At 62.4% G+C, this 56,091-nt stretch carries 61 protein-coding genes and 1 riboswitch (1 of these 62 only partly in view); of the genes, 5 read left to right on the top strand and 56 right to left on the bottom strand.

The window, feature by feature from the left end; all coding sequences use genetic code 11:
- The 34 genes from VEZ38_RS02960 to VEZ38_RS02795 all read right to left on the bottom strand — a co-directional run.
- A protein-coding gene (locus VEZ38_RS02960) for a CAP-associated domain-containing protein (RefSeq protein ID WP_324891791.1) crosses the window boundary here: on the bottom strand, window positions 1–1,325 show its 5' portion. It extends 73 nt beyond the left edge of the window; the window shows 1,325 of its 1,398 coding nt (coding positions 1–1,325); the start codon lies at window positions 1,323–1,325; its stop codon lies beyond the left edge, outside the window.
- 167 nt (window positions 1,326–1,492) lie between these two features.
- Complete coding sequence (gene ytfJ, locus VEZ38_RS02955) at window positions 1,493–2,014, bottom strand: GerW family sporulation protein (RefSeq protein WP_324891789.1); 522 nt, start codon at window positions 2,012–2,014, stop codon at window positions 1,493–1,495.
- A gap of 79 nt (window positions 2,015–2,093) precedes the next feature.
- Window positions 2,094–2,780, bottom strand: coding sequence for a DUF2953 domain-containing protein (locus tag VEZ38_RS02950; protein ID WP_324891787.1), 687 nt, complete (start codon window positions 2,778–2,780; stop codon window positions 2,094–2,096).
- A gap of 57 nt (window positions 2,781–2,837) precedes the next feature.
- Window positions 2,838–3,485, bottom strand: coding sequence for an SMC-Scp complex subunit ScpB (scpB, locus tag VEZ38_RS02945; protein WP_324891785.1), 648 nt, complete (start codon window positions 3,483–3,485; stop codon window positions 2,838–2,840).
- Complete coding sequence (locus VEZ38_RS02940; protein ID WP_324891783.1) at window positions 3,445–4,233, bottom strand: segregation/condensation protein A; 789 nt, start codon at window positions 4,231–4,233, stop codon at window positions 3,445–3,447. Before VEZ38_RS02940 ends, scpB begins: the two co-directional genes overlap by 41 nt.
- A 64-nt stretch (window positions 4,234–4,297) precedes the next feature.
- Window positions 4,298–4,768 carry a 6,7-dimethyl-8-ribityllumazine synthase gene (gene ribE / locus VEZ38_RS02935; protein ID WP_324891780.1) on the bottom strand — a complete coding sequence of 157 codons (471 nt, stop codon included), beginning with the start codon at window positions 4,766–4,768 and terminating at the stop codon, window positions 4,298–4,300.
- 14 nt (window positions 4,769–4,782) lie between these two features.
- Window positions 4,783–6,030 carry a bifunctional 3,4-dihydroxy-2-butanone-4-phosphate synthase/GTP cyclohydrolase II gene (locus VEZ38_RS02930; RefSeq protein WP_324891778.1) on the bottom strand — a complete coding sequence of 416 codons (1,248 nt, stop codon included), beginning with the start codon at window positions 6,028–6,030 and terminating at the stop codon, window positions 4,783–4,785.
- Window positions 6,031–6,059: 29 nt separating this feature from the next.
- On the bottom strand, window positions 6,060–6,740 hold the full coding sequence (gene ribE, locus VEZ38_RS02925; RefSeq protein WP_324891776.1) for a riboflavin synthase: 681 nt from the start codon (window positions 6,738–6,740) through the stop codon (window positions 6,060–6,062).
- Window positions 6,741–6,747: 7 nt separating this feature from the next.
- Window positions 6,748–7,872: a bifunctional diaminohydroxyphosphoribosylaminopyrimidine deaminase/5-amino-6-(5-phosphoribosylamino)uracil reductase RibD gene (gene ribD, locus VEZ38_RS02920; RefSeq protein WP_414694647.1), complete on the bottom strand. Its 1,125-nt coding sequence runs from the start codon at window positions 7,870–7,872 to the stop codon at window positions 6,748–6,750.
- A 126-nt stretch (window positions 7,873–7,998) separates the two neighbouring features.
- A riboswitch (FMN riboswitch) is annotated at window positions 7,999–8,166 on the bottom strand.
- A 142-nt stretch (window positions 8,167–8,308) separates the two neighbouring features.
- Entirely contained in the window at window positions 8,309–8,740 is a 432-nt protein-coding gene (locus tag VEZ38_RS02915) for a peptidylprolyl isomerase (protein ID WP_324891774.1), read from the bottom strand.
- 82 nt (window positions 8,741–8,822) lie between these two features.
- Window positions 8,823–10,160 carry a diaminopimelate decarboxylase gene (lysA, locus tag VEZ38_RS02910; protein WP_324891772.1) on the bottom strand — a complete coding sequence of 446 codons (1,338 nt, stop codon included), beginning with the start codon at window positions 10,158–10,160 and terminating at the stop codon, window positions 8,823–8,825.
- A gap of 84 nt (window positions 10,161–10,244) precedes the next feature.
- Entirely contained in the window at window positions 10,245–11,984 is a 1,740-nt protein-coding gene (locus VEZ38_RS02905) for a spore germination protein (protein WP_324891770.1), read from the bottom strand.
- A gap of 46 nt (window positions 11,985–12,030) precedes the next feature.
- Window positions 12,031–12,459, bottom strand: coding sequence for a stage V sporulation protein AB (locus VEZ38_RS02900; protein ID WP_324891768.1), 429 nt, complete (start codon window positions 12,457–12,459; stop codon window positions 12,031–12,033).
- Entirely contained in the window at window positions 12,456–13,139 is a 684-nt protein-coding gene (locus VEZ38_RS02895; protein WP_324891766.1) for a stage V sporulation protein AA, read from the bottom strand. The genes VEZ38_RS02900 and VEZ38_RS02895 overlap by 4 nt, the downstream gene beginning before the upstream one ends.
- 130 nt (window positions 13,140–13,269) lie before the next feature.
- Window positions 13,270–14,025, bottom strand: coding sequence for an RNA polymerase sporulation sigma factor SigF (gene sigF, locus VEZ38_RS02890; RefSeq protein WP_324891764.1), 756 nt, complete (start codon window positions 14,023–14,025; stop codon window positions 13,270–13,272).
- Between the two features lie 10 nt (window positions 14,026–14,035).
- Window positions 14,036–14,482, bottom strand: a complete 447-nt coding sequence (spoIIAB, locus tag VEZ38_RS02885; RefSeq protein ID WP_324891762.1) for an anti-sigma F factor — start codon at window positions 14,480–14,482, stop codon at window positions 14,036–14,038.
- A complete protein-coding gene (gene spoIIAA / locus VEZ38_RS02880; protein ID WP_324891761.1) occupies window positions 14,479–14,832 on the bottom strand; it encodes an anti-sigma F factor antagonist in 354 nt (117 codons plus the stop codon). Before spoIIAA ends, spoIIAB begins: the two co-directional genes overlap by 4 nt.
- Before the next feature lie 218 nt (window positions 14,833–15,050).
- Window positions 15,051–16,232 carry a D-alanyl-D-alanine carboxypeptidase family protein gene (locus VEZ38_RS02875; RefSeq protein ID WP_324891857.1) on the bottom strand — a complete coding sequence of 394 codons (1,182 nt, stop codon included), beginning with the start codon at window positions 16,230–16,232 and terminating at the stop codon, window positions 15,051–15,053.
- Between the two features lie 129 nt (window positions 16,233–16,361).
- A complete protein-coding gene (locus VEZ38_RS02870; protein WP_324891759.1) occupies window positions 16,362–17,015 on the bottom strand; it encodes a hypothetical protein in 654 nt (217 codons plus the stop codon).
- A gap of 134 nt (window positions 17,016–17,149) precedes the next feature.
- Entirely contained in the window at window positions 17,150–17,743 is a 594-nt protein-coding gene (locus VEZ38_RS02865) for a TetR/AcrR family transcriptional regulator (RefSeq protein ID WP_324891757.1), read from the bottom strand.
- A gap of 19 nt (window positions 17,744–17,762) precedes the next feature.
- Entirely contained in the window at window positions 17,763–18,560 is a 798-nt protein-coding gene (locus VEZ38_RS02860; RefSeq protein WP_324891755.1) for an ABC transporter permease subunit, read from the bottom strand.
- 10 nt (window positions 18,561–18,570) lie between these two features.
- Complete coding sequence (locus VEZ38_RS02855; RefSeq protein WP_324891855.1) at window positions 18,571–19,446, bottom strand: ABC transporter ATP-binding protein; 876 nt, start codon at window positions 19,444–19,446, stop codon at window positions 18,571–18,573.
- A gap of 233 nt (window positions 19,447–19,679) precedes the next feature.
- Window positions 19,680–21,023 (bottom strand): pyrimidine-nucleoside phosphorylase, encoded by a 1,344-nt coding sequence (locus VEZ38_RS02850; RefSeq protein ID WP_324891753.1) that lies wholly within the window; start codon window positions 21,021–21,023, stop codon window positions 19,680–19,682.
- A 3-nt stretch (window positions 21,024–21,026) separates the two neighbouring features.
- Complete coding sequence (locus tag VEZ38_RS02845; protein ID WP_324891751.1) at window positions 21,027–21,875, bottom strand: purine-nucleoside phosphorylase; 849 nt, start codon at window positions 21,873–21,875, stop codon at window positions 21,027–21,029.
- Window positions 21,876–21,899: 24 nt separating this feature from the next.
- Window positions 21,900–22,712, bottom strand: coding sequence for a purine-nucleoside phosphorylase (locus VEZ38_RS02840; protein ID WP_324891853.1), 813 nt, complete (start codon window positions 22,710–22,712; stop codon window positions 21,900–21,902).
- 25 nt (window positions 22,713–22,737) lie between these two features.
- Window positions 22,738–23,913: a phosphopentomutase gene (locus tag VEZ38_RS02835; protein WP_324891749.1), complete on the bottom strand. Its 1,176-nt coding sequence runs from the start codon at window positions 23,911–23,913 to the stop codon at window positions 22,738–22,740.
- Between the two features lie 98 nt (window positions 23,914–24,011).
- Window positions 24,012–24,908, bottom strand: a complete 897-nt coding sequence (gene xerD / locus VEZ38_RS02830; RefSeq protein ID WP_324891747.1) for a site-specific tyrosine recombinase XerD — start codon at window positions 24,906–24,908, stop codon at window positions 24,012–24,014.
- A 147-nt stretch (window positions 24,909–25,055) separates the two neighbouring features.
- The gene (locus VEZ38_RS02825) at window positions 25,056–25,289 is read right to left on the bottom strand and encodes a DUF4227 family protein (RefSeq protein WP_324891746.1); all 234 of its coding nucleotides are present in this window, start codon (window positions 25,287–25,289) and stop codon (window positions 25,056–25,058) included.
- Between the two features lie 110 nt (window positions 25,290–25,399).
- Window positions 25,400–26,515: an alanine dehydrogenase gene (gene ald, locus VEZ38_RS02820; protein ID WP_324891744.1), complete on the bottom strand. Its 1,116-nt coding sequence runs from the start codon at window positions 26,513–26,515 to the stop codon at window positions 25,400–25,402.
- A gap of 28 nt (window positions 26,516–26,543) precedes the next feature.
- Complete coding sequence (locus VEZ38_RS02815; protein WP_324891742.1) at window positions 26,544–27,380, bottom strand: SDR family NAD(P)-dependent oxidoreductase; 837 nt, start codon at window positions 27,378–27,380, stop codon at window positions 26,544–26,546.
- A gap of 159 nt (window positions 27,381–27,539) precedes the next feature.
- The gene (locus VEZ38_RS02810) at window positions 27,540–28,004 is read right to left on the bottom strand and encodes a Fur family transcriptional regulator (RefSeq protein ID WP_324891740.1); all 465 of its coding nucleotides are present in this window, start codon (window positions 28,002–28,004) and stop codon (window positions 27,540–27,542) included.
- Between the two features lie 68 nt (window positions 28,005–28,072).
- A complete protein-coding gene (gene spoIIM / locus VEZ38_RS02805; RefSeq protein WP_324891738.1) occupies window positions 28,073–28,735 on the bottom strand; it encodes a stage II sporulation protein M in 663 nt (220 codons plus the stop codon).
- A 79-nt stretch (window positions 28,736–28,814) separates the two neighbouring features.
- Window positions 28,815–29,975, bottom strand: a complete 1,161-nt coding sequence (locus VEZ38_RS02800) for an endonuclease Q family protein (protein WP_324891851.1) — start codon at window positions 29,973–29,975, stop codon at window positions 28,815–28,817.
- Window positions 29,976–30,018: 43 nt separating this feature from the next.
- Entirely contained in the window at window positions 30,019–30,582 is a 564-nt protein-coding gene (locus tag VEZ38_RS02795; RefSeq protein WP_324891737.1) for an NUDIX hydrolase, read from the bottom strand.
- A gap of 83 nt (window positions 30,583–30,665) precedes the next feature.
- On the opposite strand from VEZ38_RS02795, the gene mciZ reads away from it, so the two are divergent.
- Window positions 30,666–30,959 (top strand): Z-ring formation inhibitor MciZ, encoded by a 294-nt coding sequence (gene mciZ, locus VEZ38_RS02790; protein ID WP_324891735.1) that lies wholly within the window; start codon window positions 30,666–30,668, stop codon window positions 30,957–30,959.
- Window positions 30,960–30,970: 11 nt separating this feature from the next.
- Here mciZ and VEZ38_RS02785 read toward each other — a convergent pair whose 3' ends face one another.
- Window positions 30,971–32,968 (bottom strand): beta-galactosidase, encoded by a 1,998-nt coding sequence (locus VEZ38_RS02785; protein ID WP_324891733.1) that lies wholly within the window; start codon window positions 32,966–32,968, stop codon window positions 30,971–30,973.
- Between the two features lie 289 nt (window positions 32,969–33,257).
- Window positions 33,258–34,397 carry a M20/M25/M40 family metallo-hydrolase gene (locus VEZ38_RS02780; RefSeq protein ID WP_324891731.1) on the bottom strand — a complete coding sequence of 380 codons (1,140 nt, stop codon included), beginning with the start codon at window positions 34,395–34,397 and terminating at the stop codon, window positions 33,258–33,260.
- An 88-nt stretch (window positions 34,398–34,485) separates the two neighbouring features.
- On the opposite strand from VEZ38_RS02780, the gene prli42 reads away from it, so the two are divergent.
- Window positions 34,486–34,584, top strand: coding sequence for a stressosome-associated protein Prli42 (gene prli42, locus VEZ38_RS02775; RefSeq protein ID WP_324891728.1), 99 nt, complete (start codon window positions 34,486–34,488; stop codon window positions 34,582–34,584).
- On the opposite strand, the gene VEZ38_RS02770 is transcribed toward prli42, so the two are convergent.
- From VEZ38_RS02770 to lpdA, 4 genes are all read right to left on the bottom strand, one after another.
- Entirely contained in the window at window positions 34,581–35,933 is a 1,353-nt protein-coding gene (locus tag VEZ38_RS02770) for a dihydrolipoamide acetyltransferase family protein (RefSeq protein WP_324891726.1), read from the bottom strand. The genes prli42 and VEZ38_RS02770 overlap by 4 nt on opposite strands.
- A 28-nt stretch (window positions 35,934–35,961) precedes the next feature.
- The gene (locus VEZ38_RS02765) at window positions 35,962–36,942 is read right to left on the bottom strand and encodes an alpha-ketoacid dehydrogenase subunit beta (RefSeq protein WP_324891724.1); all 981 of its coding nucleotides are present in this window, start codon (window positions 36,940–36,942) and stop codon (window positions 35,962–35,964) included.
- Complete coding sequence (locus VEZ38_RS02760) at window positions 36,930–37,979, bottom strand: thiamine pyrophosphate-dependent dehydrogenase E1 component subunit alpha (protein ID WP_324891849.1); 1,050 nt, start codon at window positions 37,977–37,979, stop codon at window positions 36,930–36,932. Before VEZ38_RS02760 ends, VEZ38_RS02765 begins: the two co-directional genes overlap by 13 nt.
- Before the next feature lie 61 nt (window positions 37,980–38,040).
- Entirely contained in the window at window positions 38,041–39,477 is a 1,437-nt protein-coding gene (gene lpdA / locus VEZ38_RS02755; RefSeq protein ID WP_324891721.1) for a dihydrolipoyl dehydrogenase, read from the bottom strand.
- Window positions 39,478–39,632: 155 nt separating this feature from the next.
- Between lpdA and VEZ38_RS02750 the strand changes: the two genes are divergently transcribed.
- Complete coding sequence (locus VEZ38_RS02750; protein ID WP_324891719.1) at window positions 39,633–39,893, top strand: DUF2627 domain-containing protein; 261 nt, start codon at window positions 39,633–39,635, stop codon at window positions 39,891–39,893.
- A gap of 24 nt (window positions 39,894–39,917) precedes the next feature.
- Here the strand turns inward: VEZ38_RS02750 and VEZ38_RS02745 are convergent, their stop codons facing one another.
- Window positions 39,918–40,295: a hypothetical protein gene (locus VEZ38_RS02745; protein WP_324891717.1), complete on the bottom strand. Its 378-nt coding sequence runs from the start codon at window positions 40,293–40,295 to the stop codon at window positions 39,918–39,920.
- 215 nt (window positions 40,296–40,510) lie between these two features.
- Here VEZ38_RS02745 and VEZ38_RS02740 point away from each other — a divergent pair, with 215 nt between their 5' ends.
- Both VEZ38_RS02740 and VEZ38_RS02735 read left to right on the top strand, forming a co-directional pair.
- A complete protein-coding gene (locus tag VEZ38_RS02740; protein WP_324891715.1) occupies window positions 40,511–41,125 on the top strand; it encodes a hypothetical protein in 615 nt (204 codons plus the stop codon).
- Between the two features lie 512 nt (window positions 41,126–41,637).
- Window positions 41,638–42,015: a DUF3221 domain-containing protein gene (locus tag VEZ38_RS02735; protein WP_324891713.1), complete on the top strand. Its 378-nt coding sequence runs from the start codon at window positions 41,638–41,640 to the stop codon at window positions 42,013–42,015.
- 61 nt (window positions 42,016–42,076) lie between these two features.
- Here the strand turns inward: VEZ38_RS02735 and spo0A are convergent, their stop codons facing one another.
- From spo0A to amaP, 15 genes are all read right to left on the bottom strand, one after another.
- Entirely contained in the window at window positions 42,077–42,919 is an 843-nt protein-coding gene (gene spo0A, locus VEZ38_RS02730) for a sporulation transcription factor Spo0A (RefSeq protein ID WP_324891711.1), read from the bottom strand.
- A gap of 142 nt (window positions 42,920–43,061) precedes the next feature.
- Entirely contained in the window at window positions 43,062–44,387 is a 1,326-nt protein-coding gene (gene spoIVB, locus VEZ38_RS02725) for a SpoIVB peptidase (protein WP_324891847.1), read from the bottom strand.
- A gap of 119 nt (window positions 44,388–44,506) precedes the next feature.
- Window positions 44,507–46,201 (bottom strand): DNA repair protein RecN, encoded by a 1,695-nt coding sequence (recN, locus tag VEZ38_RS02720; RefSeq protein ID WP_324891709.1) that lies wholly within the window; start codon window positions 46,199–46,201, stop codon window positions 44,507–44,509.
- A gap of 12 nt (window positions 46,202–46,213) precedes the next feature.
- On the bottom strand, window positions 46,214–46,663 hold the full coding sequence (ahrC, locus tag VEZ38_RS02715; protein WP_324891707.1) for a transcriptional regulator AhrC/ArgR: 450 nt from the start codon (window positions 46,661–46,663) through the stop codon (window positions 46,214–46,216).
- 7 nt (window positions 46,664–46,670) lie between these two features.
- Entirely contained in the window at window positions 46,671–47,117 is a 447-nt protein-coding gene (locus VEZ38_RS02710) for a hypothetical protein (protein ID WP_324891705.1), read from the bottom strand.
- Between the two features lie 82 nt (window positions 47,118–47,199).
- On the bottom strand, window positions 47,200–48,072 hold the full coding sequence (locus VEZ38_RS02705; RefSeq protein WP_324891703.1) for a TlyA family RNA methyltransferase: 873 nt from the start codon (window positions 48,070–48,072) through the stop codon (window positions 47,200–47,202).
- 21 nt (window positions 48,073–48,093) lie between these two features.
- The gene (gene dxs, locus VEZ38_RS02700; RefSeq protein WP_324891701.1) at window positions 48,094–50,013 is read right to left on the bottom strand and encodes a 1-deoxy-D-xylulose-5-phosphate synthase; all 1,920 of its coding nucleotides are present in this window, start codon (window positions 50,011–50,013) and stop codon (window positions 48,094–48,096) included.
- On the bottom strand, window positions 49,985–50,593 hold the full coding sequence (locus VEZ38_RS02695) for a CNNM domain-containing protein (protein ID WP_324891699.1): 609 nt from the start codon (window positions 50,591–50,593) through the stop codon (window positions 49,985–49,987). Before VEZ38_RS02695 ends, dxs begins: the two co-directional genes overlap by 29 nt.
- A gap of 905 nt (window positions 50,594–51,498) precedes the next feature.
- Complete coding sequence (locus VEZ38_RS02690; protein ID WP_324891698.1) at window positions 51,499–52,416, bottom strand: farnesyl diphosphate synthase; 918 nt, start codon at window positions 52,414–52,416, stop codon at window positions 51,499–51,501.
- On the bottom strand, window positions 52,403–52,669 hold the full coding sequence (gene xseB, locus VEZ38_RS02685; RefSeq protein WP_324891696.1) for an exodeoxyribonuclease VII small subunit: 267 nt from the start codon (window positions 52,667–52,669) through the stop codon (window positions 52,403–52,405). The genes VEZ38_RS02690 and xseB overlap by 14 nt, the downstream gene beginning before the upstream one ends.
- Window positions 52,662–54,023 carry an exodeoxyribonuclease VII large subunit gene (xseA, locus tag VEZ38_RS02680; protein ID WP_324891694.1) on the bottom strand — a complete coding sequence of 454 codons (1,362 nt, stop codon included), beginning with the start codon at window positions 54,021–54,023 and terminating at the stop codon, window positions 52,662–52,664. The genes xseB and xseA overlap by 8 nt, the downstream gene beginning before the upstream one ends.
- Window positions 54,020–54,883 (bottom strand): bifunctional methylenetetrahydrofolate dehydrogenase/methenyltetrahydrofolate cyclohydrolase FolD, encoded by an 864-nt coding sequence (folD, locus tag VEZ38_RS02675; RefSeq protein ID WP_324891692.1) that lies wholly within the window; start codon window positions 54,881–54,883, stop codon window positions 54,020–54,022. The genes xseA and folD overlap by 4 nt, the downstream gene beginning before the upstream one ends.
- A 43-nt stretch (window positions 54,884–54,926) precedes the next feature.
- On the bottom strand, window positions 54,927–55,382 hold the full coding sequence (gene nusB / locus VEZ38_RS02670) for a transcription antitermination factor NusB (protein ID WP_324891690.1): 456 nt from the start codon (window positions 55,380–55,382) through the stop codon (window positions 54,927–54,929).
- Window positions 55,383–55,513: 131 nt separating this feature from the next.
- Window positions 55,514–55,759: a DUF2273 domain-containing protein gene (locus VEZ38_RS02665; RefSeq protein WP_324891688.1), complete on the bottom strand. Its 246-nt coding sequence runs from the start codon at window positions 55,757–55,759 to the stop codon at window positions 55,514–55,516.
- Window positions 55,760–55,768: 9 nt separating this feature from the next.
- Window positions 55,769–56,091, bottom strand: a 323-nt coding sequence (gene amaP / locus VEZ38_RS02660) for an alkaline shock response membrane anchor protein AmaP (RefSeq protein ID WP_324891686.1), incomplete at its 5' end; no start/stop codon positions are given.

Raw genomic sequence — 56,091 nt, 5'->3', positions numbered from 1 at the left:
TTGAAGTCGCCGAGCAAATTGGTCCGATGGCCCGTCGAATTCATCCAGCCTTCATGCGCGAAGATCGCGCTCGTTTGACCGTAGGCGATGTTTTCGCCGGCGCCGCGGTAGGCGACGCCGCCGCGCTCGAGCCGATCGCCCAGCCCTTCCCCGAGCAGATTCGTGTGGTCGAAGAAGCCGCTCGCCGCCATGTCGGCGCTATGGCCCAGGGCGACCTTCGCCGCGCCGTCGTCCCACGCCAGCGCAGACAATCCCCGGCGAGCCCGCGCGCTGTTCGCGAGATCGAGCGAGATGCGTTCGAAGCCGTCCGCGAGGGCGGACGACCCTTCGCCGTAAAAACCGAGGAGCGATTGCTCGGTCTGTTTCTCGATCGCCTGGACGGCGCTGACGCGCCTTCCTTCGTGAATGTCGTAAAACACGGTGACGTACGCGTCTCCGGCATCGTATACGTCGTACTCGCCGTCGGCGTCGATGCGGTAGCGCACGTTTCCTTTTTGAATGTACGTCAACGGTTCGCCCAGCTCCGCGCCTGCGCGGACGTTCGAGCCGTTCCCGTACAGCGCCCGAACTTTCCCGCCCGACACGCCGACCATCGCGAACCGCTCGTAATCGGCATTGTACACGTACCATACGAAGCCGTATTCGCTGCGCTCCTTCCGGTTCGGCTCTCCCAGGACGGAACGCAGCGTCGATTCCGCGTCCCCCACCGCGATCCCGGATACGGACGCGGCCGGTTCGACCGAAGCGGCGGGCGGCCGGTCCGCCGGTCCGATGCGCCGGCCGGAGGCGGCGACGTTGCGGACGAATTGCACCGCCTCCGCCCGCGTCAGCGTCTCCCGCTCGCCGAAGTCGACGCGCCCGTCCGCCGTCCGGCGCCCTTGCGCCAGCCCGCGGTCGAGCAGCTCCCGCACCGCGTCCTCGACGTCCAGCTGTTTGCCGAGCGACGCCGCGACGATTTGCGCGACCTTGCCGCGCCGCGCCGCCGTATTCGCCTCCGCAGCCGCAAGCGGCCACATCCACGTCTGCGCTTGCTCATAATAGGCCGTATGCCAATAAGGCCCCGTTTCTTCCGGGGTCTCGCCCGGGAACGCTCGAAACAGCATAGCGGCGAACTGCGCCTCCGTTACGGCGTCGTCCGGCCGAAATTCGCCGTTCGGATAGCCGCGCGCGACGCCGGCTTCGACGCCCCAGTCGATCGTCTCGGCCGCCCAATGCCCCGACGCGTCGGCGAACGCCGTCGCCGCCCCCGTCGGCGGCGACGGCGGAGCGCCGAACGCGAGCGCGAGGACCAACCCCGCGACTGCCAGCGTGTTTCTGCTTTTCAAATTCGTTTCCCCCTTCGCTGCGCCCTTTGCCCTCAGTATAAAGGGAATAAAGCGTCGCGTGAACCGTCCGAAGGGACATGCCAAAAGTTACATTTCGGGCAAGACGAAGGCCGCCCCTTCGTCATGGCGCATGACGTCGAGGCGGCCTCCGCCGTTCTTTTTCGAATTTACTTGTTGATCGAACTGCTCGGAATCGGCTCCATCGGCGACGCCGTCGTCACATCGTTGAACTCGCTGAAGGTGACGTTCGTCGTCTTGTCTCCGCCGAACATGCCCGTAATTTTGTCCGCGAGCGTCGGCACTTGATCCAGGATCCGCTCCACCAAGCGGGTCGAATGATCGAGCGGCACCACCTTCACGCCGTGCGTGCCGACGACGAGGAACGCAATCGGCGTAATCGATACGCCGCCGCCGCTGCCGCCGCCGAACGGAAAGCCGACGGCCGCCGTATGTTTCGACTCGAACGGCGTCACCGCGCGATCCGTAACCGCCTCATGTTTATCGTCTTCATGCTCGACGGTGAATTCGCTGCCGCCGGCCGCGAAGCCGAAGCCGACTTTGCTGATCGGCAAAATCAACGTACCGTCGGGCGTCGTCACCGGATCCCCGACGATCGTGTTGACGTCGACCATTTGCTTTAAGTTTTCCATGGCCGTACGCATTAACCCTTGAATCGGATGTTCGCTCATTGCTACGGTAGCCTCCCTATCGTCTGTACTGTCCATTCTTCCGGTAATGTCCCCGCCGCGCGGGAAAACTATGCGGACATTATGCAGGACGATTATCCGGGGCGCGGCCGAAGAGGATGCGGAACCAGACGATCCAGCCGCCGCGGCGCCGGAAGATGCGGACGAGGAGCATCGTGCCGATCAGCAGGATGCGGAAGACGCGGATGCGCGTGCGCACGAGCACGTCCGTGCGGAACGTCGGCTTGTTGAACACCGGCGTCACCTGCATCGCGGGGCGCCGCTCGAGCGCCACCCAACGCGAGGCGAAGCCGAGCGCGGCGCTCTTCAGCCCCCAGACGACGCCGCCCGTCACGCCCGTCTCCGCGGCGTCGCCCAGCCCGAACCGCGTCTCCCATCGCAGCTCCTCGACGTGGACGTGCTGCAGCGTGCCGGCGAAAAATTGCTTGTAATTTTTCATATGCACGACGAGCTTGCGCACGCGGCGGATAAAGCGCTCGATTTCCTCCCGGGCGAAGTCGAGCTCCGGCAACGCGTCGCTGCTCTCCTGCTGCGCTACCTTCAAGCGAATGCCGCTGAGCCACGGCTTAAGTTCGACCGTCGGCACCTTGTAGCGAAGCTTGACGAGCCCGAACAACGCCTTCAAGGAGGCGTCGATTTCGTCGTTTTCCCCTTCGCGATAATATTTCACCAGCACCCGCACGTTCGAGAGCAATACGGCCGCGAGCAGGACGATCGCGGCCGCCGCGATTGCGACCCACCACCACATAAAAAAACCTCCGTTCCCAATACATTACGCCTTAGTATCCGGTCGGAGGGCGCGATTTCATGCGTCCGTATGTTCGTTGGATGATTCCGGCAAATCGTCGATCGTAAGCTGCTTGCTCTTATCTTTCTCCTCGAGCTTCTGGAACAGCATCCGGGTTTCGGCCTCCAGATCGATTTCCCCCGCCATCTGCTCGGCATCGGGCAAGTCCTTCAGATGGGATAAGCCGAAATATTGCAGAAATTGCTTCGTCGTCTCGTACAGGATCGGCCGGCCGACCGCTTCCGCGCGCCCCGCTTCTTGGATCAGTTCTTTGGCGACCAGCGTATGGAGGGCGCGGTCCGACTTGACGCCCCGGATTTCGTCGATCTCGATGCGGGTGATCGGCTGCCGATAGGCGACGATCGCCAGCGTCTCCAGCGCGGCTTGCGACAACGAGCCGCGGGTCGGCGCTTGCGCGAGCTTCGCGAAATAAGGCGCATGCTCCGGATTCGTCGTCAGCTGATAGGAGCCGGCGATCTTCGCGATGCGAAACCCTCGATTCTCCTTCACGTAAGTCGTGCGCATCTCTTCGATGAGCTCCTCCGCCACGCGCCAATCGAGGTCGAGCACGTCCGCGATTTCCCGCACGTCGAGGCCTTCGTCGCCGGAAGCGAACAGCAGCCCTTCAATGATCGATTTCCATTCGTTCCAATTCTTCTTCGTCATCGATGTTCGCCCCTTCCTTCGCCTGGATGACGATGTCCTCGAATCGCCCGTGCTGGTAACACGTAATTTTTTTCATCTTCATCAGCTCGAGCAATGCGAGGAACGACACGACGAGCTCGTCCCGCGTCGACGACTCGTCGAACAGGCGGGAGAACAGAAGGCGCCCGCCTTCCATGCGCAAATATCGCAGCACGTCGCGGATTCGGTCCTTGATCGACACTTCGTCCCGGCGAATCTTCGCCACGACGTTCCGATTCGCGACACGGCGCAGCGCCTTCTGGAACGCGAGCAGTAGATCGAAGGTTTCGAGCCCTTCGACCGGATTGCGGGGCTCCTCCACCGCATACGGGGACAAGTCGACAGGCTCGCGGGAATACACGAGGCTTTGCTCCAGCTCCTTGTCGCGAAGATGCTCCGCGATGGATTTATATTTTCGATATTCAATCAGCTTGTGAACGAGCTCTTCGAGCGTATCCTCCGCGTTCTCCTCGTAATCGAGGTCGAGGTCGATGACCGGAGGCTTCGGAAGCAGCATCTTGCTCTTGATCGACAACAGCGTCGCGGCCATCACGAGAAACTCGCTGGCGACCTCGAGCTCCAGCTCCTCCATCAGCGATACGTACTCCATGTATTGATCGGTAATTTCGCTGATCGGGATATTCGTAATGTCCACTTCGGCTTTGTCGATCAAGTGGAGCAGCAAATCCAGCGGTCCTTCGAACGAAGGCAGCTTGTAGGTTACGCTCATCGGGCATCCGTTCCGTTGCTAAAATTTTTGATGCAGACGCAGCGCTCCGGCTCGGCGGAACGAGTTATTTTTGAAACTGAGCGACGAGGTTGGCCATCTCGATCGCGGTCGCCGCGGCTTCCCAGCCTTTGTTGCCGGCTTTCGTGCCTGCGCGCTCCACCGCTTGCTCGATCGAATCCGTCGTCAAGACGCCGAAAATCGTCGGTACGCCCGTCTTGAGCGAGATCGCCGCCACGCCCTTCGACACCTCGCTGCAGACGTAGTCGAAGTGCGGCGTCGAGCCCCGAATGACCGCGCCGAGCGTAATGACCGCGTCGAAGCGGCCGCTCTCGGCCATCTTCTGAGCGATGAGCGGAATTTCGAACGCGCCGGGCACCCAGGCGACGCTGACCTCGTCGTCGGCGGCGCCGTGGCGCTTGAGCGCGTCGAGCGCGCCGCCGAGCAGCTTCGAGGAGATGAATTCGTTAAAGCGGCCGACGACGATGCCGTACGTCTTGCCTTGCGTAATTAAGTTGCCTTCGAATACTTGAACCATGAGTGGATTCCTCCTTAAGTGTTGGTCGTGCCCGCGGCCGGTTCGGCCTGTTCTTCGAAACGCAGCATATGTCCGAGCTTCTCTTGCTTCGTGTGCAAGTATCGGCTGTTATCTTCGTTCTCCGCCATCTGAAGCGGCACGCGCTCCGCGATGGACAACCCGTAGCCTTCGAGGCCCGCGATCTTGCGCGGATTGTTCGTCAGCAGGCGAATCGAGCGTACGCCGAGGTCCTTCAAAATTTGCGCCCCGATGCCGTATTCCCGCAAATCCGGGGCGAACCCCAGTTTTATATTCGCGTCGACGGTGTCGAATCCCTGCTCTTGCAGCTTATAGGCCTTCAATTTATTTATGAGCCCGATGCCGCGGCCTTCCTGCCGCATATACAGCAGCACGCCCGAGCCGTTCGCGTCGATCGCCTGCAGCGCGGCGGCGAGCTGCGGCCCGCAATCGCACCGATGCGAATGGAAGACGTCGCCCGTCAGGCACTCCGAATGCACCCGTACGAGCGCGGGCTTCTCCGGGTCGATCTCGCCCTTCACGAAAGCGACGTGTTCTTTGCCGTCGACCTCGTTCGTATACGCCACCGCCTTGAACGTGCCGAAGTCGGTCGGCATGTTGACCTCCACCTCGCGGCGCACGAGCTTTTCCTTCTCGTTCCGATATTGAATCAAATCTTTGATCGTAATGAATTTCAGCCCGAACTGATCGGCGATGAGGCGAAGATCCGGCACGCGCGCCATCTCCCCGTCTTCCTTGATCACCTCGCAGATGACCGCCGCGGGATAGCTGCCGCACATGCGGGCGAGATCGACCGCCGCTTCCGTGTGTCCGGCCCGGCGAAGCACGCCGCCCTTCTTCGCGACGAGCGGAAACATATGCCCGGGGCGGCGGAAGTCGCCCGGCTTCGTGCGCGGATCGATCAACGCCTTGACGGTTTGCGCGCGTTCCGCCGCCGAGATGCCGGTCGTCGTCGCGACGTGGTCCACCGAGACGGTGAACGCGGTGCCGTGGTAATCGGTATTGCGCTGGACCATCTGCGGCAGATCGAGCTCGAGCGCGCGCTCCTCGGTAATCGGAACGCAGACGAGGCCGCGCCCCTCCTTGATCATGAAATTGATCACGTCCGGCGTCGCCTTCTCGGCGAGCGCGATGAAGTCGCCCTCGTTTTCCCGATTTTCGTCGTCCACGACGATGATCGGCTTGCCGAGAATTAAGTCGTATATCGCATCTTCGATGCCGTCGAAACCATCTCTTCTCTCCATGCGTCGCTCCTCCTCCGAATCGTATCTTTCTATAAAAACCCGTGTTCTTTGAAAAAGTTTTCCGTCAGCCCGCCGGTCCCGCCGCCGCGTCCGCTCGCCGGCGCCAGTGCGCCCTTCGCGCTCCACCCCAGCAGGTGTTCGACGTATTTGCCGACGATGTCGGTCTCGAGATTGACGGCGTCGCCCGGCCGCTTCGCCTGGAGCACCGTTCGTTCCAGCGTGTGCGGGATGATCGACACGCGGAACGCGCGATCCGATGCGTCCACGACGGTCAGCGAGATGCCGTCGACGGCGATCGAGCCCTTCGGAATAATGTATCGGAAGAGGGACGGATCCACCGGCTCGATCGTAAAATACACCGCATTGTCGACCGCTTCCCGGCCGCGCACGACGCCCGTGCCGTCGACGTGTCCTTGTACGATATGTCCGCCGAAGCGCGCGGTCGCGAGCATCGCGCGCTCCAAATTCACTTTGTCGCCGGGCGCGAGCTTGCTTAAGGTCGTGCGCCGGAACGTCTCGGGCATGACGTCCATGTCGACCGTATCGCCTTCGAAGCGAACCGCCGTCAAACAAACGCCGTTCACCGCGATGCTGTCCCCGAGGGCGGCGCCTTCGAGCACCCGCTTCGCTCGCACCGTCAGGACGAGCGCTTCGCCCTGACGCGTCACGCGGGCCAGCGTGCCGACCTCCTCGATCAGTCCCGTAAACATCGGGCGCTCACCTCGTTTCCTTAGGAGTAGGATAGACGGGATCCCCTATAAATAACACGTCCCCGTCGAACGTGCGCGTCTCGACGTCTCGAAGCGCGATCGCGTCCGCCATGCGCGCCGAGGCTCGAAACTCGAAGCCGGACGGCCCGCCGGCGCCGACGATCTTCGGCGCGACGAACGCGTACACCTTGTCGACGAGCCCCGCTTCGAGCAGCGCGCCGCTCACCGTCCCGCCGCCCTCGACGAGCACCGAGCCGATGCCGCGGTCGCGCAGCGTCCGAAGGGCGAACGCAAGATCGACGCGGGGGCCTTCCCCGCAGGTCAAAACGACGGCGCCCCGCGCCTCGAGCGCGGCCTTCGCCGCCTCGGGCGCCGCGGCCGTCGCGAGCACGATCGCGCACGGCTCGCCGTCGTCGCGGGGCCGTAGCGCCGCGGCCGCCGGCGGCGTGCGAAGGCGGGAGTCGACGATAATGCGCGTCGGCTGCCGTTTCGGCGCCGCGTCGCCGCGCGCGGTCAGCGCCGGGTCGTCCGCCAGCACCGTGCCGACCCCGACCAGAATCGCCTGATGCCGTTCGCGAAGCTCGTGCACGAACGCGCGCGACGCGCCGTTCGTAATCCACTTGCTGTCGCCGGTCGGCGTCGCGATGCGGCCGTCGAGCGTCATCGCCGTCTTGACCGCGACATAAGGCCGTCCGGTCGCGATCGAGCGGAAGAACGGCGCGTGCAACCGCCGCGCCTCCGCTTCGAGCACGCCGTCCGTGACGTCGACGCCGCGCTCGCGCAGCTTCGCGACGCCGCCGCCCGCGACGAGCGGGTTCGGATCGAGCGTCGCCACGACGACCCGCTTCACCTTCTCCCGGAGGAGCCGGTCGGCGCACGGCGGCGTTCGCCCGTGATGGCTGCACGGCTCCAGCGTCACGTACGCCGTGGCGCCCTCCGCCGCGGCGCCCGCCATGTCGAGCGCATGCACCTCGGCATGCGCCTCGCCCTGCTTCAAATGCGCGCCCATTCCGACGATGCGTCCGCCGTTCACGACGACGCAGCCGACCGCCGGATTCGTGCCGGTCTGCCCGAGCGCCGCTTCGCCGAGCGTCAGGGCGAGCCTCATGTAATCTTCGTCTTGGATTTGGATCCGCTCCCCTCTGGACCCGGGGCGACGAAAGAAGGGCGCCCCAACGTAGGGGCGCCCGGTTTTGGTCAACGCAAAGCAACGGGCGGTACATGTGAAATTTCGCACATGGATACCCCGTTCGTATTGCGTCTCCTTCTCCCATCCAGACTGTTACTGTCGGTCTCGGAATTGCACCGAGTCCACCGCCGCGGGCAAAACGACGTCGCCGTCCTTGCTCGCGTCGGGTCACGGACTGAGCGTCTGCGAAGACGCATCACCGCCGGTCGGGAATTGCACCCGGCCCCGAAGGATTGTTTGTATTTGTGCCGATGATATCACCTACCTTGCGATTTTGCAAGGTTTTACATAGCGAGATGCGAGAGAAGCCGCCGGCGGTCGTCGCGACGACCGCCGAGCGGCTTCTCCGTTGCTCCCGCGATCGGCGCGGTTTACTCGCTTACGCTTCCACCACGCGGATCGATTCCATTTTGTCTTGGCCTTTGAACGCGTCGACATGCTCCATGCCTTCCGTCACCTTGCCGAACACCGTGTGCACGCCGTCGAGATGCGGCTGAGGCTTGTACACGATGAAAAACTGGCTTCCGCCCGTGTTCGGCCCGGCATGCGCCATCGACAGCGAGCCGCGCTCATGCTTGTTCGGGTTGATTTCGCACTTGATCGTATACCCGGGACCGCCTGTGCCGTTGCCGCGCGGGCAGCCGCCCTGAGCGACGAAGCCCGGAATGACGCGGTGGAACGATAAGCCGTCGTAGAAGCCTTCGTTGGCCAGCTTCTCGAAATTCGCGACCGTATTCGGCGCGTCCTTCTCGAACAATTCGATCTTTACTTCATGGCCGTCGGCCATCTTAATCAGCGCTTGCTTGGACATATGTTGGAACACTCCCTGCTTCAGATTCTTTCCGTATTGTACCCGAACGAGCCCGCCGGGACAAATTTACGCGCGATCGGCCTTACCGGCCGTTCACCGCGGGCTGCTTGCGGAGCCGTTCCGGCACGACGTCGTTGGATACGAGATCCTCGTACGTCTCGCGCCGAACGACGAGCTCGGCGACGCCGTCTTTCACGAAGACGACCGCCGGCCGGCGAAGCCGGTTATAGTTGCTCGCCATCGAATAATTGTAGGCGCCGGTGCAGAACACCGCGAGCGTATCGCCCGCGTTCACCTTCGGCAGATTGATATCCCAGATGAGCATATCCCCGCTCTCGCAGCACTTGCCCGCGACCGACACGGTCTCCTCCGCCTCGTCGTTCGCCCGGTTCGCGAGCACTGCCTCATAGACGGCGCCGTACAACGCCGGCCGCGGATTGTCCGTCATGCCGCCGTTGACGGCGACGTATTTGCGCACGCCGGGGATGTCCTTCACCGAGCCGACCGTGTACAGCGTCGTGCCGGCGTCGCCGATAATGCTGCGGCCGGGCTCGACCCAGATGCTCGGCAGCGGCAGGTCGTGGGCGCCGAAACGCTCCTTGACCGCGTTCGTGATCGCCGCGACGTAATCGGCGATCGGCAGCGGCCGGTCGCCCTCGACGTAGCGAATGCCGAAGCCGCCGCCCAAGTTGACGACCGGGAACGAGACGCCGAGCTCGCGCTTCACGCGCGCGGCGAAATCCGCCACCTTCTCCGCGGCGATCCGGAATCCGTCCACCTCGAAAATTTGCGAGCCGATATGCGAATGCACGCCGAGCAGCTCGAGGTGAGGCGCCGCGAGCGCCGCCTTCACCGCCTCGAACGCCGCGTCCCCCGCGAGGTTGAAGCCGAACTTGGAATCCTCTTGCCCCGTGGAAATAAACTCGTGCGTGTGCGCCTCGACGCCCGGCGTAATGCGAAGCAGCGCCTTCGCGCGAATGCCGCGCTCGCCCGCCATCGCGTTCAAAAGCCCGATCTCCGTAAAGTTATCCGCCACGAAGCAGCCGATGCCCGCGTCGAGTCCCATCGCGATCTCTTCAGGCGTCTTGTTGTTTCCGTGGAAATGAATCTTCTTCGCGGGAAAGCCCGCTTCGAGCGCCGTGTACAGCTCACCGTCGGAAACGACGTCCAGCGACAATCCTTCCTCCTCGACGACGCGTACCATCGCCTTCACGCAGAACGCCTTGCTCGCGTAAGACACCTCGAACGGCACGCCGGAGGCGCGGAACGCCTCCATAAACGCGCGGCACCGTTCCCGGACGAGCGCCTCGTCCACGACATATAAGGGCGTCCCGAAACGTTCGGCGAGCTCGGCGGTGTCGACGCCGCCGATTTCCAAACGACCGTGACGATTGATCTTCGTCGTACCGTGCAGATGCATGCTTCTATCCCCTATCCCTTCTCGGTTGTCGATCCTCTCTGACTGACATTATCACAAATCCGAGGGGAAAAACAGAAGCGTGCGTCATTTTTTGCCCGTACGCTTGCGCGTCCGATCCTGCGGCTTCGTGAACGTCATCCGGTATTTCTGCGTCGGGAACGGTCGGCGGAGCAGAATGTCCAGCATCGCCCCAGCGTTGAACGGAATGAACGGCCACATGTACGGCGTGTTATGCGAGCGCTGCGTAATCAGCATCAGCATAATCAGCGCCGTTCCTGCGGCGAAGCCCGGAATGCCGAACACCGCGACCGCGATCAGCAGCACAATCCGCACGAGCCGGTTCGCTAACGCCAGCTCGTAGCTCGGCGTCGCGAACATGCCGATCGCCGCGACGGCCATATACAAGATGACCTCGTTGACGAACAAGCCCGCCTTGATCGCGATGTCGCCGACGAGGATGGCCGCGATGAGGCCCATCGCGGAGGCGAGCGGCGTCGGCGTATGAATCGCCGCGAGCCGCATCATGTCTACGCCGACCTCGACGAGCAGAAATTGCGCCAGAATCGGGATGCGCCCGGTCTCCTGCGGCCCGACGAAGGCGAATTCCATCGGCCGGAGCTCGGGCTTTAAGACGAACAAAAACCAAAGCGGCAACAGGAATATCGATGCGAAGACGCCGAAATAACGCACCCACCGCAAATACGTGCCGACGAGGGGCGTCTGCCGATATTCCTCCGCATGCTGCACATGATGGAAAAACGTCGCCGGCAAAATGATAACGCTCGGGCTCGTATCGACGAACACGCAAATATGTCCTTCTAGCAGATGGTAGGCGGCCACGTCCGGGCGCTCCGTATACCGGACGATCGGGAACGGATTCCACCCTTTGTCGAGAATCGCTTCCTCCAGCTCCTTGTCCGCCATCGCCAGCCCGTCGATGTCGAGCGCCCCGATCTTCGCTTTGACCGACTTGACCAGATCGACGTCCGCGATGTCTTGGATATACGCGACGCACACCGCCGTCTTCGTGCGGCGTCCGACTTCCTGCAGCTCCAGCTTGAGGCGAGGATCCTTCAGGCGCCGCCGCAGCAGCGTCACGTTCGTAAGGAGCGTCTCGATAAAGCCGTCCCTCGCGCCGCGCACGACCTTCTCGACCGACGGTTCGTCGGTGCCCCGCTGCGGCAGCGACTTGACGTCCATGACGATCGCCGTCGACTCGCCCTCGATGAATAGGGCATTGCCGCCGTTCAGCACCTTGCCGATCACTTCGGTCATCGTCTTCGCCTCGTCCACCTGGACGTGGGCGACGAATTCCTGGAACAGCCGCTTGGCCGCGTTCGCGCTGAGCTCGTGCTCCGGCAGCATCGACAGCCGGGACATGATCATCGTCAGCACTTCGTCTTTGGCGAAGCCGTTCAAATAGTACAGCGCCGTCTTCTTCCCGCCGTAGGTCATCTCGCGGGAAATCGCGTCGAAGCTGGCGAAGAACCCCGCACGTTCCTCCATGACCCGCTTCACGTCGGAGAGCTTTGTCGGAATATCGTCCGTGTACAGGTACTCCTTTTCCTCCTCCGTGTACATGTACAGGTCCGACTCCAGCGGCTTCTTCTTCGGCGGAATCCCTTCCCGAATGCGCTCTTCGAGATCGGGCTCCGCCTCCGTCTCGTCGGTCGCCCGCCGCGCCTCCGTCGGCGTTCCGCGTTCGCCGCCGCGTTGGCCGAACTCGTCCGTCGGCTCGAACGCAGCGTCGTATTCCCCCTCAGGGACGAAAACAATGCTCCGTTCCGCTCCTCCGCCCCGTTCGAACTGTTCTCGATCGCTCATTGGCGTCGTCCCTCCTCGGTTCTCCTGAGATGTCGAGCATTTCCCGTTACTGTACCCGAAAGCGAAGCCATTCAAACAACGAGCCTAGCACCTTGCCGAGCACCATGGCGGCGAGCAGCCAGCGCAGCCGCGTCTCCATGCGCAACCGCCGCGCCAAAATCGGAAAGACGTTCAGCACCTCGGTCAGCGCCGCGGCGACCGTGCCGACGAAGCCGCCGACCAGCAGCCCGACGACGATCAAGAGCCCGCCGGGGACGCCGAGGGAAAGCCCGAAGAAATCGGCGCACGTCCAGAACACCGCCCCCATCACGACGGCCAGCTCCAGCTCCGGTCCCCGGGACGTCGACCCCGAAATTTGCGCCAGCCTCGGAATGACGTCGAGCACGACGAGGAACGCGACGAGCCCGCTGCCCACGGCTACGCCGCTCGCGAGGCCGAGGAACGCCTCGGCGACGTACGCGAACGCTTCCGTCATCGTTTCCGCCCCTTCCTGACGCCGCCCGCGCCGTCCCGCTTCCCGTCCTCGGGCGGCCGCTCCGACCGTCGGGCCGCGTCCAGCTTCCGGTACTCCTCCGTGACGACGTACTGGTGCACGCTCTCCTCGTACTTAAACATCTCGACGTCGAGCGGGCTCGGCTCTTCGTTGATTTTTTTCTTGAACACATGATTGAAAAAGATGACCATCCCGAGCCCGATGCCGAACGAATACGGAATTTGCAGCAAATACGGATGATCGACCGTCTCGCCGGTAAGCAAATAAACGATCCGGCGATGCACGGCCGGCATCGACACGTCCTCGTGAAAGTTCATGATGGCCAGGCCCGATCCGAAAAACAGCAGCAGCCATACGATCGCGAAGCCGATCCAGTTCGCCGGACGCCGCTCGTTCGAGACGACCTCCACCAACGCATGCGGGTCTCCGATCGCCTCGACCTCCGCTTCGGGCGCGACCGTCCGGATCGCCGCGATGACGCGCAGCATGTCGATCAGCACCAGATTTCCGTCGCCGCGGTCCGGGCGATGCAGCACGAGCTCCAGCAAAACCGGCTCGAGCTCCGGCTCCGTCAGCAGCTGCGCCACGTCCTTCATCCGGATCGCGTTCCCTCGCGGCAGCCGGACGCGCCGCCGGAGCCGCACATACACGATGGGCTTCATCTTTTTCCCTCCCCGCTTGGTTCCCGTCAATCGTTCCCATCAATCGTTCCCATCAATCGTTCCCATAGTATGGTTGGGCTTCCCGACGAACATGCGCGGCGGTATGGCCGTAAACAAAAACCAGACCGCCCTATTGGGCGATCTGGTCTTTAATGCTTTGCAATATTTTTTTCTCGAGCCGGGACACCTGCACCTGCGAGATGCCCAAGCGCGAAGCGACCTCGGATTGCGTCTGGTCCCGGTAATACCGCAAATACACGATGAGACGCTCGCGCTCGGACAGCGCGTTGATCGCTTCCCCGAGCGCCAATTTATCGAACCACCGCTCCTGCGACTCGTCGGCGATCTGATCCATCAGCGTGATCGGATCGCCGTCGTTTTCGAACACGGTTTCGTGTATGGAGGATGGCGGCTTATTGGCTTCCTGCGCGAATACGATTTCCTCCGGCGTGACGCCGAGCTCCTCCGCCACTTCGCTGATCGTCGGCAGCCGGCCGAGCCGCTTCGACAATTCGTCCTTCGTCTTTCGAACTTTGTTCGCCATCTCCTTGAGCGAACGGCTGACCTTGACGGTGCCGTCGTCCCGGAGGAACCGTTGAATTTCTCCGATGATCATCGGCACGGCATAGGTCGAAAATTTCACGTCGTAGGAGAGATCGAATTTGTCGATCGACTTGAGCAGCCCGATACACCCGATCTGAAACAGGTCCTCCGGCTCGTAGCCTCGGTTGAGGAAGCGCTGCACCACCGACCAGACGAGTCGGATGTTGCAGTTCACGAGCGTATCCCGGGCGGTCGTCTCGCCGGCTTGGCTAAGCGCGATCAGTCGTTTGACTTCAGCGTCGTCGAGGTAGCTGTGTGAGGCGTTCTTTACATCGACATCCATAGCCCAACTCCTAGTTATACATCACTTTTTTCGACTCGATGCGCTTCATCATCTCGACCCGCGTGCCTTTGCCGGGTTCGGTGACGACATCCACCCGATCCATGAAATTTTCCATTATCGTAAAGCCCATGCCCGAACGCTCCAGCTCCGGCTTCGACGTATACAGCGGCGTACGCGCCAGCTCGAGATCGTCGATGCCCCCGCCTTGATCCTCCACGGTGAGGTACAGCATATCGCCCTCGATGCGTCCGCGGATCGACACGACCCCGTTCGGATCCTCGTTGTACCCGTGGATAATCGCGTTCGTCACCGCCTCGGAGACGACCGTCTTAATGTCCGTCAACTCCTCCATGGTCGGGTCGAGCTGACTGACGAAGGCGGCTACCGCCACGCGCGCGAACGATTCGTTCACGGACCGGCTTGCGAATTGCAAATTCATGAAATTCGTCTCGCTCATGATACGACCCCCAGACTCGAGAGCGCTTCTCGCTCGCTTTGTTCGATCGTCACGATCTTAAACAAGCCCGACATCTCGAACAGCCGGTAAACCGGCGGCGAGACGTCGCATACGACCATGCGTCCGCCGCGGCTCGTAATCAGTTTATATCGGCCGAGAATGACGCCGATGCCGGAACTATCCATGAAGGTCAAATCTTTTAAACTTAAAATCAGATGCGTCACGTTCCCCCGTACGATCGCGTCCTCCATCTGGGTGCGTACCGAATCTGCCGCGTGATGGTCCAATTCGCCGACGAGCCGGACGATTAACGCTTGCCGATGCTGCTCCATATGAATGCCGAAGCTCATGCTGTTCCTCTCCTTCCTGGTCTTGTCCGTTCCAATTCTACGGAAGGAACTTCCTTTCCTGCTTGGCGACAAAACTAGAAGCAAAGCGACATTTTCCACTCTATTTCGCAGGCTCGGCGCGGATTAATAGGTTCGCAGGAAGGCGGAAAACGCGAGCGCTTGCCCGTCTCCGCCGGGGCGGAGGAGGACAAGCGGACTCGCTTACTTACCGCGCGTCGTTACTTGATGAGGAACAGCTTGGAGGCGGTGCGCTTTAGCATCGTCCACCAGCTCGCCTCGTCGACGTCGACGGGAGACTCGATCGCGTATTCCTTCAGGAGAGCGTCTCCTTTGTACACCTCGATCTTGCCGATCGGCTGGCCGATGGCGATCGGCGCCTTCAGGTTCTCGTCGTATTTCAATTCGAAACGGATATCGTCGGTCTTCTCGCCTTTCCGAAGCAGGACGCTGTACTGATGGTCGGCCTTCAGCTCGATGTCTTCCAGCTGGCCCTTCTCCACCTTGATTTTTCCGATGAAGTCGCCGTCCTTGATCAGCGTGTGATTCGTATATTGCGCGAACGCATAATCGAACAGAGCGGACACCTCGGCGTTGCGCGTCTTCGTATTCGGTTCGCCGAGCACGACCGCGATGAGGCGGAAGCCGTCCCGCATCGCCGTCGCCGACAAGCAAAACTTCGCTTCGCTCGTGTATCCGGTTTTCAGGCCGTCCGCGCCGGAATAAAACCGCACCAGCTTGTTCGTATTGACGAGCCAGAACGGGTTTTCCGAATCTTTGCGCAGATAATCTTGGTACACGCTCGTATAGTTCGTAATTTCTTGGTGCTTCATCAGCTCGCGCGACATGATCGCGATATCCTCTGCCGTCGTGTAATGATTTTCCGCCGGCAAGCCGTTCACGTTCACGAAGTTCGTATTGTTCATGCCGAGCTCTTTCGCGCGTTCGTTCATCATCTGCACGAACGCTTGCTCGCTTCCCGCGAGCTTCTCGGCCATCGCGACGGACGCGTCGTTGCCGGACGCCATCGCGATTCCCTTAAGCATGTCGTTCACCGACATCTGCTCGCCGACTTCGAGGAAAATTTGCGACCCGCCCATGGAAGCCGCGTACTCGCTCGTCGTCACTTGATCCTCGAGCTTGATTTTGCCTTCGTCGAGGGCTTCCATAATGAGCAGCATCGTCATAATCTTGGTGATGGACGCCGGCGGGAGCTTCTCCGCCTTGTTCTTCTCGAAGATGACGGTGCCGGTGTCCGCGTCCATCAGGATCGCGGAGCGCGCGTTAGGCGCTAGGTCGACGACGGGCGCTTCCGCGGCCGCCGTCGCGTCGTCCGCGCCGATCGACGCGAACGCGGCGCTCGTCCCGCAGCTGAATGCGATTAGGGCGGCAAGGATGGTCATGGCAAGTCGTAAGCTCTTTCTTGTAGTCAACGTCTACCCCTCCTAGAAATTGCGAACCGTATTTTTTAAGATTGGCAAAATGCGGTTTTTGCGCTCTTACCATTGTTGACGGGGGGGATTCGTTTTATACTAGCCGAGCATCCGAAGGAGGCGCTGCTTCTCGATCGCCGGCTCATAGGCGCGTATCCGCTGTTTGCCCCCTCCCGCCGCCCGAAGCAGCCGCTTGTAGACCAACTGCTTGAGCGCCGAACGCGCCGTCTTGCCGCATACGAGCAGCTCCCGCGCGACGTCCGCCGGCGTGATCGGCCGTACGGACCGGGCCGCGAGCCTTGCAATCTCCTTCTCGTTCGGCGAGAGTCGCAGCGCCGGCGGCTCGGTCGCCCCGTACGTGCGCTCCAGCGCGAATCGGAGCGCTTCCCGGCAACGAGCCGCGTCGCGTCGTACGTCCTCCGCGGCGAAGCGGAGCACGGCCGCGACGTCGACGGCGCGGCAGGCGCCGCCGAGCGGCCGTCGGCCGGACCCGATGTCGATGCCGATTGTCAGCGGAGGCCGCATGTAGGCGAAATCGAGCACGAGCTCGCCGTCCGCGTCCCGCGCCGCGACGAGCGGCTCCAGATGCTCGAAGCTGCGCAGCGCCGGCCACCATACGTTCCGCAAGAACGCGTGCGAATCCGGGGACAATCCGCGAACGATCGCCGAACGCCTCGTCCCCTTCGCCGCCCGAATGCATGCTTCCAGCCACGATTGCTGCGCTGCTCGATATGCCGCGTCGTTCCCTATCATAGAACCCTGCCTCCTTCTGACTGCCGTTCCGAACGAAAAAGAAGCGCCGCCCGTTCTCTTCGCAGAGAATGAGCGGCGCGTGCTTCGCGGCCGTGTGCGGCGTACGTTATCGTCCGTCGTTATACTTGTCTATATTATACTTGTTCCGTCGCGACGATGCCATAATAAAGTATCGACAGCAGCTGCTCCCCGACCGTCCGCAGATCGAGCGGCCCGCCCATCGCGTCCGCGCGGGCGACGAAGTCCTTGAGCCCCATCATGAACAACAGCACGACGTGCGGGGATAAATCTTTGCGGAATTGGCCCCGCTGTTGGCCCTCGAAGAACAGCTTCTCGATGATCGGCGTAATCGTATGTTGCTGCTCCGCGACGACGCGCTCGCCCTTCTCGGGATACAGCCGCATCAAGTCGCGGATAAAGACGCCGTTCATGTGGTCCATGCCTCGGTATTGCGCGAGCCGCTGGAACGCCTCCAGCGGCGAAGGGGAACGCTCCAGCATGTCCAGAAAGTCGTTCCGGCCCCGCTCCATCAGCCCGTCCAGCACCAGATCCAGCAGCCGCTCCTTGCTGCTCACGTATTTATATAACGTCATCTTGGCGACGGGGACCGCCTCCGCGACGTCGTCCATGCTCGTCTCCGCAATGCCTCGTTCGCAGAACAGCCGTTCCGCGGCCTCGACGATGCGCCGCAGCTTCTCGCGTTCCCGTTTCGTTTTCGACTCGCTCACTTGCCTCGGCCCCTCGCTACTATACCGTTATGTCCTTTCTCTTATAATATAAGAACGCCCCAAGCAAGCACAATGCCGAAAGCGCGAGCATTGCCGCGACGTAGGCGGCTTCGATCGACTCGTTCGTCGCGATGTCCGCCGCGTCGACGTAATGGAACAGGCTGAGCTCCGCGAGCGGGCGCAACGGCTCCGACACGCCGGCGGCGATATGGAGCGCGTACGAGAAAAACACGAGCCCCAGCGAGGCGGAGACGATGCTTCGGCTTTTGCGAAGGACGGCGGACAGCAGGAACGCGATCGACGCGAACGCCGCATGCAGCAGGAAGGCCCCTGTCGCGAATAAGACGTAGACGTTCATCGCCGCATCGTCGTTCGACAATCGAAAGCCCGCTAAGCTTGCGGCCGCCATGAGCGCGTTGAAGACGAGCAGGTTCGTGAACGCCGCGGCCAGCTTTTGCAGCACGACCTCCGCCCGCGAAATCGGCTTCGAGAGCAAAAATTCGACCGTCTTCTCGTTTTCCTCCTTCACGAGAATACCTCCCGCCAGCATCGCCGCATAGATGCTGCCGATCAGCGTAATAAACATGTAAATTTGCACCCCGTAGTAGCCGAGTACGTCCCCGTAGTTCAGCGCGTCCATGCCGAACGCCTGCTTCAGCGAATCCGGGTACGCCTCGAGCATCTGCTGCATGGCCTCCTGATCCGCCGCAAACTGGGGATACATGCTTAGGAGCAGAAGAATATACCCGCACATCACGGCCGACCAGATCGCCAGCCCTTTCGCGTTGCGTCTCAACTCTCTTCCGTATACGATCATCGCATCTCCCTCACTTCTCGTAATAATGCATGAAAATTTCTTCGAGCGACGGTTCTTCGATCCGCACGTCCGTCAGCGGCAAGTCCCCGAGCGCCCGAACGAGCGCCGCGATGTCGCCCTTGTACAACAGATGCACCCCGTTGCCATGCGACTCTTGTTTAAAGATCCCTTGCAGCTCGAGCGGAGCGGACGGAGGCGCCGCGAACGAGACCGCGACCTTCTTAAAATTGTTTTTCGTCAAATTTTCTACCGATTCGACCTGAATCAGGCGGCCCTCTTTAAGGATGGCGACCCGGTCGCACATTCGCTGCACCTCGCTGAGGATGTGCGACGAGAAGAAAATCGTCGCCCCTTTCCGCCGCTCCTCCGCCAGCAGCTCGAAGAAGACGTTCTGCATTAACGGATCCAGCCCGCCCGTCGGTTCGTCGAGGACGAGCAGCTTCGGCTCGTGCAGCAGCGCTTGCACGATGCCGACCTTCTTCCGGTTGCCGAAGGAGAGATCCTCGATGTTCCGGTCGAGGTCGAGCTGCAGCCGCTCGGCCAAGGCCAGCATGCGCGCGCGGTCGAGCTTTCCGTAAAACCGCTGGGAATACGTCAGCAGCTCCGCAACCTTCATGTCGTCGTAATAATGAACCTCCGAAGGCAGATACCCGATCAGGCGGCGCGCCTCCTTCGATTGCGCGACCGCATCCTTGCCGAAGACGCGGGCTTCCCCGCTCGTCGGGAAGATGAGGCCTAACAGCATCCGGATCGTCGTCGATTTTCCGGCGCCGTTCGGACCGATAAAGCCGAACACTTCCCCTTCCGCGACCGCGAGGTCGATCCCTTCGACGCCTCTCGCGGAGCCGTATCGTTTCGTCAGCCGTTTCGTTTCGATGGCGAGCACCATGGAACAACTCCTCGAATATACCGTTTAATCATTACAAGTATATTATTGTTTTATTATTTGCGGAAAGTCAACGAATTTTATACTGAAATTTAGAAATAAAGTATACTCCATCGGTATAAAAAATGAGTTTCTTCCCGGAACATCCTCTACCGTTCTAGGCGGAATTTTGTACTCGCGGCGAAAAAAAAGCACCCCCTCCGAAGAAGGGATGCAACGTTGAACGTTAGGCGTTAGGCGAGCCGCGCGACGCCTTCCGGCGTGACGACCGCGTAGACGAGCGGCGGCTTCTCCGCGCGTTCGTCCTGCAGGGCGAACGCCTCGGCCGTGCGGCGCGCGACGGCGACGAGCGTCTCGTCCGCCGTCGCGGCGCTCGCATGTAGCTCCGCGATCGGCTCGCCCGCTTCGACGCGGTCGCCGATCCGCTTTCGCAGCCGAATGCCGACCGACAGGTCGATCGACGCTTCCTTCGTCGCACGGCCGGCGCCCAGCTGCATCGCCGCCGTTCCGAGCGCCTCGGCGCGAATGGCGCCGACGTAGCCGGCTCGCGGCGCGAGCACCGGTACGACGCGTTCGGCGGTCGGCAACCGTCCCGGATCGTCCGCGACAGTCGGGTCGCCTCCCTGCGCGGCCGCGAGCTCGGCGAACTTTCGCAGCGCCTCGCCGGACGACAGCTTCGCCGCCAGCGTCTCCTTCGCGGCATCGTAGGACGACGCCGCGCCGCCGAGGAGCAGCATATGCGCCCCCAGCGACAAGCACACCTCGACGAGATCCGGGGAGACGCCCGGCTCGCCGCGCAGCACGGCGATCGCCTCGCGCACCTCGAGCGCGTTGCCGATCGCGTTCCCGAGCGGCTGATCCATGCCGCTGATGACCGCGACCGTGCGCCGGCCGACCTCCTCGCCGATGGCAACCATCGCCTCGGCGAGGCGGATCGAGTCGTCGAGCGTCTTCATGAAGGCGCCGTCCCCGGTTTTGACGTCGAGCACGATCGCGTCGGCGCCCGCGGCGATCTTCTTGCTCATGATGGAGCTTGCGATCAGCGGGATCGACTCGACCGTCGCGGTCACGTCGCGCAGCCCGTACAGCAGCTTATCCGCCGGCGTAATGTTCCCGGATTGGGATATGACCGCGACGCCGATCCGGTTCACCTGCTCGACGAACGTCTCCTGCGCGAGCTCGACGCGAAAGCCGGGAATCGCCTCCAGCTTGTCGATCGTGCCGCCGGTGTGGCCGAGCCCCCGGCCGGACATCTTCGCCACCGGCACCCCGGCGCAGGCGACGAGCGGCGCCAAGACGAGCGTCGTCGTGTCCCCGACGCCTCCGGTGGAATGCTTGTCGACCTTCGTCCCCCGCACCTCCGACAGGTCGACGGTATCGCCCGAGCGCGCCATCGCGAGCGTCAGCGCCGCCGTCTCCGCCGCCGTCATGCCGCGGAAATAAACGGCCATCGCCCATGCGGACATCTGGTAATCGGGAACGGCGCCGGCGACGTATCCCTCGACGAGAAACCGGATTTCCGCTTCGGTCAGCTCGCGTCCGTCGCGCTTCGCCTGGATCAGATCGACCGCGCGCATCGCCTACACCCCGACTTCGCGGACGAACGCCCGAACGAGCGATTTGAACTTCGGCTTCGTGCGGTTCGCGACCGCCATGACCTGCTCGTGCGTCAGCGGCTCGAGCTCCTCGCCGATCGCCATATCCGTGATACACGAGATACCGAGTACGCGAAGGCCTGCATGGCGCGCGGCGATCGTCTCGCCGACCGTCGACATGCCGACCGCATCGCCGCCGAGCCGCGCGAGCATGATCAGCTCCGCCGGCGTCATGTACGTCGGCCCGCTGATTCCGCAATATACGCCTTCGACGAGGCGGAGCGGCTCGCCGTTCTCTCCCCGCACGTCCTCGGACAGTCGGCGGACGAGCGCTCGGTATTCCGCGTCGTACGCCGTCGACATATCCGGAAACCGAACGCCGAGCCGCGGGTCGTTCGCGCCGATAAGCGGATTCGCGCCCGTCAAATTGAGATGGTCCGTCAGCAGCATCAGATCCCCCGCTTCGAACGACCGATTCATGCCGCCGGCCGCGTTCGTCACGACGAGCGTCTTGATCCCGAGCAGCTTCATGACGTAGACCGGAAATACGACCTTGCGCATCTCGTAGCCTTCGTAATAGTGGAAACGCCCCTGCATGACGATGACCGTCTTTCCCTCCAGCTCGCCGGCGACGAACTGTCCCGCGTGCCCTTCCACCGTCGACACCGGGAAATGCGGCAGCACATCGTACGGAATTTTGACCGCGTCGGCGACGTCGTCCCCGAGATCGCCGAGGCCGGAGCCGAGAATGAGCCCGATGCTCGGCGCCCGGCCTTGCAGCTTCGCGCGGAGCGCGTCCGCCGCTTCTTTCGCTTGCTCATAATATGTAGACACCTGTATGGCAGCCCCCTATCCCTATCAAAACTCGGCGACGATGCCCCGCACGACGCGGATGAACGTCTCTTTCACCATCTCCGCCGTCTCCATCACCTCGGCGTGCGAAAGCGGCTGATCCAGCATGCCGGCCGCCATGTTGCTGATGCACGAGATGCCGAGCACCTCGATGCCCGAATGGCGCGCCGCGATCGTCTCCGGCACCGTCGACATGCCGACCGCGTCGGCGCCGAGCGTGCGAAGCATCCGGATTTCGGCGGGCGTCTCGTACGACGGTCCGAGCACCCCCGCGTAGACGCCTTCTTGGAACGTTACCCCGACCTTCTCGCCGACGCCGCGGGCGAGGGCTCGCAGCCGCTTGCTGTATGCCTCGGACATGTCCGGGAAGCGCACGCCGACCTCCGGGTCGTTCGGACCGATGAGCGGATTTTTAAACATAAAATTGATATGGTCCGAAATCAACATGAGGTCTCCGGGCTTAAAATCGGCATTGATGCCGCCCGCCGCGTTCGTGACGAGCAGCGTCTTCACGCCGAGCGCCTTCATGACGCGGACCGGGAAGGAAACCGTCTCCGGACCGTACCCTTCGTACATATGGAAGCGTCCCTTCATCAGAAGCACCGGCTTGTCTTCCAGCGTGCCGATCAACAGCTCGCCGGCGTGTCCTTCCACCGTAGATACCGGAAAATGCGGAATGTCGGCATAAGGAATCGTCGTCGCGTCGCGAATCGAATCGGCCAGCACGCCGAGTCCCGAGCCGAGCACGAGCCCGATTTCGGGGCGAACGGAGACGCGGCCTCCGATGTACGCCGCCGCCTCTCGAATCGCCGCCATCATGCCGTTTGCAGCGGATTGCGTCACATTAAGTCAGCTCCTTAAGAAATGATGTCCCATGCTCCATCGGCGGCAAGCCGAAATTTTCGAGCACCGTCGCCCCGGCGTCCGCGAACGTACCGCGCACGCCCAGGGAACCTCCTTCGCGGAAGGCCGGGCTCCAGACGAGGAGCGGCACGTATTCGCGCGTATGGTCCGTTCCGTGGTGCGCGGGATCGTTGCCGTGATCCGCCGTGACGATAAGCAAATCCCGCGGCGTGCACGTCGCCATGATCTCGGGCAGCTTGGCGTCGAACGCTTCGAGCGCCTGCGCGTACCCTTCGGGGTCGCGCCGATGGCCGTACAGCGAATCGAAATCGACCAAATTCGTGAAGCAAAAGCCTCGAAAATCCTTCTTCATGACTTCGATCGTCTTGGCGATGCCGTCCGCGTTGCTCTTGGTCGGCAGCGATTCGGTAATTCCCTCCATCGAGAAAATATCTCCGATCTTGCCGACCGCGACGACGTCAAGGCCGGCGTCCTTCAGGCCGTTCAAGACGGTCGGCGCCGGCGGCTTCACCGCGTAGTCGTGCCGATTGCTCGTTCGCTGGAACGCGCCCGGCTTGCCGACGTACGGACGCGCGATGACGCGGCCGACGGCGTACTCGCCCTGCGTAAGCCGGCGCGCGACGCGGCAAGCGTCGTACAGCTCTTCGAGCGGGATGACGTCCTCGTGCGCGGCGATCTGAAACACGCTGTCCGCCGACGTGTAGACGATCCAAGCGCCCGTCTTCATTTGCTCTTCGCCGAGCTCGTCGAGAATGTCGGTGCCGGAAGCGGGCTTGTTGCCGATGACGTGCCGCCCGGTTTCCTTCTCGAACGCCTCGATCAGCTTCGGCGGGAACCCGTTCGGGAACGTCTGGAACGGGATCGTCACGTTCAGTCCCATGAGCTCCCAATGGCCGGTCATCGTGTCTTTCCCGACCGACGTTTCGGCCATCTTGCCGTAGCGGCCGGTCGGCGCTTCGACCGGCGGCAAGCCCGGAACGTCCGCGATGTTGCCGAGCCCGAGCGCGCGTAAATGCGGCAGCGAGAGCGACGGCACCCGCTCCGCGATGTGGCCTAGCGTGTGCGAGCCGGCGTCTCCGAAGCGGGGCGCATCCGGCAGCTCGCCGATGCCGACGCTGTCGAGCACGATCATGCAAACTTTATCGAATGTGCGCAAGGCGCCTTCCTCCTTCGTCCTGCGTCGGATGCAGATGATTCCATACTTTGCAAGCTTCATTATCGCACTCCGGGGCGGCGGATGCAAAGCCGCCGCGATTACCGCTTCGCCCTCGGATGCGCCCGATCGTACACTTCTTTCAGCCGCGTCTTGGCGACGTGCGTATAGATTTGGGTCGTCGAAATGTCGGCATGGCCGAGCATTTCCTGTACGGCACGCAAATCCGCTCCCCCCTCGAGCAGATGGGTCGCGAACGAATGCCGGAGCGTATGCGGCGTCAGCTCCGCGCGAATGCCCGCTTCCGCGGCGTACGCTTTAACGATTTTCCAAAAGCCCTGCCGCGTCATCCGCCCGCCGAGGTGATTTAAAAACAGCGCGTCCTCCGCCTTGCGCCCTTTGTGCAGCCGGCCGCGGGCCGACAGGACGTAATCGTTCAGGCACGAGATCGCCATCCGGCCGATCGGAATGATGCGCTCCTTCGACCCTTTGCCGACCGCCTTCACGAAGCCCATGCCGGTATGGACGCTCGAGAGATTCAGATCGAGCAGCTCCGACACGCGCATGCCCGTCGCGTAAAGCAGCTCCAGCATCGCCCGATCCCGGACGCCGCGGGGCGTCGCGGTCGTCGGCGCGGCGAGCAGCCGCTCGACCTCGTCCGTCGTCAGCGCCGACGGCAGCTTCTTGCCGGGCTTCGGCGTCCCCATCGTCGACGTCGGATCGACCGGCACGACGCGCTCCTCGGCCAAAAATTTATAAAACGACCGAACCGCCACTTGCCGACGGAAGACGGTGGACGCCGCTTTGCCGCTGCGCTTGCCTTCCGCCATAAAGCCGAGCACGTGCTGCGACGTCGTCGCCGCGAGGTCCGTCTCGCCGGATGCCGCCAAGTAGTCAAGGTAGAGCGTTAAGTCCCGCTCGTACGCGTCCAGCGTATTGCGCGCGAGCCCCCGCTCCACCGCCAGATAGTCGATAAACTGCCGCAGCAGCTGTTTCATTCGGATTGCAGCCCCATTCGGTAAAAAATTCCGCTTGTTACGCTTCCTCCTTCGCCGCGCCGCCCGGCGATTCCTGCCCGCGCGCTCGGTAAAACCGAAAGAAGGCACCGCGGTCCCGCCGCCGATGCCTTCCTTCGTTCCCCCATGCTACTCGCCGTACCAATAAAACAGCCGCAGCCGCTCCAACGCCGAATCGTACGCCGGCGCGGCATCCGCCTCGTGGCGAAACACCTTCACCGCGCGGCCGCCCGGCTCCCGATATTTATCGGGCTCGATCCAAGCCGTCACGACGTCGAACACATGATAAATCGCGTAGGTGAGGGCGATGAACAATACGATGAATTTCAAGCGATGGAGCCATCGCTTTAGCGGCACGATCATGAGGACGTTACACCTCCCGCTTCCCAAAGCCGTTCGTCGTTCTTCCGGTTACGATTACCATATGACCTTGTCCGTGCGGTTATGCCAGCACCGCGCGCGGGGGCCCTGCGTTAAAGCACGTCCTGAAGCGGCGCGTAGGGCTTTCCGACCGCATCCGCCACCGCCTTGTGCACGACCCGGCCGGCATGCGTGTTGACGCCGCGCCCGAGCGCTTCGTCCGCGAGCACCGACGACTTCAGCCCTCGATTCGCGAGCTGCAGCGCATAAGGAAACGTCGCGTTCGTCAGCGCAAGCGTCGACGTGCGGGGGACCGCGCCGGGCATATTCGCGACGGCGTAGTGGATGACCCCGTGCTTGACGTACGTCGGGTCGCTGTGCGTCGTCACCCGGTCGATCGTCTCGATGGAGCCGCCCTGATCGACGGCGACGTCGACGATGACGGCGCCCTTCTTCATGCGCGTCACCATCTCCTCGGTCACAAGCTTCGGAGCGCGGGCGCCCGGGATGAGCACGGCGCCGATGAGCAGATCGGCCTTCTGAACGGCGCTCGCGATATTGTACGGATTCGACATGAGCGTCGAGATGCGCCCGTCGAACATCTCGTCGATATAGCGCATCCGGTCGGCGCTTCGCTCGATGATCACGACGCTCGCGCCGAGGCCGAGCGCCATGCGCGCCGCGTTCAGTCCGACGATGCCGCCGCCGAGCACGATGACTTCCGCCGGCGGCACCCCGGGCACGCCGCCGAGCAGGATGCCGCGGCCCCCGTGATACGCTTCAAGGTAGCGCGCTCCGATCTGCACGGCCATCCGGCCGGCCACCTCGCTCATCGGCGTCAGCAGCGGCAGCGCGCCGTTCGCCGTTTGAATCGTCTCGTACGCGATGCCCGTGACTTGCTTCTCGAGCAGCGCGTCGGTCAGGTCGCCCGCTGCGGCAAGATGCAAGTAGGTGAACAAGATTTGGTTCGGCCGAAACCGTCCGTACTCCTCGGGCAGCGGCTCTTTCACCTTAAGAATCATATCGGCGGCCGCCCATACGGCGTCCGCGCTCGCCTCGACGCGGGCCCCTTCCCGCGCGTAGTCGGCGTCCTCGAAGCCGCTGCCGACGCCCGCTCCTTCCTCGACGATCACCTCGTGGCCCGCCGCGGCGAGCATGCTCGCGCCGGCCGGCGTCAACGCCACTCGAAACTCGTTGTTCTTGATCTCCTTCGGCACCCCGATTCGCATCGTCCGTCTGCTCCTCCTTCGTTGTGTCCTATAATAACGACTCCGCCCCGTCGATATACACTTCCGTGCCGGTAATATGGCTCGACTCCTCGCTCGCGAGGAACAACACCAAATCCGCCACCTGTTCCGGCGTCCCCGCCCGATGCTCGAGCGGCTGGCTGCCCTTAGGATAGTGTATGGGAATTTCGATCGATTCGACTTCATCGGTTTGGTGCGTATTTTGGCCGATATTCGTCTCGATCGCGCCAGGGCAGATCGCGTTGACTCGGATCCGATACTGCGCGAGCTCGAGCGCCGCCATCTTCGCGAAGGCGACCTGCGCCGCCTTCGACGCGCTGTAGGCCGAGCCGCCCCAGCTCTTGAACTTGCGGTTGCCGTTGATCGAGCTTGTAATGACGATGCTCCCGCCGTTCTCCTTCAAGTGCGGAATCGCGTACTTTACGATATAGAACGTCCCGTTCAGATTCGTCGTCAGCGTATGCGACCATTGCTCCGGCGTCATCGTCTCGATCGGCGCCATCGTGCCGTTGATGCCCGCGTTCGCGAACACGACGTCGAGCCGCCCGAAGGCGTCGAGCGCCGTACGCACCGCCGCTTCGACGCGCGTGGGATCGGACACGTCCGTATCGGTTACGACCGCCTCACCGCCGGCGGCCGCGATCGCCTTTTCGACTTCCGCGCTATTTCGCTCCTTTAAGTCGACGAGGCACACCTTGGCGCCCTCCGCCGCAAGTCGAATCGCCGCCGCCCGGCCGATGCCGGACCCGGCGCCCGTCACGATCGCCGCCTTTCCTTCCAGCCGCTTCCGGGACGCGACGGCGCGCTTTTCGTCCTTCTCGTCCTTCGTAAACAAACTCAGCGCCATGTGTAACCCCATCCTCCCCTGAATGATCGGAATAAAGGTAGGTTGCTTCTTGCTTGGGAAAATATGTGCGAGGCCGAAGAAAACGCCTTTCGGGAACGGCGCCGGACACGACAACAACGCCCCGAGCGCAGGCCCGGGGCGATAAGCGTTCCTATGAAATTACGATCGATTCGGCACCTGCACGCCCTTCTCCCGGCATCGATGGCAGATGCCTTGAAAGTCGAGCCGATGATCGAGCACCGCGAACCGGAACTCCCGCTCCAGCCGCTCCTCCAGTTCGCCGAGCCAGTCCTCCATGATCTCGTCGACCGCGCCGCATTGCACGCAGATGAGGTGATGGTGGTGGTGGTGCGAGCTGTCGTTGCGCAAATCGTACCGGGCGACCCCGTCGCCGAAATTCATCTTCTCCACGACGTGCAAATCGCTGAGCAGCTCAAGCGTACGGTAGACGGTGGCGAGTCCGATCTCGGGGGCTTTGTCCTTCACGAGCATGAATACGTCCTCGGCGCTCAGATGGTCTTCTTCGTTCTCCAGCAGCACGCGAACCGTCGCTTCCCGTTGAGGCGTCAGCTTGTACCCTTGCGACTGGAGCTGTTGTTTGATCTTCTCGATGCGCGCCTCCAATGCCGAGTCCCCCTTTCACGCAACTCTATAATTCTTCTACTCATTATAGGGGGAGCCCGTCGAACAAGTCAAACGGCGTTCAGCAGCATCGGAGCCGCCCATTCGAGCAAGGCCGGGGAGACGTACACCTCGAAGAGCGAGACGGCCAGCAGCAGTCCTGCCAAAAACAACGTCGTCATCGAAAACGCCGCGAACGGCTGCTTCATCGCGCCTCCCCGGTTCATGACCCGGCTTCGGACGAGCGCCATGCTGAACGCTACGGCGGCGACGCTCGCGACGATGATCGCCGGGACGACGATCATGTTTTGCGGCGCGACCGACACGACCGCGAAGACGACGCCGTCCCACGACCATTGTCCCGCCAAATACCCGACCGTAAAGCCGATCAGCACGCCTTTGAGAAAATCGAGCAGCAAGATCAGCGGCACGCCGACGACCGACAACCCCAGGATCCATATGAAAAAGATCCACCGCGCGTGCGCGCCGAACGCGTCCCACACGTTGCCGGAAACGGCGTTCGCCGCCCCGCCGACGTCCGCCGACGCCGGCGTTCCCGCGTAGCCGGATAAGAAGGCGTTCACGTATTGGCCGACGTCGAGCTTCTGCTGCGGCGTCAACGCGTTCACGAGCAGCGCTCCGAACACGACCCCCATTACGAATAAAATGCAAACAAACACGTACAGCGGCAGCAGCTCTTTCGAATACACGCGGAATCCGCCCGTCATCGCCATCGTTCCCTTCCTTCCGGATGCTTCGTTCGTTATACGAATATATGAAGCTAGGGAGGAAACTATGACGGGCGTAAGAGATTCAGCGAATTTTCCCGTAGGCGCCGCCGCCGCCGGAAGCGACGACCGCTTTGCCGGCGCGGGCCGCGGCGATGACCGCGGCGGGCCCGGGGCCGACGACCTCGGCGATATCCGCTTCCGGCGCCTCGTGCAGTACGCGCATCTCCGTCCCGAACCGCTCGAGCAGCGCCTCCCGCTTCTTCGCCCCGAGGCCCGGCACGAATTCGAGCGGCACTTGGTCGCGATACGGCGGCCGCTCGCGCATCGGCACGTCCGCCTCATCGCCTTCGGCGAGCACCGCGATGCGGTCGAACACGCCGCGCACGATGCGGCGGCTGCCGCAGGCGGCGCAGACGTCCGACGCGGCGCCGACGTCGACGAGCGCGTCGCAGCTTTCGCAATAGGTGCGGTGGTATTTGCCGAGCTGCGGCGTCAGGCCGTAATTCGCTTCGATGCCCCGGCCGCCCTCGCCGCGCAGCGCCATAGCGACCTCCGCGAACGTCGGTGCGGCGAGCCGCAGCGCATTGTATTCGCGTGCGATTTTGCCGAGCGAATGCGCGTCGGAGTTCGTCACGAACGCATGCCGCCGCAGCTCGGGAATCGTGTCGGCCATCGCCGTGTTCGAGCTGAGGCCCAGCTCCACGGCGGCGACGTCGTCCGGCTCGAGCACGTCCGCCATACGACTGCAGCAGCTGCCGTACAAGCTCTTATGCGGCGTGAAAATATGCGCCGGGATGAGCAGGCCGCCGCGTCCGACCGTCTCCTCCTGCAGCTCCCTCGCGGTGACGTACACCCGCTGGGAGCTTAAGGAGACGTTCTTCATGCGCGGCGCAAGCCACGCGGTGAACTCCTTCATCGCCGACAGCTTCGGCAGAAAGCATAACAGATGCGCCGGTCCGCGGCCGGGATCCTTCACCTCGAGCTCGCTCCCGAGCAGCACCGTCGTTTCGCCGTACCGAATGCCGCCGCCGTCGAGCTCGGCCATGTCGCCGTTTTCCAAATACCGCTCGATTTCCGCTTGTACGGCCGGCGACTGGCAATCGATGACGCCGGTTATGTGTATGCCCTTGCGCTCGCTCGCTTCCCTCGCGATATTGTAGAAGGTCAGGTCGCGGGAGCCGCTGATTTTCACCGGCGCTCCGGCTTCGGTCCGTCCGATGTGGATGTGCAAATCCGCGTACATCGTCGACAGCGCGTCGACCTCGTCGTTCTCGTTCAAGTCCGCATCAAACTCCCCATGTTCCGGTCTCGATGTACCGCCTCCACGCATAGACGGCAAGCAGCGTCTTCGCGTCGCAGATGCGCCCGTCCGCGACGGCCTGCGACGCTTCGTCCGGCGACAGCGCGAACGCGTTCAAAAATTCGTCCTCGTCCGGCGACGCCTCCCCCGAACGCAGCCCCTCGGCGACGTACAGATGAATGACTTCGTCGGCGAAGCCCGGCGACGTCGCCATCGAATGAAGCAGGGAGACGCGGTCGCATTCGTATCCCGTCTCCTCCTTCAGCTCCCGCTTCGCCGCCTCGGCCGGGTCCTCCCCGCCGTCGAGCTTTCCCGCCGGGATTTCCACTTGCAGCCGCTCGAGCGGCTTGCGGTATTGCTCGACGACGAGCAGCTTGTCCGCGACGACCGCGATGACCGCGACCGCGCCCGGGTGTTTTACGATTTCCCGCGTCGCGGCGGTTCCGTCCGGCAGCGTCACCTCGTCCACCTGCAGCGATATGATCTTTCCTTGAAAGATCGGTCTCGTCGATACCGTCTTTTCCGTAAAATCCATGTTCTTCTTGTCCATATGGTATATCCTCCCCGGCATAAGCCGCTTCATGCGCGCATAGGGTGATTATACCAAACCACGGAAGGGATGCGCTGCGGCGAATGAGAGGATATTACGGGGATCGACAGTTGCGGATGGTCGGCAAGGCATGGGAAATTCGGGCGAGGCTTCGCTCGATGCGCAAGGAGGCCGGCGGAGGCGAGGATGCTAGACTCGAAACATGGCTCCGAGAGGCGGCCGCGGCCGCCGCCGCCCCGAGCGAGACGGCGACGGCGTTCGCGGAGGTGCGCGCGTCGTCCGCCCCGGCCGCCCGGACGGCGGACGCCGCTTCGCCGACCCGCGCCGTCGCTCCCGGACGCCGTCCCTACGACGATCGAGCGTATCCGATGGCGTAGGGCCGCGTCCGTCACCCGAGCCGGCGAAGCGCCATCGCCTGCTGCGGCGCGAGCTCGACGACGCCTTGCACCGTCGCGTCCGTTAGCAAGTCCTCGTAAGCTGCCGGCAACGGCAGCTTCTTTGCGTCGTCGGCATGATTGAGGACGAAGACGATTTCGCCGCCGTCGTCGCCGACGCGCGCCGCGGCTTCCACCCCGCTCGGCAGATCGGGCAGCGTCGGCTCCACGCCGGCTTCCCGGCAAATCCGGTCCATGAGGATCGCGAGCCCTGCCGCGTCCGGCTCCGTGCCGATATAATACGCCGCGCCTTCGCCGTACGCGCGCCGCGTCGCGGCCGGAACGCCCGCGAGGTAACGATCGGCGTAGACGACGATCGGTTCGGCTTCGATCGGCTCGACCGCGTCGAACCAGACGTTCGCCGCCGTTACCCGTCCGTCCTCGACGAAACGCAGCCGGTTCGGCAAATCCTCCTCGAGGACGCCGTACGTTTCGATCTCGATGCCCAGCAGCTCGCGGAACGCGCCCGGCAGCTTCTTCAGCGAGATCGAATTGTCGAGCTCCTTCGCGCCGGCCCGGAAATCCATCGCGAGGCGTCCGCCGCGGCGGACGAAGCCGTATAAGCGCTCAACGCTTTCCTCCGTCGCCATCATGAGATTCGGGGCGACGACGAGCGCATAATCGGCGAGGTCCGCTTCCGGCGAGACGATGTCGACCGCGATGCTCCGGTCGAAGAAGTACCGATAGTACGTCTCTAGGTGTCTCATATATTCGTAGTTTTTGGCATGCGGCTGGAACTCGAACGCCCATTCGTTGTCGTGGCAGCGCACGATAGCGACGCGCGGCTTCGGCGTCGTGCGGGCGAGCAGCGGCGCAAGCCGCTTCAGCTCGGCGCCGATCTGCTTCGCTTCCTCGTACCGCGGGCCCGGAGCGCCGTGATGCTGCAAGATGCCGTGCCAATACTCTTCGATCGACACGTTCAACGTCCGCCACCGGAAATACACGATCGCGTCCGCGCCGTGCGCGACCGATTGCAGCGTCCACCGCCGCATCTCGCCGGGCACCGGCGTCGGACCCGTCGTCACCGCGCCGGGCGCCCCGCTCTGGTGCTCGAGAATCCAGAAATTCGATTTCTTCAGGCTTCTCGTCAGGTCGTGGGCGGCCGCGGCATACGCCGGACGGTCGACGCGCGTCGATTTCAAATTCGGGTAAATGCCGGTCGAGACGATATCGAGCCCCTTCACCTGCTCGTAGCCGTCCACATGATTGTATTTGCCCATTAAGTTTGTGGTGACCGTATGCCCCGGCGCATGCTTCCGCAGCAGCTCCTCCTGCATCCGCTGGAACGAAATGACCGAATCGGACGAGAACCGATAGAAGTCCAGCGCGAAGCCCGGATTGTGGTGCTGGTGTACGGCGTACGTCGGCAGATGGACTTCGTCCCAGTTTCGGTACGTCTGGCTCGAGAAGACGGTGCCCCATGCCTTGTTGACGGCGTCGATCGTGCCGTATTTCCGGCGCAGCCAGTCCTTGAACGCGACGAGACAGCTGTCGCAGTAGCAACGGGCGGTATCGATCATGCCCATTTCGTTGTCGATCTGCCAGCCGACAATGCGGTCGCTTCCGGCGTAATGGGACGCCATACGTTCGACGATCCGGGCCGCGTAACGCCGGAATGTCTCGTTATTAAAGCAATAATGCCGGCGGGCGCCGAAGCCTCTCTTCCGCCCGAACATATCCCGTTGGTACATGTCGGGATGTTTGTCCATCAGCCATTTCGGCGGTCCCGCGGTCGGCGTTCCGAGGATGACGGCGATCCCGTTCTCCTCCATGAGCGCGATCGCGCGATCCAGCCAAGCGAAATCGAAAGCGCCGTCCTCCGGCTCCATGCGGGCCCATGCGAATTCCGCCATGCGCACGACGTTGAAGTGCGCCTCCCGCATCATCGCCGCATCGATCGGCCAACGCTCCTCCGGCCATTGTTCCGGGTAATAACATGCTCCGTATAACATGAAGTTCCCTCCTGTTCTCGCGAAAGCCGACGCGCCTCTTCCTTTCGCCTAAAGCGAAAGGCAGACGTTTTCTGCGTTCCCATCGGTTCGATCGCATCGGTTTCATTATCGCTTGGAAGCGCTTCAGGGACAACCCGCGAACATAAAGGTCGGACGCGCCATTGACCGCAAATCGACAGGCTCCCCCGGCCGGGACCTTCTCTCCCCTTGGAATCGGCAATGCAAAAAGCCGAGGCGACCCGCTTCGCGGTCGGCCTCGGCCCGGCATCCTGTTTCGCGCTCCTGGGGGCTATTCGACTTTCACCTTCGTCGACTGCTCGATAATCGCCACGACCATGCGGGCCGCGCCGACCAAATCGGAGACCCGGATTTGCTCCTTCGGCGTGTGAATGTGCTCGTAGCCGATCGCAAGATTGACCGTCGGCACGCCCATGCCGTTGAATATGTTCGCGTCGCTGCCGCCCCCGGACGGGAACGTGCTCCACGGAATGCCCAGCGACTCGAAGGCGTCGGCCGCGACGCGCACGACCGGCGCGTCGTCGTCGAATTTATAGGCGGGATACAAGTAAGTTTCCTGAAAATCGTACGTCGCCCCGAACTCCTTCGTCGCCGAATCGAACGCTTCGCGCATCTTCGCGATTTGCGCCGTCATCTTCTCGTTCACGAGGCTCCGCGCCTCCGCCGTGATCACGACATGGTCCGCGACGACGTTCGTCTCGCCGCCGCCTTCGAACCGGCCGATATTCGCCGTCGTCTCGTGGTCGATGCGGCCGAGCGGCATGCGCGAAATCGCCTTCGCGGCGACCGTGATGGCGCTGATGCCGTCCTGCGGGTTCACGCCTGCATGCGCGGATTTGCCGATCACCGTGACGCGAAGCTTCGTCTGCGTCGGGCCCGCGGTACAAATTTCTCCGATCTTGCCGTCCGAGTCGAGGGCGAAACCGTACTTCGCATCGAGACGCGCCGGATCCATCGCGCGCGCGCCCATGAGCCCGCTCTCCTCGCCCGACGTGATGACGAACTGGATGCGGCCGTGCGGCAAGCCTTGCTCGTTCACGACGCGGATCGCTTCGAACATCGCGGCGAGACCCGCCTTATCGTCGCTCCCGAGAATCGTCGTGCCGTCGCTGCGGATGAAGCCGTCGTCGTCGACGCGCGGCTGAATGCCCTTGCCCGGAGCGACCGTATCCATATGCCCCGTAAACAAGAACGGCGCCACGTCCTCCATGCCCGGGGTGGCCGGCCACGTCGCGAACAAGTTCCCCGCGGCATGGCCCGTCTTCGCCGCGGTGTCGTCTTCTTCGACGGTCAGCCCGAGCGCTTCGAACTTCCGAATGAGCAAGTCGCAGATGGCGCGCTCCTGCTTCGTCTCGCTGTCGGTGCGGACCAGCTCGAAAAATTCGTCGATCAATCGTTGTTGCATCACCATTTACCGTTTCCTCCCGGCAAGTCGTTGCGTTACAATGAGTACAGGCTTCTTCGCCTCTTAAGAATCAGTAAAGGAGCGTGATCCCGTCATGGGCAATCGCGTATGGATCAAGGTGGTCGTCTGGGCGGTCCTCGTTTCGATGCTGCTGTCTACGATCCTTATGGGCGTCAGCATGGTCGGCGCCTAATACAAATTGGTGGATTCGTCGAAGCTTTCGAGATTTTCCTTCACCCGCTGCAAGAATCTGCCGCAGATGACCCCGTCGAGAATGCGGTGGTCGAGCGACAAGCACAGATTGACCATGGAGCGGACGGCGATCATGTCCTTAATGACGACCGGCCGCTTCACGATGGACTCGAACGTCAGAATCGCGGCCTGCGGGTAGTTGATGATCGGCTGCGACAAGATCGAACCGAACGAGCCGGTATTGTTGACCGTGAACGTGCCGCCTTGCATGTCGGACAGGGTCAGCTTGCCGGCTCTCGTCTTGCGCGCCAGCTCGTCGATTTCCCGCGCGAGGCCGGCGATGTTTTTCCGGTCGGCCTGCTTGATGACCGGCACCATGACGCTGTCCTCGGTGCCGACGGACAGCGACAAGTTAATGTCGCGCTTTACGATGATTTTGTCGACCGCCCACACCGAATTCATAATCGGGTAATCTTTGATCGCGTTGACGACGGCCTTCAGCATGAACGCCATGTACGTTAAGTTGACGCCCTCGCGCTTGATGAATTCGTCCTTCATCTTATTCCGGAGGTTTACCAGGTTCGTTACATCGACCTCGATCATCGTCCACGCATGCGGAATTTCGCTGACGCTTTGGCGCATGCGGCTTGCGATCGTGCTGCGGACCGGCGTCACGTCGATAAAGTATTCCCTGCCGTCGCCCTTCTCCATCTCGATGGACGGAATGCGCGGCTCCTGCGACAGATGCAAGCCCGTCGAGCGCACCGGCATCTCCGTCTCGTTCGCCGCCTGCGCAGGCGGCGCGGAAGCCGCGGCAGGCGCCGAAGTCGCCGCGGGGGCCGGGGTCGCCGCGGCGCCGGACGCGACGAACGTCAGCACGTCCTTGCGCGTGATGCGACCCTCGTGGCCGGTGCCGACGAGGCGCGCGTCATCCAGCCTTAGGCCGTGCTCTTCCGCGAGCGCCAGCACCGCCGGCGAATACCGGCGGCGCATCGCGCCGGCGGCCTCGGACGCGGCCGCGCCCGGCGTCCGCGCTCCCGCCGGCGCTTCGACTGTCGGTGCGCCGATCGAAGGCGCGCCGTCTTTCGACGCGACGGTGCAGAGCGCCTCGCCGACCGCCGCCTCTACCCCTTCCCCGACGAGCAGCCGGGCGATGACGCCCTCCACGGGGGACGGCATCTCGGTCGTCACCTTATCGGTCACGAGCTCGCAAATCACATCATATTGTTTCACGTAATCGCCAGGCGCAACCAGCCACTTGCCGACAGTCGCCGACACCAGGCTTTCCGCCAGGTGCGGCACCGTCACGGCGATTTCCGCGGCGCCATCGATCGTTTTCGTATCGTTCACGCTTATTGGCCACTCCTCTCCGCCCGCGTTAGTATAACGCCAACGCGCGCATCGCGTCTTTCAGCTTGTCTGCGCTAAGCAAGAAAAACTTCTCCGTCGTCGGGCTCGACCCGACCGCCGGCACGTCCGGACCGCAAAGCCGCATAATCGGCGCATCCAGCTCGTATAACAGCTCCTCCGCGATAATCGCGGACACCTCGGCGCCGACCCCGCCGGACTTATTGTCCTCGTGCGCGATCAATACCTTGCCCGTCTTCGCCGCCGCGGCGAGTATCGCTTCCTTGTCGAGCGGCTGCAGCGTCCGCAAATCGAGCACATGCGCGCTGATGCCTTCCGCCGCAAGCTGCTCGGCGGCGGCTAACGCGAAATGCACGGTCATCCCGTACGTAATGACGGTGACGTCGTCGCCTTCCCGCTTCACGTCCGCCTTGCCGATCGGCACGACGTAATCGCCTTCGGGCACTTCGCCGGAGATCGATAAATAACATTTCTTGTGCTCGAAATACAACACCGGATCCGGATCCCGAATCGCCGCCAGCATAAGCCCCTTAGCGTCGTACGGGGTCGAAGGCGCCACGATCTTTAGCCCCGGCGTGCCGAAAAACACCGACTCCGGGCACTGGGAATGGTACAAGGCGCCCCCGCCGGTGGCGCCGTACGGCGCGCGGACGACGATCGGGCAGCTCCAGTCGTTGTTCGAGCGGTACCGAATCTTCGCCGCCTCCGAAATAATTTGGTTCGTCGCCGGGAAGATGAAATCGGCGAACTGCATCTCGGCAATCGGCCGCATGCCGTGCATCGCCGCGCCGATCGCGACGCCCGCGATCGCGGACTCCGCCAGCGGCGTGTCCAGCACGCGATCCGGGCCGTACGCGTCGCGCATCCCCTTCGTCGCATTGAGCACCCCGCCTTTGCCGACGTCTTCCCCGAGCACGAACACGCGGGAATCGCGCCCCATCTCTTCGTGCATGGCGGAGCGGATCGCCTCTAAATATTTCATCGTTGCCATGCCGTTCCGCCTCCCCGCTCGCCCTCATCGTCGCCGTATACATGCAACAGCGTGTCCTCCGGCGCCGGATACGGCGCCCGCTCCGCATACTCGGCGGCTTCCTTCAGTTCTTCCGAAATGGCCTCCCGCAGCGACGCTTCCTTCTCGTCGTCCCATAGCCCTTGTTCGATCAAGTAATCGCGCAGCTTCGGAATGCCGTCCTTCGAGCGGTGCTCCTCGACTTCTTCCTTCGTTCGGTAGAGCAAGTCGTTGTCCGATGTCGAATGCGGCGAAATGCGATACATCATCGCTTCGATCAGCGTCGGCCCCTCGCCGGCGAGTCCGCGCTCGCGAGCCTCGCGGACGGCCGTGTATACCGCGAACGGATCGTTGCCGTCGACGCGGACGCCCGGGAAGCCGTAGCCGATTGCCCGGTCGACGATGCGGCCGGCGATTTGCTGTCGAACCGGCACGGAGATGGCGTACTGATTGTTTTCGCACATCAGGATGACCGGCAGCTTATGTACGCCCGCGAAGTTGCAGCCCTCGTGGAAGTCCCCCTGGTTGCTGGAGCCTTCGCCGAACGTCACGAACGCCACGCTCTCCTCCCCGCGCAGCCGCGCCGCGTACGCCGCGCCGACGGCATGGGGAACCTGCGTCGTCACGGGGCTCGAGCCGGTGAAGATGTTGAGCTTCTTATGGCCGAAGTGGCCCGCCATCTGCCGGCCGCCGCTGTTCGGATCCTCCGCCTTGAAAAACAGCGCCAGCATCAGCTCCCGCAGCGTCATGCCGACGGACAGGACGAAGCCGTAATCCCGATAATACGGGAAGAACAAATCCCGCCCCGGACGCAGCGCGAACGCGGCCGCGACCTGCGCGCATTCCTGGCCGATGCCGGACACGTGGAACGGCACCTTCCCCGCGCGCTGAAGCACCGTCGCCCGTTCGTCGTACATGCGAGCCGTCACCATCATTCGGTACATCTGTATCGTATCATCGTCGCTTAAGCCCGCTTGGACGTGCTTCGACGGCCCTCTCTTCAGCTCTTGCTCGTGAATCACAGGATCGCCTCCTTAAGACCGAGTGTTATGACCTGGTCATAAACCTTACTCGTTCATCTTACCGCCCGGCGAAGCGAGCGTCAACCGCCGCCGCCGCTTCTCCGAGCGCCTCCGACAATGTCGGGTGCGGATGAATAGCCGCCCCGATTTCCCAAGGCGTCGCCTCGAGCAGCTTCGCGAGCGACGCTTCGCCGATCAGCTCGGTCGCCCGCGGCCCGACGATATGGACGCCGAGCACGTCGCGCGTCGCTTCGTCCGCGACGATCTTCACGAAGCCCTCCGGCTCCCCGTAGACGAGCGCCTTGCCGTTCGCGCGGAACGGCAGCTTCGCCGTCTTCGCCGCTCGGCCGGCTTCCTTGGCTTGCCGTTCGGTGAGGCCGATGGAGGCGACCTCCGGATAGGAAAACACGCACTTCGGCACGCGCGCCGCGTCGTACGGCTTGTCCGCCACGCCGTACATGTGCTCCACGGCTACGATGCCCTGATAGCTCGCCGCATGCGCCATCTGCAGCCCGCCGACGACGTCCCCGATCGCGTAAATATGCGATTCGCTCGTCTGCATGCGGCCGTTGACACGAATCGCGCCGCGCTCGAGCGCCACGTCCGCGTTCTCGAGGCCGATGCCTTCCACGTTCGGCGCGCGGCCGACCGCGACGAGCAGCGCTTCCGCCTCGACGGCGATCCGCTCCCCGCCGCGCTCCGCCTCGATCCTCACTTCGCCCGCGTCTCCTGTCTCCCGCGTCCGCAGCGTCTCCGGCGCGACCTTCGCGCCCGTCAGCACCGTCACGCCTCGCTTCGCCAGCGCGGCGGCCACCTCGCGCGATACGTCCTCGTCCTCGCTCGGCAGCAGCCGATCGGCCGCCTCGAGCACCGTCACCTCGACGCCGAAGTCGTTCATCATCGACGCCCATTCGACGCCGATAATGCCGCCGCCGACGATCGCGAGCGATGCGGGCAGCCGCTCGAGCTCGAGCGCTTCGTCGCTCGTCAGCACGAACCGGCCGTCCGGCTCGAGCCCCGGAACGACGCGCGGCCGGGAGCCGGTCGCGATGATGAGCCGCTCGTTCACGAGCGTAACCGCCTCCCCGTCCGCCGTCTCGACGGCGATCGAACCCGTCCGCGGCGAGAAGATGGACGGTCCGACGAGCCGCCCCGTGCCGTAAACGACGTCGATCTTATTCGACTTCATCAGCTGCTGCAGCCCGCGGTGCAGCTGCTCGACGACTTCCGTCTTGCGCGATTGGACGCGGCCGAAATCGACGCCTGCGCCTCCCGCGACTTGTACGCCGAACTCGGCGCCGCGCCGCACCGTACGCAACACCTCCGCGCTTCGCAGCAACGCTTTGCTCGGGATGCAGCCCTTATGCAGGCATGTCCCGCCGAGCCCCGCCTTCTCTACGACGGCTACCGACTTCCCGAGCTGCGCCGCCCGAATCGCCGCCGCGTAACCGCCCGGCCCTCCGCCGAGCACTACAAGATCATATGTACGAGTCAATAGACGTTCCTCCAAAACTATGCTTACTATGATTCTATGTTATAATGAGCCGTTCATGAATTTGTTAGACTCTTTCTTATTGTACCCTTTTTTGCCGACGGCCGGATAGGGTAAAATGGATAAACAAGCGAGAACCCGAAAGGAACGCGTCCGAGATGCCAACGAAATTTTCCCGCTTCATCGCCGTCCTGCTGCTCGTCGTGCCGGGATGGATGGCTACGTACGGATTTTTGCTCATGAAAAATTCGGTCTTCGAATCGTTCGGACCCGGCGCCATGCCGTGGCTGAAATTCGCGGGCGGCCTGCTGCTGTTCGCGCTCGGCGTCGCCTTCATCGGCGGTTGGATTTTTTACCGGGACCGCAAGCGCAACTACGTCGCGCCGCGCTTTCGCGAAAAGAAAAAACAGCGCCCATAAGCCGCTGTTTTTTTTTATTTCGTTTTATTGAACGACGATTTTGGCCGTCATTTCCGTGTGACCTTCGCCGCACAAGATAATGCAAGTGATTTCGTATACTTCGCCCGCTTCGCCGAACGTCACTTCCTGCGACAGATGCGCGCCCTGCAGCTCGATGCCGAGGCCGCTGACCGAAATGCCGTGGAGGCCTTGGTCGTTCCGAAGCGCCAGCGTCATGGTCGAGCCCGCTTCGACGACGTACTCGTCCTTGTCGAAATCCCAGTTGCTCGCAACGATCTCCAGCGTGTTTTCCGCGGCGGCCAATTCCTCTTCGCTCGGCGGCTGCGGAAGCTCCGTGAACAAGAGGCCGATGCCGAGCGCAGCCGATCCGTAGAAGAGTACCGCCAAAATCCATTTGTGCATGTGATGTCTTCCCCCTCAAACAATATACATCCTATTATTATAAAGACTCGCTCGCGCTTTGGGAGAGCGCAGTCCCCGTCAAACATGGCGATTTTTCGAACGTTTGTAATATATCACACTCGTCCCCGCCGTGTAAAATGAGCGAACGCCCTTGCATAACGGCGCCCGAATGGCGTAAAATAAGAACATACATTCGGGTTGTGGGTGATGGCCATATGGCGAAGCAAGAGCGCATGCCGTTGATCCCGCCGGTCACCGCCGTCGACGAGCTCGGGACGATCAAGGAAGCGTTGATCCTCGGCTTGCTCCTGACGGTGTTCGACCGAGACATCAAGGTGCTGCAAGAGAGCAAGCTGAAGACGAAGGGTCCCTACGTCGACCTGCTGCAACGGGCCATGGACGGCGCGACGGCCGACCTGGCGCGTCTTCGGCGGCGGCTGAAGGAGAAGGGAATCAAGATGACGGAGGAACGGCGCGACGAGTCCGGCGTCGGCTGCGTCTACTGGTGCCGAGGCTATAAGGCGAGCTTCGAGATGCTTTGGCATTTCGCCAAGGCCGAGACCGAAGTGCGCATGCGCAAATATTTGGGGGAAGATATTCGCAAATACGTTCGGGACGATCTGCCCGACCATCTGAAGCCGCAGTGGCTGCTCGCCCCGGTGGCGAACCGGGGCGGCGCCGACGGGCGCTCACTTGGAGCGCCGGCGTCCTCTCGCGAACAGCTGGGCGAAGGCGAGCACGCCCGTCCAGACGAGCGCGGCCGACAGCGCGAGGAAAAACCAATCCCCGTTATCGAGCCCGAAATAGAGCAGTCCGTGCGCGGCGAATAAAATCAGGAACGCGAGCACCAGGTTCACCTTATTGATCCATTGCAGCAATCCGTTCATGCGTAATCCTCTCCTCGACAAATTCCGTACGATTCGTACCTCTATCCGTAGTGTTTCCGGAAGCCGAGGCCGCGATACGCCGAACGGGAACGCCGAGGGGAAAATTTCCTGCCTGACGAAGGATTAAAACGTCCACTCCCGGCCATAATATACTCAGACGGCGACGAGAGAGGTCGTGGTTACGTTGGAAGACGTAAGGAATTCAGCGGAACAGGACAGCCAAGAGGTTTCTCACTCGAAATAGAGGGCGAGGGATGTGCTAAAGACACGATGTGGCTTTAGACGTCATCGGCAGCAATGTCGGATTGCTTTTTCTATGGAAGTGAAATAAACCAACGGCGCCGTCGGAAGACCCGGGAAACCGGGTCTTTTTATGTTTCCGGGCAGCGGTTCCCCTGCAACTCTCGCGCCTTCTCGGACGTCTATCCCAAGAAGGCTCCGAAGGGGGAGACATTATGCGAAAGGCCGCAACCTTGTTAATCTTGCCATGCGCCGTCGCGCTTGCCGCCGCAATGACGACCGGCTGCGCCTCGAGCCCGGACGCCGCCGTCCGCGAACCGTACTGGGACTATAAACAGGGGATCGTCGCCGCCAAGGAACGCGGCCGAGTGCTCGTCGTGCGGCACCCGATGCCGGCGGGAGTCCCCCTAGAGGCCGTATTGGAGCAGGCGAAGCCGGACGCGATTTGGCTCGAGGCGGCCGAGCGGGACGTTCGCGCCCTGCAGATCGGCGATCGCGTCAACGTTACACTCGAAAGCGTCGACGGGTATGCGGTCGTGGATCAATCGTACCCGGCGCAAGCAAAGGCGCAGTCGGTGACGGCGCTGCCGTAAACGACGCAAAGAGAGCGCCCGGCATTCGCCCGGGCGCTCTTCCTTATGTAACGATCGATGATTATCCGACTTTATGCTCAATGCGCAGCTTGTCCGCGACCATCGCGATAAATTCGGAGTTCGTCGGCTTCGCCTTCGAGATGTTGATCGTGTACCCGAACAGATGCGATATCGAGTCGATGTTGCCGCGCGTCCAAGCGACCTCGATCGCGTGACGGATGGCGCGCTCCACGCGCGAAGGCGTCGTGCGATACTTCTCGGCGATCGCCGGGTACAGCGTCTTCGTCACCGCGCTGAGCAGCTCGATGTTGTTGTACACCATCGTAATCGCGTCGCGCAAGTATTGGTAGCCCTTGATATGCGCCGGCACGCCGACCTCATGGATAATGTTCGTGATGCTGGCGTCGAGGTTCAGCTTGCCCTGCGGCTTCGCCTGCAGCAAGGAAGGGCGCTTTCGCATCTGCGAACCGAACGCCGACAACGTTCCGCCGGAGACGACGCTTCCCGTCATCGTCGGCACGGGACCCGCGGCGAGCTGGCGAATGCGGCTGACGAGCACGTCCATGTCGAACGGCTTGAGGATATAGTACGACGCGCCGAGCTGAACCGCTTTCTGCGTAATATTTTCTTGGCCGAACGCGGTCAGCATGACGATCTTCGGCGCCGGGTCGAGATTCAGTTCGCGCAGGCGCTCGAGCACGCCAAGCCCGTCGAGGTGCGGCATAATAATATCAAGTATAAGGACGTCGGGCACGATGCCCTTCTCCTCGATCATCTCCATGACTTCTTCTCCGTTATACGCAACCCCTGCCACCGACAAATCTTCTTGCTCCCCGATGTATTCGGATAACAAATTCGCGAATTCCCGGTTATCGTCCGCCAACAACACTTCAATCTTGTGCAATTGCAAATCCTCCCTTAGACGTCTTAGGCACAGCTGGTAACGAACAGCCAATTTTTTTGGTCTTTAATGGATTCGACATAGGACCCCAAATTCCTTTTGTCGAAATTTATTTAATTTTCGACAAAAAAATACCCAAGGCGGGTTAACTCGCCTTAGGATTCGAATGAGCGTCCATGAGGATGTCCGCGTCGCGGAGCATCCATTCGATGAAGCAGCCGTACCCGCTGGTCGGATCGTTGACGAATACATGCGTCACTGCGCCGATCAGCTTGCCGTTTTGGATGATCGGGCTGCCGCTCATGCCTTGCACGATACCGCCGGTCTTCTCGACGAGGCGCGGATCGGTAATTTTCACGATCATGCCCTTCGTCGCCGGGAACGTCTGCTTCGCGACGTGCACGATCTCCACGTCGAATTTCTCGACCTTCTGGCCGCTGACGACCGTATAGATATGAGCCGGCCCTTCCTTCACCTCGTCCGCGAACGCGACCGGAATCGGCTCCTTCATGCTCGCGTACTCGGGCGCTTCGTACATTTTCCCGAAGATGCCGAAGTCCGTATTTTTGCGAATGTCGCCTAGCACCTTGTCTTCGTCGATCAGCACCGCCCGCTTCTCGCCCGGCTCGCCGTTCTCGCTCTTGTCGATGGACGTGACGTTCGAGTGGACGATTTGCCCGCCGCCGACGACGATCGGCGTTTGGGTGTCCATGTCGGTAATGACATGTCCTAACGCTCCGTATGCTTTCTGATCCGGCGCGTAGAACGTCAATGTCCCGACGCCCGCCGCCGAATCCCGGATATAGATGCCTAGACGGTACGCTTTGTCGCTCGGGTCATACACCGGGGTAATGGCCGTCTTCAGCTTCGCTCCGGCCCGAAGCACGACGAGCTCGATCGGCTTCCCCGCCTTACCCGCCTTCTGTACGATCGCCGCTACTTTGTTGACGTCGTTCAGCCGTTCGCCGTTCATCTCGAGGATGACGTCGCCGACATTCAGCTTCGCCTCTTCTCCGGGAGACACTTTGCCCTTCGATTCCGTCTGGACGAGATGGTGTCCGACGACGAGAATGCCTTTCGACTTGATTTTGACGCCGATCGTCTGCCCGCCCGGGATGACCTTCAAATCCGGGACCACATCGACCTTCACCGTTTTAAACGGAATTTTGCCGAACAGCTTCAGCTGCATCTCCGTTTGTCCGGCCTTGTGCGTGCGCAGCGAGATCGGCTGCTCCAGATCCAAGTCGAACGTCGGCGCCGTCGAGCCGTTTACCTGTACGATGTCTGGATCTTTGACCGAGCCGACGGCGTGCACGGGCATGCTCAAGGACAGCTCCTTCGCGTCGCCGGAAAACACATGGAGCGTCTCCGGGAACGAAGCGAATCGTTGAAACGGGGGGGACCATGTGATGAGACAAACGAGAAAGACGAGCATAAGTCCGAAAAGTTTTTTCTTGATGCCGGAATTCAAACGTCTCACGCTCCTTTTCGTTCCTCACGCCGTAAGGCACTTGGCGCGGTCGCCAATAACGTACCTATAAGGTATCCCCGCCCCGCTCGTTTTAAACTCGGAAATGATTCCTGAGCCCCCTACATCCAGGCTGACTTTCTGTCTTCCGCCAAGGCAAGCATTTCTTCCGCATGCCGCAACGTCGTGTCCGTCACTTCGACGCCGCCGAGCATGCGGGCGAGCTCCGCCGTCCTGGCCGCCTCGGACAGCGCGTTCACCTCGGTGAACGTGCGCTCCCCGCGCACCTTCTTCTCGATCGCGTATTGCGCGTCCGCCATGCAAGCAACCTGAGGCAGATGCGTAATCGCGAATACTTGCACCCGGGAGGCAAGGCGGGCCATCTTTTCGGCGATCGCCTGCGCCGCGCGGCCGCTGACGCCCGTGTCGACCTCGTCGAAGATGAGCGTCGGCACCCGATCGACCGCGGCGAAAATCGATTTCATCGCCAGCATCATCCGCGACAGCTCGCCGCCCGACGCGATCTTGGCGAGTCCGCGGAGCGGCTCGCCCGGGTTCGGCGCGATCAGGAATTCGGCATGATCCCACCCGTCCGGGCGGAAGGCGCCGTCCGAGCGCAGCTCGACCTGGAATCGCGTCTTCTCCATATGTAAGTCCTTCAGATGCTCCGTCAGCGCGGACGCCAGCGTCTTCGCGGCCGCGTGCCGCGCGTCGGTCAACGTGCGGGCGCGCTGCCTAAGCTCCTTCTCAAGCGTCTCGAGCTTCGCCGCAAGCTCCGCGACGCGCTCCTCTTGATGGTCGACGTTGTCGAGCTCGGCTTTAATTTTGGCCGCGTGCGCGAGGACGTCTTCGATCGTCTCGCCGTATTTGCGCTTCAGCCCGTGGAGGGTCTGCAGTCGCTGCTCGATGCGCTCGAGCTTGTCCGGGTTGAATTCGATGCTTTCCCGGTAATCGCGCAGCTGGAACGCCGCGTCCTCGAGCTGATAATACGCCGACTGCACCTGCTCGAGCAGCGGCTGCAGCGTCGCGGGATCGTACTTCGCGATGTCGGTCAGCCTTTGCATCGCGCGGGACACCGACTCCAGCCCCCGCTTCCCCCCGTATAACGCCTCGTAGCTGTCGTTCGCCGCCGCGAACAATCGCTCGCTATTCGCTAGTCTTTGCCTTTCCTCTTGAAGCGATTCATCCTCGCCGGGCTTCAGCCGCGCGGCGTCGATTTCCTCCCATTGGAAGCGGTATAAATCCGCGAGCTGCAGCGCTTCCTTGCCCGATCGGCTCGTCTGCTCCAGCAGCCGCTTCGTCTCGGCGTATCGATCGTACACCGCCTTGTACGCGCTCTTCGCGGCGGCGACGTCCGCCCCCCCGAAGGCGTCCAACCACTCCAGATGCCGGTCGACCCGCAGCAGCGATTGGTGCTCGTGCTGCCCGTGAATATTGACGAGCGTCTCGCCGAACGCGCGAAGCGCCTGCAGCGTGACTAGCTGACCGTTGATGCGCGCCGTGCTCTTCCCGGCCGCGGTCACCTCCCGCCGGACGAATACCGGTTCCTCCTCCGGCGCTTCGACGCCGTTGTCCCGCAGCACGTCCCGCGCCGGATGATCCCCCGGAACGTCAAAAAGAGCCTCGATCTCCGCTTTGTCGCATCCATGACGCACAAGGTCGGCCGAAGCTCTTCCTCCGATGGCTAAGCTTAACGCATCGATCAAAATCGACTTCCCCGCGCCCGTCTCCCCGGTAAAGACGTGAAACCCGGTACGGAACGACACGCGAACTTCTTCGATAACGGCTAGATGTTTAACCGAAAGCTCCAGGAGCAATCGCGATTCCCCCTATGTAAGCATACTGAGAATTTCGTCCACGACGCGGTTGCTCGCGTCGCCGCTGCGGCAGATGATCAGCACCGTATTATCGCCGCAGATCGTGCCCATGACGTCGGGCCAGTCGAGATTGTCGATCAACTCCCCGATCGTGTTCGCGGTGCCGGGGAGGCTCTTCATGACCACGAGATTGTCGGCGTGGTCGATCGAGCCGAAGTAATCGATCAACGCCCGCTTCAGCTTGAGCGCCGGATTGTATTTTTGATCCGACGGCAGCGAATACTTGTACCGCCCGTCCGACAGCGGCACCTTGACGAGCTGCAGCTCCTTAATATCCCGCGATACCGTCGCTTGGGTGACGGAGTATCCCGCGGAGCGCAGCGCGTCGACGAGATCGTCTTGCGTCTCGATCTCCCGTCCGGTAATGATTTCCCTGATTTTAATGTGCCGTTGCCCTTTCATAGCGCAGTCACAACTCCAACTCGAATCGTATTTGGTGAACCTGGCGGGACTTCGCGTCGACGTATAACACCCCGGCGGTGTCGTCGTACAATAATGCATACGGCAATAGCCGCTCCCGCACCGAGCTGCCTACGGTCAAGTCGATCGGCTTGCGCGAGCGCGCCACCTTCACGACGTAAACCCGGCCGTCCCGCTTCGCGAAATAATCGACGAACAGGCTGCTTCCGAGCGTTTTGTCATCGACGTGCACGACGGCCGACACTTTATGCTTGCCGTGCGTCACCTCGTACCCGTGGTCCGTCAGCAGCTCGGTGATGTCGTCCGGCTTCACCCGGCCAGCCGCGACGGGCGCTTTCACGTCCGGCGAACGATACAGCCACCTGCGGAACGCGATCCATCCCCAAATCGTCAATACGAGCAACACGAACGATAACACGAGCACGTCGTCGTTCAAAGCCGTGCACCTCCACCGTTACGTATTCGCGGCGGAGGCCCGGTTTCCTGCTATCTCCAATCGCCCCTGTACGGAAAATGGCCTACCCGCGCAGCAGCGCGGCATGCGCTTCGGCGACGACCGTTTCGGCGAGCCGTTCGATCTCGGGCCCCGCATCGGGCTTGTCCGCCCCCGGTTGAAGCGCTTCCGGCGTTCCGCGGCTCGGCGCGTCCCAGCGCCATAACGCCAGAAATTCGATATTTCCTTCGCCCCCCGTAATCGGGGAATACGTCAGCCCTTCCAACGCGAAGCCCTCGGCGTCCGCGAAGCCGAGCACTCGACGGAGCACGTCCCGGTGAACGCCGGCGTCTCGCACGATGCCGTTCTTTCCGACATGCTCCCGTCCGGCCTCGAATTGGGGCTTGATCAATGCGACCAATCGACCGCCGGGGGCAAGCAGCGCCTTCAGCGGCGGCAAGATCAGGCGGAGCGAGATGAAGGAGACGTCCGTCGCCGCGAACGTCGCCGGCGGACCGACGAGATCGGCCGGCGTCACGTATCGGAAGTTGACCCTCTCCATCACCCGTACGCGTTCGTCCTTCCGCAGCGACCAGTCGAGCTGGTTGTACCCGACGTCGATCGCGTAGACGAACGAGGCGCCATGCCGCAGCGCGCAGTCGGTAAAGCCTCCGGTGGAGGCGCCGATGTCGATCATGACGACGCCGGTCAGGTCCAGGCCGAAGTGGCGAATCGCCTTCTCCAGCTTCAATCCCCCGCGGCTGACGTACGGATGCACGTCGCCCTTCACCGTAAATTCGCTGGTCGCGGGGACCTTCATGCCCGCCTTCTCGAGGCGGGTCCCCTCTAAAAAGACAAGGCCAGCCATGACGGCGGCCTTCGCTTTTTCTCTCGTTTCGAAATAGCCCCGCTCCACGAGCAAGACGTCGATGCGTTCTTTTCGGTTCGTTTCGGACATCGCGTTCTTCCCCGTCTCTCTTTACGTGTTCGTTCCGGTCATGAGCGGCTTCACGGCGGAGGCGCCTCGCTTGCCCGGGCGGAGCGCCCGGACCGACGCAGCCAGCCGTTCCGCCGTGAGACCCACCTCGACGCGCTGTTCGTGGATCGAGCCGTGCTCGACGAAGACGTCCGGCACGCCCATCACGCGCACCGGCACGCCATACGCCCCGTTCGCGGCGAGCCATTCCAAGACGGCGCTCCCGAAGCCTCCGGCCGCCGCCCCCTCCTCGATCGTGACGATCGGAAGCCCTTCCTTGGCGAGGAAGCTCAACATCGTATCGTCGAGCGGCTTCAGGAATCTCGCGTTCACGACGCGCAGCGACACGCCTTCGGCCGCGAGCGCTTCCGCCGCCTCGAGCGCCACGCGCACCATCGGCCCGACCGCGAGCGCGACGGCGTCGTCGCCCTCCCGCACCGTCTCCCACGTGCCGAACGGAACGAGGCGAAGCTCGTCGCTCCAGTCGACGCCCTCCCCTTGAATGCGGGGATACCGAACGGCGATCGGACCGTCGTCGTACCGGATCGCGGTATAGAGCATATGGCGAAGCTCGTTTTCGTCCTTCGGCATCATCACCGCGATGTTCGGCACATGCCGTAAATACGCGATATCGTACACCCCGTGATGCGTCTCGCCGTCCGGGCCGACGAAGCCGGCGCGGTCGATCGCGAAGACGACGTTGAGGTTCTGGCGGCAAATATCGTGCACGACTTGATCGTACGCGCGCTGAAGGAACGTAGAATAGACGGCGAACACCGGCTTCATGCCTTCCATCGCGACCGCGCCGCATAACGTGGCGGCGTGCTGCTCGGCGATACCGACGTCGAGCATCCGATTCGGGAAGCGATCCGCGAATTTCAGCAGGCCGGAACCGCCCGGCATCGCCGGCGTCACGGCGACGATGCGGTCGTCCTTCTCCGCCAATTCGATCAGCGTCTTGCCGAACACCTCGGTATACATCGGGGGTCCCGACGATTTAACGACCTGCCCGGACTCGATCTTGTACGCCCCGAGGCCGTGCCACGTGTGCGAGTCCGCTTCCGCCGGCGCGTAGCCTTTGCCCTTCGTCGTGACGACGTGCACGAGCACCGGTCCTTCCACTTTCTCCGCCTGGCGGAACGTTTCAAGCAGCAGGGGAAGGTTATGTCCGTCCACCGGGCCGAAATACGTATACCCGAGCTCCTCGAACAGCATGCCGGACATGACCAAATACTTTAGGCTGTCCTTCAGCTTTTCGGCCCAAGCCGCGAGCGTTCCCCCGATGGCGGGAACTTTCTTCAGCAAGGTTTCGACTTCTTCTTTGGCTTTTATGTATGTTTTGTCGGAGCGGACCTTGGTTAAGTAGTTATGCAGCGCCCCGACGTTCGGCGCGATCGACATTTCGTTGTCGTTCAAGACGACGGTAAGATTTTTCTTCTCGTGGCCGATATGGTTCAGCGCTTCGAACGCCATCCCGCCGGTGAGGGCGCCGTCCCCGATGATGGCGACGACCTTGTGACGCTTCCCTTGCAGGTCGCGCGCGACCGCCATGCCCATCGCGGCGGACAAGGAGGTAGAGCTGTGTCCCGCCTCCCACACGTCGTGCTCCGACTCGGAGCGTTTGACGAAGCCGCAAAGCCCTTTGTACTTGCGCAGCGTCGGGAATCGAGCCTTCCGCCCTGTCAGCAGCTTGTGGACGTAGGCTTGGTGGCCGACGTCGAAAATCAGTTTGTCGTTCGGGCTGTCGAACAAGTAATGCAGCGCGATCGTAAGCTCTACGACGCCGAGATTGGGGGCGAGATGCCCGCCGGTCGCCGACAATGTCGTAATGAGAAATTCGCGAATTTCTCCCGCCAGCCGTTCCAGTTCGGCGAGATCGAGCGATTTCAGATCGCTAGGCTGATGTATCCGATCGAGCAGCACGTTTGTTTCCCCGCTTTCCGTTGATTTTCTTCCTGCCGCCGCCGAGTACGCGCACGCCGAGCCGGTTTTCCAATAAATAAAACAACCGCCCGATCCACAATACGATCGGAATCGAATAGTGAATGGCGAAAGACTTGCCGACGGCTTTGCCGCCGACGGTCAGCGCCGAGACGACCGCCGAGAAGACGACCGTCGCCGCGGCGGTCAGCCACCCCTCGCCTTCGGGCGCCGAGCCGATCATCTTGACGACGACGAGCGCGGACGCCGTACCGCTGATAATGCCGCAGATGTCGCCGACGACGTCGTTGCAAAAGTTGGAGAATCGGTCGGCGTTGCGGACGATGAAGATGGATTGCTTCGCGCCGGGCACTTTCTCGGCCGCCATCGCATGGAACGGACGCTCGTTCGCCGAGGCCGAGGCGATCCCCATCATGTCGAAGAGGATGCCGATACATACGATGAACAACACGATGAGCGCCCCGGCCGCCCAGACGACGCCTTGCAGCATCGCCGTGGAGACGACCGAAAACACGCTCGCCAAGACGAACGTAATTATGGAAATAAAAATACTCCATCGCATGGAGTGCTTCCAGATCGATTTCAAAATTGTCGGGTCCTCTCTAAGGAATGGAGGAGTGGCAGCTTCCTGAGTAAATGCTGTGGCTTAGGTCCAGTAGGTTTTCCCAAACGATCACCCCCCGTCGCCGGCAGGGCGGTTCCCCTTTAAGACCGTCTTGGCGTCGTTGCCGCGCGCCAGACTGGATTACCACTTAGTCCACACTATAATCCCCAAGAAGCCCTATGGTTATGACAGTCTAGGAGTTTTCCTCGGCGGCTCAAGAACCGCTTCTTAGCCTCTTTTGCAGACCAGATTTCATATAGCGTGGGTCGCCGAAGCTCTTGGCCGAGAGCCGTCCGCGCCTATATCTATACTCCCTGCTGGCCCACTCAAGGCAGGCTACGCTGTGCCGTTCCGCTCGTAGATCGATAAGTGATAAGGACCACATCGGAATTACGAGAGGCACGGCAGCAGGTTCATACCCCGAGCCATGGCCGGTCGCTTGATCGTCGGCAAGACGACAAGACCGCCGCCACGCACTTGGGCCTCCGCGGAAGCAGGGTCAACGCCCGCATGCCATTGCGGATCGCCCCGCAACCTTAACTCCCACCACCAGCCCCCGACTGGGCGTCGAAAGCCGGCACCAGGAACTTCATCGATGTGCCCTTCGGCGAATTTTTAGGCTCGCCCTCAAAGCGGTAGGCCGACTAGAATACTGCGCCACTCCGGATTCCTGCCGTTATTATACCACACTCGGAAAAGGTCGCTCAATGGAAGTCGCCGAACGATAGGGAAAGTTCTGCTTCCGCGCCCATGCAGACCGCATGCCCGCCCCTGCGCAAAACGTTGCCGCGAGAACGCGAAAAACCGCCGCGCCCGAAGGAAACTTCGGGTCCGCGGCGGTTGTCCGCGACGCGCTGAGGCGTCTAATATTCGCGTTGAATTAAATAATCCGCGAGCTGCAGCAGCCGCTCCGGCGCCGGCAACGCACCCTCGACGGCCGCTTTGCCGGCCGCCGTCAGCTCGGCCACCTTCGCCCGGCTCGCCTCGAGACCGACGAGGTACGGGTACGTGACCTTGCGCTGGGCCACGTCGCTGTTCGTCGGCTTGCCGAGCTTCGCCTCGTCCCCGACCAGGTCGAGGATGTCGTCTTGGATTTGGAAGGCGAGGCCGATCGCTCTGCCGAACGCCGCGAGCGCGTCGAGCTGCTCGTCGGCCGCGCCGGCGACGATGCCCCCCGCGCGCAGCGACGCGACGACGAGGTCGCTCGTCTTGTGAAGGTGAATATACTCGAGCTCCGCGAGCGTCGTGTCGCCCTGCTCCCCGAGCATGTCGGCCGCCTGTCCGCCGACCATGCCAGGCGCGCCGGCGTACGCCGACAGCTCCTTCACGACGCGAAGCGCCGCCGCGGCCGAGACGCGCGGCCGGCGCTCGGGCATCGTCGCAAGCACGTGGAACGCATGCGTGAGCAGCGCGTCGCCCGCAAGGATGGCCATCGCTTCCCCGAATACCTTATGGTTCGTCGGGCGTCCGCGGCGAAAGTCGTCGTCGTCCATCGCCGGCAAATCGTCGTGGATCAGCGAATACGTATGAATGAGCTCGACCGCGCAAGCGGCCGGTATCGCGTCCTCGGGGGAGCCGCCGACCGCCTCCGCGGCGGCGAGCGCGAACGCCGGCCGAAGCCGCTTCCCGCCGGCGAGCAGCGAATAAGCCATCGACTCCCGCAGCGGCGCCGGCACGTCCCAAGCGATCGGCACGATATTCGCCAGCTCGTCCGCGATGCGGGACGCCACCTCGGAGATGAATGCTTCTACCGAAGCTCTGGGCTCGCTACTCAAGCGCATCCCCCTTGTCGAGCGAAGCCGCGAACGGCTTCTTGACGGTCTGACCGTCCTCTTCCAGCAGCATCTCGATTTTCCGTTCCACGGTTTCGAGCTTCTGGCTGCAAATGCGGGACAGCGTCATCCCTTCCTGAAACAGCTCGATCGCCTGCTCGAGCGGCACGTCGCCGCTCTCGAGCTTCGCGACGATCGTCTCGAGCTTCTCCATCGCTTCCTCGAAGCCGATCGTCGCCCCAGCGTCCTTCGTATCACTCACTTGCCTGCTCTCCCTTCATCGACCACACGGTGCAATCCAGCTCTCCGTCCGCGAGCCGCACCCGCACGGTGTCCCCGGGCTGTACCGCCCCGACGGATTTGATCAGTCGTTGTTTATCGTCATATACAAGGCTGTAGCCTCGCTGCATGACCTTCAGCGGACTCAACGCGTCCAAGCGCCTCGCCTGCATCTCGAACGCATGCCCGCTCTCCTTCATGATCGCGTTCATTCGCTGCAGCAGCTTCAGCTTCGCCATATCGAGACTTTTCGACGCCTGCCTGGCGGCTTCCCTCGGGCTCGCCGACGCCAGCCGGCGGTCGAGCCGTCCGAACCGCTCGCCGGACGAACGCAACGCCGTTCGCGCGTGGAAGGCGAGCGCGGCGGCGTACCGATCGAGCCGCTCCGTCTGCTGCATCATGAGCTGCCGTTTCGGGTTCGTGAGGAACGGCGAGCGCCGCAGCCGCTGCAACGCTTCGCGCTTCGCCCCGACCGATGCCGCGACCGCGACCGTCATGCGTTGACGCAGATGCATCAGCTCCTGCCGCAGCTCCATGCGGCTCGGCACGGCAAGCTCCGCGGCCGCCGTCGGCGTCGCCGCGCGCAAATCCGCGACGAAGTCGGCGATCGTCGTATCCGTCTCGTGGCCGACCGCGGAGATGATCGGAATGTCGGATGCCGCGATGGCGCGCGCGACGGACTCTTCGTTGAACGCCCACAATTCCTCTAACGAGCCGCCGCCGCGTCCGACGATTAAGACGTCGACCTCGCGGCGCTCGTTCATGGCGCGTATCGCCTTGACGATCGACGGCGCCGCCGCGGTCCCTTGCACCGATACCGGGTACAAGAGGATCGGTACGCCGGGGTTTCGCCGCTGCAGCGTAATGATAATGTCCCGCACCGCCGCGCCCGTCGGCGACGTCACGACGCCGATCGCCGTCGGGAACGCCGGGATCGGCTTCTTCCGCGAAGCCGCGAACAACCCTTCTTCTTCGAGCTTCTTCTTCAGCTGCTCGAATGCGAGGTAGAGGCTGCCGATGCCGTCGGGTTGCATGGCGTTGACGTACATCTGGTACTGCCCGTCGCGTTCGTATACCGACACGCTGCCGTTCGCGATCACCTTTGCGCCTTCCTTCGGCGCGAACGGCAGGCGCGAGGCTTGTCCGGCGAACATGACGCACTTGATGCGGCTGTCCTTATCCTTCAACGTAAAATATAAGTGCCCGCTGGAATGCCGCGTATAATTCGAAATCTCGCCTTGCACCCAGACGTTCTGGAGAACGGCGTCGGCATCCATCTTCATTTTGATGTAACGGGTTAAGTCCCGGACCGAAAATACTTTCTTGTTGCCGCTCACCGCGCGGACACCGCCGCCGCCTTCCGGGCCGCTTCGACCGTGTTCTTCATCAGCATCGCGATCGTCATGCGGCCGACGCCCCCCGGCACCGGCGTAATCGCCGAGGCGACTTCCTTCACCGCGTCGAAATCTACGTCCCCGGCGAGTTTACCGTCCTCGAGCCGGTTGACGCCGACGTCGATGACGACCGCGCCCGGCTTAACGAAGTCGGCCGTTACGAATTTCGGCTTCCCGATCGCCGCCACGATTACGTCGGCCTCCCGGGTGACTTCCGGCAGGTTCGCCGTCCGGGAGTGGCATACGGTGACCGTCGCGTTCTCGCGAATGAGCAGCGCCGCCATCGGCTTGCCGACGATATTGCTGCGTCCGATGACGGCGACGCGTTTGCCGTCGACCGAGAGGTTCGTCGCGCGCAGCATCTCGATGACGCCTGCCGGCGTACACGGCAGGAAGCCGTCGTCGCCGATAAGCAAGTTGCCGACGCTGATCGGGTGGAAGCCGTCTACGTCTTTCTCGACGGCGATCGCGCCGATCACGGCCTTCTCGTCGATATGTGCCGGCAGCGGCTTCTGGACGAGGATGCCGTGGACGTCGGCGCTCGCGTTCAGCAGCCGGATCAAGCCGATCAGCTCGTCCTGCGGCGTATCCGCGGCGAGTCGATGCACCTCCGAGTAGATGCCGAGGTCGACGCACGCCTTTTCCTTATTTCGCACGTACACCTGAGAGGCCGGATCCTCGCCGACCAATACGACTGCGAGCCCCGGCTTAGCGCCGGCCTCCGTCAGCGCCCGTACCTCTTCGCGCAGCTTGTCCAACAATTCGCTAGATATTTTCTTCCCGTCGATAATCGTAGCCGTCATGCGGATCGTCCTCCGTTCATCCCCTATTTCGATCGGAAGCTCTCTAGGCGTTCGCTCTCGCCTTGAGCGCGTCCACTTCCTTTAACATCTTGCCGAGCACCCCGTTCACGAATTTACCCGACTCTTCCGTGCCGAAGTGCTTCGCTACTTCGATCGCTTCGTTCACCGCGACCTTCGGTGGCACATCGTCGGAATAGACCATCTCGTAGACGGCTAAGCGCAGCACTTCCCGGTCGACGCGAGAGAGCCGGTCGACCTGGTAGCCTTGCAAGTACCCTGTCAGCATCCCGTCGATTTCCGGAATGCGGGGCACGAGCCGCTCGAGCACCGCGCGCACGTACGCGAGCAGCGCGTCGGCGTCGGTGACGTCCGTTCCGGATTCGTTATCGCTCAGCGCTTCTTCCATCGCGGCTTGCAGCGCTTCCCCCGCCGGCACGCGATTCATCTCCATTTGATACAAGCATTGCACCGCGACGATGCGCGCGGACCTTCGCTTCATCCGTAACATCCTCCTAAGCGATTATAAACGACTACGCCGCCCCACCGGGACGGCTACGTTTATCGAGACGATTCCCGAACCTTATGCGTTCCTTCTCCGTTCGAATCGCGGATATCCCTTCGACTAGGGCTTCAGCGATGCCATCGTTCCGAAAACCAGCGGGCGATGGCGTTTCTATCCAACCATTTTTCCCGATTGTCCGATTTTAAACCCAGCGTATACCCCGCGAAGCCGATCAAGCCGAAAGCGAGCATATCCCAGAAGCCCCAGAACAAATACACGACGCCGAGCAAAATTCCGGCAGCGGTGCCTGCGACTCTTCCGACGCGCCCGTCCCGAACCCATGCCAGCAGCGCCTCCGCGATTGTTGTCCACATCGGCGCCACCTACTCTACTCGAGCCTTGAACGATTGGGATTGCACGACGTTCGCGACGTACACCGTTACGGTGGCGACCGGAATCCCCGTAATGTCCTCCACATGCTCCTTGACGCCCCGCTGCATCTCTTCGGTCAATTGTTGAATCGACGATTCGCCGTCGACGACCGAGCGCAGCTGAATGTCGAGCCCGCTGTCGTCGACGCGGACGCGCGCGCGCAGCTCCTTCACGCCTCGGACGCGATTCGCCGCCTTAAGCGCCAAGTTCTCGACCGTCTCGAGCGAGATGCGAATGTCGCCGAACTCGGTCCGCTGGTCGATCGAGCCGCTTC

The organism is Paenibacillus sp. (genome assembly GCF_035645235.1).
Taxonomy (GTDB): Bacteria; Bacillota; Bacilli; order Paenibacillales; family YIM-B00363; genus Paenibacillus_AE.
The sequence above is the reverse complement of the archived record's forward strand: the minus strand, read 5'-3'. Positions and strand labels throughout refer to the sequence as shown.

Bases quoted from the DNA above. Each gene is read 5' to 3' on its own strand.
- spoIIAA (WP_324891761.1), bottom strand. From the start codon at position 14,832: ATGAGCTTCGGCATTCATATGGAGCAGCATCGGCAAGCGTTAATCGTC.
- VEZ38_RS02705 (WP_324891703.1), bottom strand. From the start codon at position 48,072: ATGTCCGAAACGAACCGAAAAGAACGCATCGACGTCTTGCTCGTGGAG.
- mciZ (WP_324891735.1), top strand. From the start codon at position 30,666: ATGAGAGGATATTACGGGGATCGACAGTTGCGGATGGTCGGCAAGGCA.
- VEZ38_RS02895 (WP_324891766.1), bottom strand. From the start codon at position 13,139: ATGAAGCCCATCGTGTATGTGCGGCTCCGGCGGCGCGTCCGGCTGCCG.
- VEZ38_RS02840 (WP_324891853.1), bottom strand. From the start codon at position 22,712: ATGATGGCGGCGATTCGAGAGGCGGCGGCGTACATCGGAGGCCGCGTC.
- VEZ38_RS02665 (WP_324891688.1), bottom strand. From the start codon at position 55,759: ATGTGGACAACAATCGCGGAGGCGCTGCTGGCATGGGTTCGGGACGGG.
- VEZ38_RS02900 (WP_324891768.1), bottom strand. From the start codon at position 12,459: ATGACGGAAGCGTTCGCGTACGTCGCCGAGGCGTTCCTCGGCCTCGCG.
- VEZ38_RS02750 (WP_324891719.1), top strand. From the start codon at position 39,633: ATGCCAACGAAATTTTCCCGCTTCATCGCCGTCCTGCTGCTCGTCGTG.
- ribE (WP_324891776.1), bottom strand. From the start codon at position 6,740: ATGTTTACGGGACTGATCGAGGAGGTCGGCACGCTGGCCCGCGTGACG.
- lysA (WP_324891772.1), bottom strand. From the start codon at position 10,160: ATGCATCTGCACGGTACGACGAAGATCAATCGTCACGGTCGTTTGGAA.
- VEZ38_RS02950 (WP_324891787.1), bottom strand. From the start codon at position 2,780: ATGTGGTGGTGGGTCGCAATCGCGGCGGCCGCGATCGTCCTGCTCGCG.
- VEZ38_RS02740 (WP_324891715.1), top strand. From the start codon at position 40,511: ATGGCGAAGCAAGAGCGCATGCCGTTGATCCCGCCGGTCACCGCCGTC.
- VEZ38_RS02940 (WP_324891783.1), bottom strand. From the start codon at position 4,233: ATGAGCGTAACCTACAAGCTGCCTTCGTTCGAAGGACCGCTGGATTTG.
- spoIIM (WP_324891738.1), bottom strand. From the start codon at position 28,735: ATGGCGATGACGGGCGGATTCCGCGTGTATTCGAAAGAGCTGCTGCCG.
- VEZ38_RS02930 (WP_324891778.1), bottom strand. From the start codon at position 6,030: ATGGAGAGAAGAGATGGTTTCGACGGCATCGAAGATGCGATATACGAC.
- folD (WP_324891692.1), bottom strand. From the start codon at position 54,883: ATGACGGCTACGATTATCGACGGGAAGAAAATATCTAGCGAATTGTTG.
- xerD (WP_324891747.1), bottom strand. From the start codon at position 24,908: ATGAAACAGCTGCTGCGGCAGTTTATCGACTATCTGGCGGTGGAGCGG.
- VEZ38_RS02780 (WP_324891731.1), bottom strand. From the start codon at position 34,397: ATGGTGATGCAACAACGATTGATCGACGAATTTTTCGAGCTGGTCCGC.
- VEZ38_RS02785 (WP_324891733.1), bottom strand. From the start codon at position 32,968: ATGTTATACGGAGCATGTTATTACCCGGAACAATGGCCGGAGGAGCGT.
- ribE (WP_324891780.1), bottom strand. From the start codon at position 4,768: ATGGTTCAAGTATTCGAAGGCAACTTAATTACGCAAGGCAAGACGTAC.
- VEZ38_RS02815 (WP_324891742.1), bottom strand. From the start codon at position 27,380: ATGGCGCTGAGTTTGTTTACGAAGGACGAGAAGGACGAAAAGCGCGCC.
- VEZ38_RS02800 (WP_324891851.1), bottom strand. From the start codon at position 29,975: ATGTACGCGGATTTGCACATCCACATCGGACGGACCGAAGCCGGAGCG.
- VEZ38_RS02745 (WP_324891717.1), bottom strand. From the start codon at position 40,295: ATGCACAAATGGATTTTGGCGGTACTCTTCTACGGATCGGCTGCGCTC.
- VEZ38_RS02825 (WP_324891746.1), bottom strand. From the start codon at position 25,289: ATGATCGTGCCGCTAAAGCGATGGCTCCATCGCTTGAAATTCATCGTA.
- ald (WP_324891744.1), bottom strand. From the start codon at position 26,515: ATGCGAATCGGGGTGCCGAAGGAGATCAAGAACAACGAGTTTCGAGTG.
- scpB (WP_324891785.1), bottom strand. From the start codon at position 3,485: ATGACGAAGAAGAATTGGAACGAATGGAAATCGATCATTGAAGGGCTG.
- VEZ38_RS02695 (WP_324891699.1), bottom strand. From the start codon at position 50,593: ATGCGATGGAGTATTTTTATTTCCATAATTACGTTCGTCTTGGCGAGC.
- ahrC (WP_324891707.1), bottom strand. From the start codon at position 46,663: ATGAAAGGGCAACGGCACATTAAAATCAGGGAAATCATTACCGGACGG.
- nusB (WP_324891690.1), bottom strand. From the start codon at position 55,382: ATGAAGCGAAGGTCCGCGCGCATCGTCGCGGTGCAATGCTTGTATCAA.
- VEZ38_RS02905 (WP_324891770.1), bottom strand. From the start codon at position 11,984: ATGAGCGATCGAGAACAGTTCGAACGGGGCGGAGGAGCGGAACGGAGC.
- VEZ38_RS02875 (WP_324891857.1), bottom strand. From the start codon at position 16,232: ATGACCATCCTTGCCGCCCTAATCGCATTCAGCTGCGGGACGAGCGCC.
- VEZ38_RS02765 (WP_324891724.1), bottom strand. From the start codon at position 36,942: ATGGCAACGATGAAATATTTAGAGGCGATCCGCTCCGCCATGCACGAA.
- sigF (WP_324891764.1), bottom strand. From the start codon at position 14,025: ATGGATGTCGATGTAAAGAACGCCTCACACAGCTACCTCGACGACGCT.
- VEZ38_RS02690 (WP_324891698.1), bottom strand. From the start codon at position 52,416: ATGCGCTTGAGTAGCGAGCCCAGAGCTTCGGTAGAAGCATTCATCTCC.
- VEZ38_RS02735 (WP_324891713.1), top strand. From the start codon at position 41,638: ATGCGAAAGGCCGCAACCTTGTTAATCTTGCCATGCGCCGTCGCGCTT.
- spoIIAB (WP_324891762.1), bottom strand. From the start codon at position 14,482: ATGAGCGAGACGAATTTCATGAATTTGCAATTCGCAAGCCGGTCCGTG.
- VEZ38_RS02795 (WP_324891737.1), bottom strand. From the start codon at position 30,582: ATGGACAAGAAGAACATGGATTTTACGGAAAAGACGGTATCGACGAGA.
- VEZ38_RS02850 (WP_324891753.1), bottom strand. From the start codon at position 21,023: ATGCGCGCGGTCGATCTGATCCAGGCGAAGCGCGACGGACGCGAGCTG.
- VEZ38_RS02860 (WP_324891755.1), bottom strand. From the start codon at position 18,560: ATGATCGTATACGGAAGAGAGTTGAGACGCAACGCGAAAGGGCTGGCG.
- prli42 (WP_324891728.1), top strand. From the start codon at position 34,486: ATGGGCAATCGCGTATGGATCAAGGTGGTCGTCTGGGCGGTCCTCGTT.
- VEZ38_RS02870 (WP_324891759.1), bottom strand. From the start codon at position 17,015: ATGATAGGGAACGACGCGGCATATCGAGCAGCGCAGCAATCGTGGCTG.
- VEZ38_RS02915 (WP_324891774.1), bottom strand. From the start codon at position 8,740: ATGTCCAAGCAAGCGCTGATTAAGATGGCCGACGGCCATGAAGTAAAG.
- ytfJ (WP_324891789.1), bottom strand. From the start codon at position 2,014: ATGAGCGAACATCCGATTCAAGGGTTAATGCGTACGGCCATGGAAAAC.